Genomic DNA, 57,671 nt, shown 5'->3' on the forward strand with positions numbered 1-57,671 from the left:
CTGCCGCAGGCAGCGCGCGCAGGGCGAGGGGCCAGGATGGCCCCGAGTCAATCTCTCCGGGCGCGCCAAATACAGAGAAGCCCGCCTTGTGCGGGCTTCTCTGTATATGAAGGTTGAACAGGATTCGAACTCCCGACGCTTCGATCGGTCGAGTTCGACAAAACGGCAGGAACGCCGTTTCGGACGCTGCCGCAGGCAGCGCGCGTCTTGCCTGGTCCAATGAACCTTCTTACCTCGGCGCGAACGCCAATCCCAACCGCACCTCCAGCGCCGGGCCGGTACGGCTTGCGCGGGCGATGGTGACATAGTCGCCGGCCGCGAAGCGGTCCGGCGACAGCGGCTTGCCGTCAGCGTCGGCGAAGCGGGTGCGGTCGTCGATGGGAACAGTCACCGGCCCGCCGCTGTTGACGATCAGCCGGCCGTTGCCGATCTCGAGCAGGGTGCCGCTGAGTAGGGCGGCCTCTAGCGCCAGGATCTGGATGCGGATGGCCACATCCGGCCTGGCCTGCAGCGTCCGCACAGATACCCGGTCATCCTTGTCGAAGGGGTGGGCGATCAGGTCCTGGATGGTGAGCGGGCGGGCCTCGGCATCGACGATGGCCGTCGACGCGTCGATGATGAAAGTCTGTATCTGGCTGCCGGACCGGAGCGAGATGCGATCCGCCTCCACTGCCGCCACCGTTCCGAAGTGGCGCATGATCCCGTCGTCCCGTGCCTCGCCCGCCACCGGCGGCGGCGCCCGGGTGGCCGTCTGCAGCACCTTGCTGGCGCCGTGGTAGTCCTTGTCGTAGGCGCCGCTGGCGATCTCGTCCGTGGACAGAAAGGCGTAAGCGCGCAAGCTCCGGTAGCCGTTGATGCGGCTGTGGATCTCAAGGTTCAACTCGCGGCCGTTGCTGGTGCCCGCGTACTCGACCGCGCCGGATTCCGACCGGATGACGAAAGTGATGTGGTCACCCTCGGTCCGGAACGTGCCGTGCGGTAGTGTCTGGTCGCCGAGCTTGAACCAGGACACGATCTGTTCCGGCTGCCCTCCGGATACGCTTATCGAAAGGACGTCGCCGGTTGCGTAGAAACGCAGATAGTCGGCGCTCGCTTCCTGCAACGGTACGCCTGCGGGAAAGCCGCTCCAGTACAGGCCGTCGAAGCGCAGGCCCGTCGGCCCGGCCGCCGCGGCCGATCCGCCTCCGGTGGGGACCAGGACGCACAGGAGCAGAAGGCCGGCAACAAAGGCTTTTCCTGGCATTGGCTGATCCCGTGGTGGATGGCGTGGTTCGGGGCGGATGGTGCGAGACGTGCTGTGTCGGGCGCTCATCCTCGTCTACGCCGCGGCCTGCTGGCCCGGCAAGCTTGATTTTGACATGCAACGGGAAACGCAACATAGGGGGCAGGGTACCATTTTCATTGAAGTACGAAGCCATTGTCCTCTGTCCCCGGTTATCCCATGCCAGGCAGATTCTGCCGCCTGACGGCCGCATGAAATCTGCGTTGCATAACGAGCGGACCTTGTGCCGGCGCCGGGTGAACTGGTCAGGCACCAGGCGGGCCATGCAGTGGCGGGCCTTCTCTCTGGGCGCGGCATCATTCGCAAACCACATCAAGCGCTTATCGTCTCCTGCGCTAGGCGGTCTCTTATTCTGTACAATCGGTGCCTTGGTTTTATCGGGTTGCGGGCGGCAATCCCGGCGCGCCAGGGTGCGTTCGCGCAGTTGCGTCAACCCGCGGAGGAACCAGAGAAGCCCCGGTTGCGAATCTTGCAATGGTTCCGCGTTGCGAGTTTCCGGCATACTGCAGGCTTGCCGATCCCGGTGTTTGGCCGTCGCCCGGTGACATACAGAGACTAGACCTATGGAAGCTGCAACAGAACACCCGCACAAAACCATGGACCGCCAGGATCTGTTTCAGCCTCCCGGCGCGCAGCTGAGAGCCGAACTCGACACACTGATACGCGATATGTACGCCCGGAATGCGTACATGACGTCCTGGTACGGTACGGTTCCGTATTCCACCAGCCTCACTCAGAAGCTGAAAAATTTTCTGTCCTATGCCCGGCGCGGATTCGATTCCCAGATCGGCAGGAACAACCGGGGCAAGGATTATGAGCCACTACCCGGCGCCGGCGACGATGATCGGCTGCCCTGGTATTTGTACTGGGAAATTGCGCATGTCATGCAGTTTGGACCCCGGCTGGCGCCGGGAATGAAGGCCCTCGATGCCGGCGGGACGGGTTCATTGTTTACCTCATACCTGGCTTCCAAGGGCGTTGAAGTGCATTCCATCGATCTGAATCCGGATCTGGTTGCCATCGGCAATGACATCGCGCAGAAAATGGGATTCAACATGAAGTCCTATTCCATGGACATGACGAAAATCCAGTTTCCCGCCGAGAGTTTCGATCATGCCTACTCCATTTGCGTGTTTGAGCATTTGGAACTGCAGCAGCGGCACCGGGCGCTGGCGGAGATTCACCGGATTCTGCGCCCCGGCGGCAGATTATCCATTACCTTTGACTACCGGAATCCCCGGCCGTTTCTGGCAACCCGCGGCATGTGTACTGATCAGGAGCACCTCATCCTGACGCAAGGCGATATCGAGCGCAGTTTCTTGTCCAGCGGACATTTTGAGCTCGAGCCCGGAGCGCCGTTCCATGACAACGGTAAAAACTATCTGGTCAACTCCACCTGCAAGGACACTCCTTACACATTCGGGTCGGTCATACTCAGGAAACGCTGAACACCCTTTGCGTTGCTGCCGGGCCATGACATCTCCGCACCGGCAGCGCGGCGGCTAACGCGCGCAACGAGGAGATACTGATACAAGTTCCAGTTCGGATGCCGCGTCCGCTATCCGGATGAGCATGCGCGCGAAGGCGCGCTCGGTGCCTGCGGGGAACGTTACGCCTAGCCATGTTGTGACTTGGAGGAAAGCGACTGCTCAGGGCTGGCACGCAGGGTGCGCGCTGGCGGCGGGGGCGCTTGCTTCCCACCAGGCCGGGTTCGCGTGAATATCCCGTCTCGTGCGGCGCTTCGATCGATTGGTCGATGCTTGGAATGGCCCGGTGAGAGGGCCGGGCTAGGTAGCCTTGGGGCGCAGGATACGTCCAGTCAGCCTGATGAATGCCCAGGGCAGCAGCCATACATTACCCAGACACATTTCCTTGCTGAGCATCGCCGGGAAGGTCCAGAGACATGCCGCCAGCGATTGCCCCCTGTGATAGCGGCGGTGCTTGAACCACGCCATCTTGAGCAGGCGCATCTTTTTATGCCCCTCGCTCGGGTGTGCCGGCGCCGCCGTGGTGATGAAATCGTGCTCGGCCTGTTCCCAGCGGGCAATGGGGGCGCTGCCCAGTTCCTGCATCACCCTGGCGGGGACGGCAAGGACCTCGATCTCCTGCAGCACCTCCAGCGCCTTGCGCAGGCGCAGTGCCTTGCGCCGTTCCTTGGCCTGCTCCACCATGTATTGCCAGTCGATGCGTCCCTGGGCATGGCGATACAGCATATGTGCATCCACGATCCAGCGCATGGGATGCAACGGGCTCCAGGCATAGCCGTGAATACAGCAATGAAACAGATGATCGGATTCGGAAAGCGTCAGCACCTCCCCGATATCCGTGTTCAGTGGCTGGGCACGCTCCCAGAGGATCTTGTCATCATCGTCTCTGGCGCCCAGATACAGATGCCAGTGCAGATCCAGCTGCCGGTTATCCGCGTTGCGGAAGGTGCAGGCATGAAAGTTGCGGCGACTCCAGCTTTCCAGGGGTTCGTCACTGACCCAACCTGCTTTCCGCAGCGCCGCCATCGCCTGTTCGGCCTGATCGAACGGGACGATGATATCGATATCCGCCATCGTGCGTGTATGGCGATCGGGGTAGCAGAGCTGGCCCAGCGCCATCCCTTTCAATAACAGCGGGGGAACGCCGGCGTCCTGCAGTGCCTTGAACGCCGGTACCGCACACTGCCACAAGGCATCGACGCGATGCGCTGCCGTCTGGTAGGCCTTCCTGAGGGCCGCCATATCCTCCTGCTCCGAATAGCCGGCGGCCAGCAGATTATGGTAGACGAGCGGTAGTAATCTCCCCTGGGCAACATTCAGATCGGACAGGGCATGGCGCTCGCGCCACTTGATCCATTGATCCCGTGCCGCTTGCGGATCCAGCATGCATGCGCTGAGAACCATCATTTCGTCGTGTGTCGGCAAAAAGCCGCCGTGTTCAAACGTCATTGCCGTTATCCCAATAGTCAGGCACCCGGTAGTGATAACCCCTGATCACATCCCACGCGATCGCGCCTACCGCAACAATTTTCCATCTAAGACGGCGCAGGGCGGCGGGTGGGTCGAACCAGCTCCTGCGATCCGCTGCCAGGCGCTGCGCTTCCAGTTGGGTCACGGTGAGCCCGGTGCGCGCAGCTGCATGATCGGCCTGCCAGACTTTCTGCATGCAGACACCTGGCAGCAGCTGATACACGTGATTGTCTTTCGGGAATCGGAACATGAAGCCATCCGCGGAATCCACCCGCATGAGGTATGCCGCAAGCAGGGCGCGTGCGCGCGTCTGCGTGACGACATATGCACCGCTGCCGTACTGGAACGAGCGCAGTCGATACAGGCCGTGGCCGTCTACCGATGCTTCCCGCGGACCCAGCACGACCCGCATGGGCGACGCTTCCAGGCGCACGATGCAATCGTCACTGGGAAGCCAGCCTGCATCCTGCACCAATGACACGACGGCCGGGGCCAGCAGCACATCGTCTTCCAGGACCACGGCAGCCGCGTGTTTGCCTGCTGCAATCAGCCGCCAGATGCGGACATGACTCTCCAGGCAACCGATCTCGCCGGGCGTCAGCTGCCGCAGGCGGGCGCGACGGTTCAGCTCGGCGCGCGCTTCCGGAGACAGTTTGCTGCCGTCAACCCCGGCAATCCGCTGCCATGCGATGCCCAGTGTGCCGAGTGTCTGTTCCATCTCGGCGCGGCGTGCCGCGTCGGCATCCAGATTGATGACGAACACGGGCAGTTGTGCAACTTCGGACGCATGCATTGGCGATGGGGCGGGTTTGCTGTGTTGCAACCGTGGATAACTTTATGAGTATTATGAAAAATTCTACCGAATTAACTTACCATCGCCAAGCGGCGTCACGCAAGTGTCAGCCAGACGCTGGCAGCGGCCACGATATCCTGTCCCCATGGGGTCTGCCAGTGCCTCGGCACCGCCGGAGAAATGAGCCGAAGGCACTGACAGCGTGGGCATTATTGTCGAGCCCACGGCCGTCATGCACTTATCCAGCCAGGTAATGCGCCGCTGCGGGCGAGCACCCGCGGCGAACCTTGCGTAGTCAGCATCTTCGCGCGCGGGTCATCGACTGGCCAGGCCGCCGGCCCTCGCGTTAGCACTCGGCCGCTGCGCATACCCGAACCGGGCGCGGTGAGGGCGCCTGCCTGCACGATGGCGGCTCGCAAGGCTGCGAGCATTGTGTCGGATTTCTTTGCGATTTGCTTTGTCTGTCGCGGCAGCAGCGGTAATCCATTCCACCCCTGTCACAACCCGGTGCTATGGTTAAACCTGTGCAAGCCGTACACCTGAATTCTGGCCGGCGGGAACTGGCATGGAGGAGCAAAATGAATAATCACAAACCCGTGAGTAACGCCCCATTCAAGACAACAATCCTGAGCGTTGCCGTCTCGCTGGCACTGGGGACTGCCGCCGTCACGACCGCTGCTTCCGTGCAGGCGGCAGTGCTCTCCGCCACGTGGACGGGCCTGCATACCCTGCTGGATCCCAATGGCTTCGCCTTGGCAAACGTGAGCCTGCCCTATTATTACGATCCCACCTGGGGGTATGGATTTCGAACCCAGGTCACCGGCACGATGTTGTACGACACCGCAACGGGTAACGGGATCATGAGTATCGCGCCCTTCCAGTGGGGCGCCGGCGATCCGTTAACACCCATGATCTTTCATACCATGTCGCTGCAGCGGATCGGCGATGGCAATGGAGGGGCCGGACCACTGCTCGATGTCAACACGCTGTGGGACTGGAACGGTAACAGCAATACCGCTGCGGAACTGATCCTGGATGCCTCCGGCTTCTTCGCTGCGATTGCGGGAGGCGCCAGTATCGGACAGCTCATCGACCAGGGCAGCGTGGCCGCGAGCGGCGCCCTGCCTGCCTCCAACGAGATCCGCAAGGGGGTGTTCCCGATCGGTTCCGTACCCATCGCAACCACGACCTATGACAGCGCGTTTCCCCTGACCGGTGATGCCGTCGGTGGTGTCCCGATGAGTGGCGGCGTCTTCCCGCAGTTCAACCACAATCTCGATATCACGTCGCTGACCATCGTGGACGTCACAGAGCTGCCGCTGCCCGCAGCCGCGTGGCTGTTCGGTTCGGGTTTACTGGCGCTGGCCGGGACGGCCAGGCGCAAAAAATGCGCCACGGTCGCGGCCGCGTGGAATCATGAGATAGGTACTAGCACCTAATCTCATTAGAACCTATCTCAAAATTGGAAGATCCTGCGGCGGCCATGTTTTTCGTCATTCCGGCGCAGGCCGGAATCCAGTATTTCGGGGTTTTCTGGATGCCCGCCTGCGCGGGCATGACGATGTAAGAATATACTTGTACCAATTTTGAGATAGGTTCTAATCACGCGCTAACCGCGTTGCTGACAGAGATCCGGTCCTGGCCGCTTCCGGCTTCCTGCCACGCGCGGCGAAGGACAAGGGTGTTTGAGTGTCGCGAAGCACAGGGAAGTGCTAGAGCGAACACGGGTGCATCCCTGCGCGGCGGCCGCTTCCGGCTTCCTGCCACGGAAATCGGCCGCTTGCGATCAGCGCCCGGCGGTCATAGCGGCTGACGCTGTTGCGTGTCGACGTCCGACGCGAGGTAAACACGGCAATGGCGCTAGCGCGTCAGCTGCATCCGGGTCGGCCCGGACCACAGCGCCGGTCTACCCGGATGGGGTCAATGCCGGATGGTGTCCTTGCGGTAGCCGGGATACCTGCGCTGGCCGGACTGCGTTTGCCGGCTGAAATCCAGGTGGCTCATCACGGCCACCAGCAGGCTCATGCCCGCCGGTATCAACGCCAGTATGGTGTAGTACGAAGCCAGCAGGAATAACAGGCCGAATAGATAGAATAGTGGTGCCATACGTCTTCTCCCCCGAGATCGCTCTCAGCTGTCGCCCAGATCCCCCCTGGTGCGCAGTGAATGTGTATTTCTGATTATTATCAATTCACCTCAGAACATACCCCAGGCTCGGCCGCGCAAGTAATAGAAATCTCATCAATTCAAGGTAGAAAAATGGTAAATTCCGCCGTTCTGCCAGGGATCGGCGCCAGGCCGGCAGGATCCCGGGACTTCCGCGGGCGCCGCGCCCGCTGTCCCGCGCGCCTGCGGAGGCACCCGATCGGGCCGCGTGTGGCGATCCCCGCTGTGGTCACCGCCATGCATACGGCCGTCCCCCGGCGTCTGCGCCATGTGCCGGGACGAAGCGCTTGCTGCCCGGGGGAGACGGGCGGTCATCTGCGGGGTACCCCGACGCAGGCAGGGTTCGCAGACCTGGTCGCGGCGCGGCGGCAGCGCCAAGCAGCGGCAAGTGCACAACTGACCACGATGGGAGCAGCCAGATGCCGGATGGTTGGTGTAGTATGGATTTTCATAACGACAGCGCCACGGGGCGCAGGTGACGCAATCGGCCGCCTGCCGCTGCCCGGGTAGATAACGACAAGGCACCATGAACCGATCTCGGCATTCCGCGCGAGCCGCATTACGGACGCATTCCCCTGGTGAGCGCGCGCTGCCCCTTGCCGGCAACCTGAACCGCCACGGCCGGCCCGATTGATGCGTATCGCGCTCATCCAGGACGATATCTTCCTGCCGTCATTCGGCGGCGGCACCAAGGCCAACCGCTGCCTGCTCGAGGGGCTGGCGCAGCATGGCCACGAATGCCATGCCTTCGCGCGGGCCCTGACCCGTTCCAGCGACGGTCCGCGGACGGTGGCGGAGTTCGCCGCGGAGATGGCGGGGCGTGGCACCGCCTTCCGGGAGCGCGAGCCCGGGGTGTTCGCCTACCGCAACGCCGGGGTCGAGGTCGAGGCGCTCGACCTGGCCGATGCGGATGCGCAGCGCGACTACCTGGCGCGGCGGTTGCGGGTACTGGACCCGGACTGGATCTTCGTGACCGATGACAAGCGGCGCATCATGCTGCAGGCGGCCATGGCCGCCGCCCCGACGCGCGTGATCCTGTTGCTGCAGACGATCATCCAGCTGCCATTCGGGCCGCTGGCGGTCGAGCGCAACGCGGATTATGCGCGGCTGGTCGGAGCGACGCGCGCGATCATCGTGATCAGCCGCTTCATGCAGGACTATATCCGCGTGCATGGCGGGCTGGACGCCACGCTGCTGCCGTTGCCGGTCTACGGACCGGGGCCGTTTCCCGACCTCGGCAGCTTCGAGCACGGTTACGTGACGATGATCAATCCCTGCGCGCTCAAGGGCGTGAGTATCTTCATGGGGCTGGCGCGGGCCTTGCCCGACATCCCGTTCGCGGCCGTGCCGACCTGGGGGGCGGATGCGGCACTGCTCGAACAGTTGCGTGAATTACCCAATGTCACGCTGCTGGCGCCCTCGAACGACATCGAGGATATCCTGGGACGGACCCGCGTCTTGCTGGCACCCTCGTTGTGGCCGGAGACGTTCGGCTACGTGGTGCCCGAGGCGATGCTGCGAGGCATCCCGGTGCTGGCCAGCAACGTGGGCGGACTTCCGGAGGCGAAACTGGGTGTCGACTATGTCCTGCCGGTGGTCCCGGGTCAGTTCCGCCCGGACGGCTTTGTCGCCCCGCCGCAGGACCTGGCGCCGTGGGAGCAGGCGCTGCGCGGTTTGCTGGCGGATGCGGACACCTACCGGCGGTGTGCGCGGGAGTCACGGCAGGCGGCGCAGGCGTTTGTCTCGACCGTGTCGGTGACGCCGTTCGAAACCCTGCTGGACCGGCTCGCGGAGGTGCGCTGAAGCAACCGCAGGCAGCACGCACTGCTGCCGGCGCAACCGCTGCCGCCAGGAATACCAAGACGATGGAAGAGAACAGCACCAGGCCGAAAATCCACCCGGAGTTCCAGCGCTACATCGACCAGCAGCCGTACTCGGTTGTGCTGGACGGGCTGCGATTCACCATCGACAAGGACGTGTTCCCGCCCGATATGGGCCAGTGCTCGCTCAACCTGGCCAGGATCGCGCAGGCATACCCGGCACGGACCGCGCTCGACATGGGGTGCGGTTCCGGCTATCTCGCGCTGGCCATGAAGCGCAGCGGGATACCCGAGGTGTGGGCCGCGGACATCCATGCCCCGGCCATCGAGTGCGCGCGCCGCAATGTCGCGCTCAATGCCGCGCTCGGGCCCGTGCACGTGGTGCACAGCGACCTGTTCGAGCAGATCCCGGCGGCGGTGAAATTCGACCTGGTGGTATTCAATCAACCGTTCGGGCCCGGGCAGGGCGATACGGTCTGCGGTTGCGGGCCGGACGGCGGATACCGCATCACCGAGCGCTTCCTGCATCAGGCGCGCGACCGGGTGAACCCGGATGCCGCGCTCATCATGGCGTTCTCCGACCGTGAGCCGGTCGAACACAGCCCGGACCGGGTGGCGAGCGCGCTCGGGTACCCGGTGCGGACGATATTCCACGCCTACTACGGCAATGCGAACAACTACATCTTCGAGATCCGGCTGCCCCAGCGGCCTGCCTCAGCCGGCTGACGGCGCCCGGTGCCGCTGCAACAGCCTGACCTCGATCCAGCTCCAGACAAAGGCGGCGCTGCTGTAGAGGTAGTAGAGCTGGTGAAACAGCACGGCCCGCAGCGCGAACAGCGCGCCCTTGCGCCGCCGGAAAAAACCGAACAGCGGCCGGTTAGCAGCGGCCAGGGCCAGGCCCGCGACGGGCACAGTCCACCACGACAGCAGGTTTGCGGCGGCCGCTCCCAGCAGGATGAGCGCCAGTCCCGCGATGCCGGCGCGCACGCGTTCGTCCAGGGCTACGTTCAGATCGTCACGCGCGCCCGTGCGCGTCAGCAGCAGGCGCGACCAGGGCAGGGCGCGGCAGCAGATCTCCGTGCGCAGCAGTTGCAGCAGGTGCCACGCCTTGAGGTGGGTGCCTTGCAGTTGCGGCAGTAGCAGGATACGTCCCCCGGCGTCGCGCAGGCGGTAGCCGAGCTCGATGTCTTCCACACAGCGCATGGCGGCGTTGAAGCCGCCCACGGCCGCGAAGGCGCTGCTGCGCACCGCGCCGATACCCGACCAGAAGGTCGAGGCCTCGCGCGGCGCGCGGTTGTGATAGTAGTGGTGTACGAGGTTCTTGTACTGTGACAGGAAATTCTGTGCCGGGGGATGGTCATCGTAGGCGCCGAAGACCGCGACGACGCCGGGATCCGTGAAGCCCGCGGCGAGCTGTTGCGGGGCGTTGCGGTCGACCGCGATATCCGCATCGACGAACCAGAAGATGGTCCCGGTCGCGCGGGCGGCGGCGCAGTTGCGTGCCGCGGCGGGGCCGAGCTGGCCGCCGGACGGGATGACCTCTGCACCCAGATCCGCTGCGAGCCTGGCCGTGGTGTCGGTCGAGCCATCGTCGACCACCAAGAGTTCGTGGATTTCCCGCGTGTGCAGCATTGCCAGCAGTGGCGGCAGGCTCCGCCGGAGATAGTCGGCCGCATTGTACACCGGCATGATCGCGCTGATCGTCGGCGCGGCTGGCGCGTCAGTCTCCCCGGGCCGTAGTGTCGGTTCCGCCATGCAGAGGTTCGGGGCGCTGTCAGTCAGCGGGGCTAGCGGGCATCCGACCCCGTGCGCTGGTGCGCCGTGGCGCTATTCCCGTAGCTGTCGCGTGCCGGTTCCTCGCCGCTCTTGATTTCGTGGTAGTTGCGCTCGGTGTTCACGGCCAGGTGATCGACCTTGTGGCCCAGCAGCCGCTGGCCGAGCAGCAGGCCCATTTCGATGGAATGGTCGGAGTTGTTGTAGCGGAAGGTCCCGCCGCGCCCCACGATATGGACACCGGTGAAGCGCTTGAGGTAGGCATTGATGGTCGCGATCTTGTCCGCGTACTCCAGGTCGTAGATGGGGTAGGTCTCGCGCGTGCGGATGATGTTGGCGCCCTCGACCTCGTCGTCGTTGATGAATTTCAGCTTGTCGACCAGATCCCGCACGCAGCGTTCCTGGATCTCGTCGTCGCTCATGTTCCAGATGCCGTCGCCCTTGCTGCAGAAGCACTCGAGCACCAGCGAGGTGTGGTCATCGTCGGGGACCATGTCGCGACTCCAGTTCTTGGGTTCGTGCATGCGGCCGAACAGGATGTCCGCATCCTGGATGTAGAGCCAAGTGTCCCGGGAGACCTGCCGGCGGCGCAGCTTCAGGTTGACCGTGATGAGATCGCGGAACTCCAGACTGCCGGCGACCGCCGCGACATGCTGGTTGCATTCCGGCTCCAGGATGCGCGCCAGCACGCCCAGCGGGATGGTCGAGACCACATCCGTGCCGCGGATGCTGTGCTCGCCGTCGTCCCGGCGATAGCGGACTTCCACATCATTGGGCCCGTGATAGATGACCCGGGTGACGGTACTCTGCAGGTGGATCTCGCCACCCCGTGCCGTGATGTCCTCGGCCATGCGTTCGGGTACCCGCATGTAGCCATAGCGCGGATACATGAACTCGTCGATCAGGCTGGTCAACTGCTCCTTGTTGCCGACCAGCGCCTCGCGCACGACCGACCAGATCGACAGGCCCTTGCTGCGCTGCGATACCCAGTCCGAGGAGAGTTCCTCGCAGGGGCGGCCCCAGACCTTTTCGGTGTACTGGCGGAAGAACATCTCGTAGAGCTTGCTGCCGAACTGGGCGCAATAGGCCTGCTGCATGTTCACCACGGGTTTGGGCAGCACGGCCTGCTGGAACACCGCCCAGAGGAAGGCGAAGCCCGCATGCAGTATCGTCAGCGGGCCGGTCTTGCGCAGCAGGTCGCCGAAGCGGATCGGGTAGAAGAAATACTTGCCGTCGTAATAGATTCTGCTGATCCGCTCGACGTCCACCAGCTCGCCTTCCAGCAGACGCCGGAACCAGTCGTTGAGGGCCTCGTTCTTGGTGAACCAGCGATGACCGCCGAGATCGAAGCGGTAGCCGTCGACATGCACGGTGCGGCACAGGCCGCCGACGAAGTCGTTGCGCTCGAGCACGGTGACGCGTCCGCCGTGGGCGGACACCTCGTGACCCGTGGCCAGTCCGGCAGGCCCGGCACCCAGTATGATGACATGCTTGTTATTATCGCTCATCACGCCATCTCCGGTGCCGGATGTGAATGATGCTGTTGTAGATCCCGCTCCACAGCTGGCAGAGCAGGTAGACGACCAGGAACAGCTGGGCGGCCCCGATCAGGCTGCCCGTGAAACTCACCGAGTAACCGGCCAGGTAGTGTTCCAGCAGCCGGGCGTGGATGCTTTCCTCCGCCGTGCCGCGCAGCACCAGCCAGCTGGTCGTCAGGATCAGCGAGCCGGCTGTCACGCTGCCGAGCGCGAGCCCGAGCGCGTTGCCGCCGATGGGCACGATCAGGTGCTGTGTCGATTCATTCGCATTCTCCTGGGCCAGGAAGGAGCGGACATGCTCGCGCAGGTTGCGCGCGTAGATGCGATAGAGCGCCGCACCGCAGAGCGCGCCGATCACGCCGCCCCACAGCAGCCCGATCCAGGCTCCGGTCGGACTGACCTCGTAGCCCGGCAGGAACACGCCCAGCAGGTTGAGATAGTGACCGGGATCGGGCAGCCCGCGCCGGAGCGAGAGCAGGGTGATGAAAAACAGGCTCGCGGCCCCGAGCACACCCATCACCAGGCCGGTGAGGAGGGTGTTGAAACGCACGACGGTCTTCAGCAGACGCTCGTCGATCTCGGTGTCGGGTGCCACCTGCTGCCTGGTATTGATCTGGTAGACGTTGTTGCTCATGGCATTCCGGAGGGCTCAATCCACCATCATCCTCAGCCAGGAGGCGCGAATGACCATGGCGGTCATGTAGAGATAGTGCGTGACATTCCACATGCCGGCGACCACCGCACCGGCGAGCGCGCCGAGCAGCAGGCCGTAGCCCGCGCCCAGGCCCGCGCCGGCCCAGGTGACGCTGTATCCCGGCAGGTAGATGCCCAGGATCTGCAGATGCGGCTCGACCTGGCTGCCTGCCGCCGACCCCTTGACCAGCAGCACCGCGGTCACCAGGAACAGCAGCAGCGCGATCACGCTGCCCGTGGCGACGGCCATGGCCAGCACATCGATCCTGCAAAAGGCGATTTTAAGTAATGCCCTGTCTGCCCTGGTTATTCTATTCATTGTTTATTGTGATTCTCGCGCCGGCGGCCCCCCGCACGGCAATCTGGATAGATAATAGCACAACAGGCGGGGGCGCCTCATACGCCATTGGTACAGTATCGCGCTCGCGGGCGCCCGGCATCCCCCTGGCAGCCTCGGCTGCACGGCGGTCGTGCGCGCGCGGGTAGGGGGCAGCTGCTAGGGCGCCGCCCCGCCGCTGCGCTCCTGCAGCAGGCGGTCGAAGTAGCTGATCGTGTTCACCAGGCCTTCCTCGAGCCGGATCCGCGGCTCCCAGTCCAGCAGGCGCCTGGCCAGGCCGATGTCCGGACAACGCTGCCGCGGGTCGTCTCCCGGCAACGGGTGGAAGACCAGCTCCGAGCGCGAGCCGGTCATGTCGATGATCTTCTCGGCCAGTTGCCGGATGGTGAATTCCCCGGGATTGCCCATGTTCACCGGTCCGGTGACGTCGTCGGGCGTCTCCATCATCCTGACCAGGCCGTCGATCATGTCGTCCACGTAGCAGAACGAGCGCGTCTGGCTGCCGTCCCCGTACAGGGTGATGGGCTGGTTCTGCAGGGCCTGGACGATGAAATTCGACACGACCCGGCCGTCGTGCATCTGCATGTAGGGTCCGTAGGTGTTGAAGATCCGCACGACCTTGATGCACAGCCGGTGCTGGCGGAAGTAATCGAAGAACAGGGTTTCGGCGCAGCGCTTGCCCTCGTCGTAGCAGGAACGTACGCCGATCTGGTTGACGTTGCCCCAGTAGTCCTCCGGCTGCGGATGGATCTCGGGATCGCCGTAGACCTCGCTGGTGGAGGCCTGCAGTATCCGGGCATGGATGCGCTTGGCCAGGCCGAGCATGTTGATCGCGCCGTGCACGCTGGTCTTCGTGGTCTGCACCGGATCGTGCTGGTAGTGAATCGGGCTGGCAGGGCAGGCGAGGTTGTAGATTTCATCCACCTCGATATAGAGCGGAAAACAGACGTCGTGCCGGATGACCTCGAAATAGGGATTGTCCAGCAGTTCGACGATATTGCGCTTCGTGCCGGTGAAGAAGTTGTCCGCGCAGATGACCTCGTGACCCTGGCCGAGCAGGTGCCGGCACAGATGCCGTCCCAGGAACCCGGCGCCACCCGTGACCAGGATGCGCTTCATGGCCGGGTGCCCGTCCCGGGCAACGCCACGACGCCCAGGCGCTGCACGTGGCGGGGTGGCAGGCTACGGTCATGCGACCGGCGGTGCGGCGTGATACGTTCACCGTGTCGGTGCGGGTGTGGGGTGACTTCATCCATGGTCTGTGGCATCCGGCGGTGCCGGCCGGCGCCGCGCTGGCGGGGCTGCGGTCTGACCGGACCGTCATTGTCAGTGTTTACAGACAGGCTATCCAAACGCCCCGTGCTTGGCAACCGCTGCCGCTGACAGGCGCGGATGTTCATGCCGGCCCGGACGCGCCGGACCAGCGCGCGCGGAACGCGGCCCGCTCCGCGGCGGAATAGAAATGCCGGGCATAGCGGGATTCGTACATCTGTTCGAGCAGTGCCGCAGGCAGCCGGACGCGGTCCCGGAATTGCGCATATTGCGCGGCATAACTCTTCTGGCTGGCGACATTGCTGCGCACCAGTTCGAAATTGTCGAGCCCGAGGAAGTCCCCTATGGCTTGTGCCTTCACCCGGTCATCGAGCTCCACGCGCAGCACCAGCAGGCTGATCCGGTCGCGGTTGATGACCGTGTAGCCCTGCTCCACGGGGAACGGGTGCTCGAACACGTCGATGCCGAAGTGGGTCTTGACCTCGGCGTCCAGCCAGGTCAGCGGCCGCGAGTGCGTGTACTGCGCGATGAAGACGTCGATCAGCGCGTCGATGCTGCAGTCCGCGTGCGCGAGGTCCGTCCCGAGGTACTGGTCGATGATCTGGAAGAACATCGAGACATTGTTGGCGACCGGCTCGCGCACCAGGGTGATCACCCGCAGCGGGTAGCGCGAACGCACCCAGGTCCGGTAGATCTGTTCCGCGTAGCAGCGCTCCCGAAAGCGCCAGCCCAGCCGCTTGCGCAGCGGAAATTGCTGGAAGACACGGCGGTCATGCTCGATCTCCCGCAGCAAGGCCTGGCGGTACTGCGGCTCGACGGGGGTCCGCTCCGGATCGCGAGTCCTGATCGGAAAGTACTCGTGGCTCATCAGCACCGGCCGCAGTCCCGGGTGCTGGCGGCGAAACAGCGAATTACGGATGGAGGACGAGCCTACCTTGCCCATCTGGTAGATGAGCACGGGATGCCGCCAGTTGAACCAGGGCGCGACCGTGACCGCGAAATACTCGTAGACGCGGCGGTCGAGCCACCGTCTGTTCAGGTGCACGGGTCAGATCAGCTCCAGGCCGGGCGCTTCGTAGATGAAATCCGGGCCGAGGTTGGCGTTGTACGCGCCCACCGCATAATGCACCAGGAAATCCCCCGGCCGGACCTCGACGAACGGCCCGTCGTAGAGAATGTCGTTTTCCCGGCAGGTGGCGCCGAATATCACGGTCGGCGCTGCGGGACCGCGGCGCTGCTGCAGGTCCTCCGTCCAGGCGCGGATGACCTGCGGCGAGTAGTGGGTCAGCGGCACCATCGAGATGCTGCCGTTGCAGTTGATCTCCTGCCGGTCGTTGCGCCGCTTCACGTGCACGACGCGGGTCACGAGCACGATGCCGTCGGCACTCAGGTAGCGGCCGGGCTCGAGTATCAGTGCAGGGCGCGGCTGCGCAGCCGGGAAATGCTGGCCCAGGGCCGCCGTGATGGCCTGGACGTAGGCCCCGATCTCCTGCGGTTCCCACTGTTCCCGGCTCTTCGGCTTCGGCGTGTGGGCGGGATAGCCGCCGCCGAGATCGATGTACCTGAGTGCCGTTCCGCCCGCATCCAGGTGGCGCTGCGCGAATTCACCCAGCCGCCCGGCGGCCACGCTGTAGATGCCGGGATCGTCGGTATCGCCGTAGAGGTTGGTGTGCAGGGCGACGAGCTGCAGCCCGGGCGCGCGCCGGAGCTTTTCCACGGCTGCCAGCGCCTCGCCGTTTTCCAGCGAAAAGCCGAACCGGCTGTGCCCGAGCCTGGGCAGGGTGCTGGCAACGCGCAGGCCGACCGCGACCGGCGCGGCAAACGCAGTGCCCATGGCCACGACCCGGTCGAGTTCATCATGGTCGTTGAGGTTGACGAGCGCGCCCTCGGCGAAGGCGGTGCGCAGGTCGGCATCGGTCTTGTAGGGACCGTTGAAGATGATCGAATGCCCCGGGTATCCGAGGGCGCGGGCGAGCCGGTATTCGCGTCCCGAGACCACTTCCGCCCAGGCGCCTGCCCGCTGCAGGATGCCGGTACCGGCCAGCTGGTAGTTGGTCTTGAACGAGAAGCCGATGACGTGTGCCGGCCAGTTGCCGGTGAGGCTGGCGTCCATGGCGCGGTAGCGGTCGGCCACGATGTCACTGTCACACAGGAAAACCGGTGTGCCGGTGCGTGCCAGCACGGCCTGTACCGCCGCGCGCTTGCGCGCGAGGTCGGGATAGTATTGCAGATCGCTGTGCGGGAGCTGTTCCGCTGAGACTGTGTTCACGTGGGCAGGACGGCCTTGTTATGGGTACGGGTCAGCCTCTCGATGTCCGGCCCGGGGCCGGTAGCCGGTGACGGGGCACCGCCTCGATGCGCTGATTGTTCTATGTAATTTCCTCCGGTGCACAATGTCAACAGGCGTACCGGCGGCAGCGTAGGCGCGCCGGCCACGCGCAACGCTCAAGCATGAGCATATGGGAATATGTTCATATGTTGCTGTAATGGGGTGCGGCGGCGGTCGACGCGAGCTCAGGCGCTCGCGGCATGGCCGGGCAAGGTGGTCGAGCCTTGCGCTTGACCGCTGCAATTGTCGCGTTTGCAACGGTTATGCTAGCATCGATCATTGGCTGAAAATAACCTTCAAACCATAGCGTTCAGCCTGTAAACCATAACAAGCGAGCACGGATCATGCAGACGCAAACCGCCACCCAGCACGATATCATCGACCCCTTTGTCCGGCATCGCGGACCGGTGACCTGTGTCGCCGGCATCCCCGGGCGTAATGCCGCCGTTACCTCCGCCTACGATGGCGCCGTCGGCTATGCCGACCTCGCGGCCGGCACCCTGGAACTGATGGGTTACCATGACCATCTCGCCAACAAGATCACCGTGAACCAGGCCGGCACCAAGGCCGCGTCCTGTTCCTCCGATTACACGATCTACATCTGGGATCTCGCCACGCGGCAGATCGAGCGGATCCTGAAGGGTCACAGTGACGATGTCGAGGATTTCGTCTTCGTCGATGACGCGCGCGGCGTGTCGGTATCGCGCGACTGGCGGATCATCGTCTGGAACCTGCGCACGGGCGCCGTCATCCATATCATCGAGGGGCACGACAAGGACGTGCTGTCGGTGGCCGTCGACAACGGCCTCATCTACACCTCGGGCGACGACATGACGCTGCGGGTCTGGGACCTCGAAACCGGCAGGCCGATGCGCATGTGGGGCCCGTTCGAGGACGAGACGGACAGCTGCGCGATCGACCCCCGGCATGGCCGTGCCATCCTCGGCTGCGATGATGGCGTGGTGCGGGTGTTCAATATCGAAACCGGTGCGCCGGTCGCCGAGATCCCTGCGCATGCCTCGGGCATCAAGCGCGTCACGGTATCACCGACCACCGGCGACATCCTGTCGGCGGCATACGATCAGCGCATCCTGATCTGGGATGCGAACGACATGAGCCTGAAGCTGGAACTGGAATTCCGGCCCTCGATCTGGGAACGGTCGTTCAACTGGACGGCGGATGGTACACGCATCCTTGCCGGTACCTTCGACGGCACGGTGCTGGTCTGGGATGCCGCCAGCGGCAAGTGCCAGGGCGAGACCGGGGAGCGGGGCGAGGGCAACGCCTGCTTCAACGATGTCAGCGGCACCCGCGCCGGCGACATCCTGACCGTGAGCGACGACGGCTTGCTGCGGCTGGGCCGGCTCACGCCGGGAGAGGCCAGGTGGGTGGCGGAAATCGAGCCGCGCTCCGGCCGCATCCTCGCCAATGCGATCACCATCGATGCGGAATACGGCATGGCGGTGAGCGGCGCCCACAACCAGATCCTGCACCTGTTCGACTTCGACGGCAGGACCCTCGCGAATGAGATCGAGGTGCCGCTCGGGGAAGGGCCCATCAACTGCGTGCGCATCGCCCATCATGCCGGTCACGAGCGGGAGTGTTTCGTTGCCTGTTACAGCGGCGCCATCGTGCGGGTCAGCCGGGACGGCAGGATCCTGGGCAAGTTCGCCGGCAACGACGGCGCGGTCAAGGCCTTGCGCCTGCACCCGACCCGGCGCATCGGTGTCAGTTGCAGTGCCGACAACACCCTGCATTCGTGGGACTTCGACGGCAACCGCCTGCATACCTTCCTCGGGCATATGGCGATTGTCGACGATGTCGATATCGACCCCAGCGGCAGCATGATCGCCAGCGTGTCGCGCGATTTCACGATGAAGGTCTATCGCCTCGACGACGGCAGCATGGTGGGCTCCTACTCGCTCGGCCGGCGTTCGCCGAAGGCGGTGTGCTTCGTGGACCCGGAAACGGTCATCGTGACCAACTACTGGGGCTCGCTGCTGCGCTTCGAGATCGGCAGCGGCGCAAGCCTGGTACAGCACATCGCCAAGAACGGTATCAGCGCGCTGGCGCGCTGCGGCGAGCATCTGGTGGCATCATCCTACGATGGTGCGCTGTATCTCGTGGACCCGACGACGCTCGAGCCGGTGAACACGTTGCGCAGCATGACCCAGCGCCTCATGCCGAGCGCCCTGATCTGAGCCGGAGCCGGGCGCAGGTGATGCGACGGGGCACTGCGTTGGTCCATGTCTCAGTTGACGCGGTTCATCATACTGGCTGCACCCCGTACGGGTAGCAACCTGCTGTGCACGCTGCTCAATTCCCACCCGGATGTGCTGTGTCACCATGAACTGTTCAACCCGCGCGGGATCTATTACGCGCTCGACCATCGTGACGGTTCGCTGGATTTCGGCAGCCTGGAGACGCGCGACCGGGAACCGGACGCGTTCCTGCAGCGCGTGTGGACACACCCCTTGGGCGCAGCCTGCGTGGGGTTCAAGATGACGCGGGGCCAGGATGCCGCCATCATGCAGGAGATGACCGGTGACAGCGGCGTCCTGAAGATAGTCCTGCACCGCAGGAACCGGCTCAAGACCTACGTCTCCGAGCAGCTTGCGCGGCGCTCGGATACCTGGGAGGTCTATGCGCCGGAGCAACGCGCGACCGGGGTGCCGCGGCTGCAGATCGATGCGGATGCGTTCCGTGCCCATGTGGCGGACAACGACCGCTTCTACCGCGACCTCAGGCACGTCCTGACGTCCGGGCGGCAACCCTGGATCGAAACCGCCTACGAGGCGCTGTTCTCCGCAGCCGAGCAGCGCCGCCTGCTGGAGTTCCTGGGCGTCGAGGCGAGCGGGGCGGCGCTGGTCGAGGCCAGCATCAAACAAAATGACAGCGATCTGCGCAGCCATATCGCGAATTTCGAGGAACTGGAGTCGGCGCTGGCCGGCAGCGAATACCTGGCACAGCTGCACGACCGCAGGCACTAGCCGTCGGTCCGGTTGCGACCTGGAGAGATAACACGGGAAACCCTATGTCTGTGACTACACTGCTCAACAAGAATTTCATCACCGCGATGCTGACGGCCGACGATCCCTGGTGTTCTAGCCACGGTTCGGACGACGGCGCCGAGGATCTCAGCGCCGGCATGCTCTACTACGCGCTCGCCTATGCCACTCGGGCACGGACCTGTGTCTGCCTCGGTTCCGGCGGCGGCTTCGTGCCGCGACTCATGCGCCAGGCGCAGCGCGACCTGGACATCCCGGGATCGCGCACCTATCTGGTGGACGGGGCGCAACAGGTTTCCAGCGAGCGCAAGGCCGTATGGGGCTCGCCCTACTGGCTCGAGGAGAACTCGACCTTCCGCAGGAACTACCCCGAGATCGAGCTCGTGCTGAAGCTGACCGAGAATGCCTTCAACGAGGTCTTCGTGCCCGGGGACATCCGCATCGACTACCTGCACATCGACGCGGACCATCATTACGACGGCGCCAAGCGCGACTGGGACCTGTACCGCACCCTGGTGCCGGACAACGGCGTGATCACGCTGCACGACACGACCAACTACCGCGATCCCTGCGGCGTGCCGCAGCTGGTGGACGAGATCCGGGCCAGCGGCGAATACGACATCGTCAACTTCCCACTCGCCTATGGCACGGCCATCGCACGCAAGATCCTCAGCGTCGAGCAAAACATCGCGGCATCGAAGGCGAGCCGCACCACCGCCCCGGGCCCGGCGCGCAAGCAGCGCGCCTGATTCCGGGCACGTGTGCACGGGCGTGTCCCGGTCCGGCCCCGCGCGACCCGTTGACGGCGCGGCACTGGCGTGAGCGGCGCCGCGCAACCGCTCGGCGCGTTGCTCGCGGCGCAGCGTATCCTGGTGCTCGGCCCCTGCGGATCGGGCAAGACGCGTCTGACCCGGGAGCTCAGCGCTATCCTCGGGCTGCCCGCGGTACATCTTGACGCCCGTTTCTGGCATCCCGGCTGGATCCCGACTCCGCAACCGGAATGGCGCCGGACGGTCGCTGCGCTGGTCCGCGAACCGCGCTGGATCATGGACGGGACCTACGAATCCACCCTCGATCTGCGGCTGCCGGCGGCCGAGGCCCTTGTCATGCTCGACCGGCCACGCTGGTCCTGCCTGTGGGGGGTGCTGCGCAGGAGCCTGGTCTACCGGAACCGGCCGCGGCCCGACGCCCCGGCCGGACAACCCATCGACCGCGCCTATCTGCGCTACATCTGGCGCTACCCGGCGCAGACGGAAACGCTGGTGCGCGCGCTGATCGCGAGGCATGCGCCGCGCATGCCCATCGTGCAGCTCGCCGATCGCGCGGGTGTCGAGCAGCTGCTGGCCGGACTGCGCACGCACAGGCGCGTTCGCCCGGCCTGACGCCGCCGTAGCTGACAGCGCAGGCCGGTCGCGGCCCGTACCGCCGGCGGCGCCGCGCCGGGTCTAGAAAATCAGATGGGCGGCCGCCAGACAGCGCTGCTTCAGGTCCGTGTCGTCGAGCCGGGACAGCAGGCTGTAGAAACTCCAGGGATACTTGAAGACATGTCCCAGCGAGGACAGGACGTTCCTGCGCTGCGCCCAATAGGCGTGATCCAGCGGCGTGAGCGTGGCGGGCGGATGGTCGGGGATGCGCCGGTCCGTCGGGCGGGGTCCGCGCCGCAGGGTGTGGATGTACATGCGATAGGCGCGGTGCGCCGTGGCGGCGAGGTCCGGGTAACCGAGCCGGGACAGTTCGCAGACGGCGTGACCGACGGTCAGCAGGTGCCCGGGCCAGCCGTTGCCGTAACCGCTGTAGCTTGCCAGTGCGCTCAGGAATTCGGCGCAGATGAACCGGATCAGCGCGGGTTCGTCGCTGACATCGGGGATCCCGTCGGCTGCCAGCGGGACGTTCTGCGTCGTGTCGAAGCTGTCGATCAGCCGGCAGATGCCATGCACGCGATAGGGTGTCACGGTTTCCGGGTACTGCCGGAAGACCTTCAGCGCCGCCATGCCGAAGATGATGTTATGGCCGACCTCGCGCAGATCACCCACGCTGCCGGCGAGGGTGCGGAGCAGTTCCTGCAACCGGGCGCTGTCCGCCGCTTCTTCCGGGGCCGGCCGGAACACCGGCTCGGGCCGCAGCTCCCGGTCGATATGCTCCCGGACGCGCGCCTGGACGGCGCTGTCCAGTGCGTTTTCCCGGCTCAGGTAACAGGCGGCGATGATGGAGGTCGCGAGGTGACCGTCACGGAAATGCTGTTTTCCGTGCGCGTGACTCAGGCCATCCAGGCCCAGCAACAGGTAACTGCGGTCCAGCAAGGTGATCACCCGGGCGTGCGATGCGTGCTGCGAGCATGCGGGGGGGGACGCGAAAAATCAACCGCGCCGGCGTGTGACTGGCCGCTACCACCCGCCATTGCGGCTGCCCGGGCGCTTTGCTCCGCTGCCGGCGCGACGTAGACTTGGTTGCGATACCACACGCGCGTCGCGCAGGGCAACCGCCGTGATGCCGGGTCTTTCCACCCACCGCGGCGCTTCGTCACCGGGAGCAGACTGAGGGCAAGTTCAGACGCAGCGGCAGGTACCGGGCAGGTGTCCAGGCCGCACTGTGCGGCCTGCTGCTGATTACCCTGCCGCTACAGGCGGGGACAGACGCCGTCACCGGCGCGGCGCAGCACCGGTCGCCGGTTGCCCGCGCGGCGGGGGACGACACCGACGCCACCTGGCTGGATGCGGCCCGGCGCCAGATCGTCCTGCGCGAGTACGAGGCGGGGATGAGCGCGCAGGGCCTGCAGGCACCCAGCCGCCGGCACGGATTCCGTACCTATTTCGAGCCGGCCGGCATCCGGGTGACGGACCGCATCGACCCGGACGCGGCGCCGTTGTTCACCCTGCGACTCGCGCGCATCGGCCGGCCGGGTGCCTTGGCCGCCGTCGCTCCCGGGCGCGTTGCCAGCCAGGGCGCCCGGGTCGAGATCGAGCGTGATGCGGTGCGCGAATGGTACACGAACAGCCCCGCCGGCCTCGAACAGGGCTTTTCACTCGCCGCGCGCCGTGCGGGTGCCGGGCCGCTGTTGCTCGAACTCGCACTCGAGGGTGCCGCCGCCGTACGCCAGGGCGATGCCGTGCGTATCACCACGACGACGGGGCGCACGCTGAGCTACGGCCGGCTGCAGGCGTTCGATGCACGGGGCGCCGGGCTGCAAGCCGAGCTGCGGGTGTCGTCCCCGCACCGCCTGCAGCTGCGCGTTGACGATCGCGCTGCCGTCTATCCCATCAGCGTCGATCCGTTGCTGACGGCGACGGCCGAGACGCTGCTGGAGTCGGATCAGGCGTATGCACTGTTCGGCTTTTCCGTCGCCGCCGCGGGCGATGTCAACGGCGACGGCTACGACGACGTCATCGTCGGAGCGCATACCTTCGATACCGGCGCGGCCGATGCGGGCGTCGCCGGCGTGTTCCTGGGCAGCCGCAACGGTGTCGGCGACGCCAGCATCGCCACCGCCCATGCCCGCATTACGGGGGATCAGGTCGAGGCCTGGCTGGGATGCAGCGTGAGCGGTGCCGGTGACGTCAACGGCGACGGCTACGATGACGTCATCGTCGGTGCGCGGCGTTACGACGTCGGCGACTGGACCGATGCCGGGGCTGCCTTTGTCTTTCTGGGCAGCCCGGCAGGTTTGAGCGACGGGTCGCCAGAGTCGGCCCAGACCCGGCTGCTCGGTGACCAGGACGGCGGCTGGCTGGGCTACGCGGTGGACGCTGTCGGCGATATCAACGGCGACGGCTATGGTGACGTCATCGTGGGAGCTGGACGCTACGACACGGCCAGGGAGGACGATGGCGCGGCGTTCCTGTTCGCGGGTAGCGCCGGGGGTATCGCGGATGCCGGTCCGGCCAGCGCCTATGCCCGGTTCGAGAGCGGTCAGGCGCGTGCCTATTTCGGCTCCGCCGTGGCCGGTGCCGGCGACGTCGATGGCGACGGGGTCGGGGACTTCATCGTCGGTGCCTACCAGTATGACTGCGGTCAGACCAATGAAGGCGCCGCATTCGTCATCCCGGGTGGCCGCCTCGCGCCGGCGGATAGCGGGGGGCAGGCCGTGGCGGCGCTGGGCGAGCGCTGCGGTTCCGCGGCCGTGGAACTCCCGTTCCGCAAGCGCACCGCCGCGCTGGTGCTGCTGGCGGGGGTCGTGGTGTTGCTCGGCCTGCGTTACCTGCGCCGGCGCACAACCGGATGAAAGCGCGCAGCGTCTGCGTAACGGCTAAGCCGCTGGCGCTGAGGTACGCCTGTACATTGTGCAGCGCTAGCGACCGCCGCTAGCAGCCGTGCCGGCGCGTCCGGCGGGGGCGGGCATGGCCGGATCGGCAGGCACGGAATCGCACGCGTCGCCCGTACCGTCAGCATCCGTATCCCGCTGGCTGCTGACGTAGTCGCCGGGCGGCAGCGGGCCGTTCGCGACCAGCGGGCAGTTGTCCCGGAAATCCGGGATCCCGTCGGCATCCGTATCGACCGGGTACAGGTCGGGGATACGTTCGCTGCGGTAGATCTGCAGCCGGGCGTGCGGCGCCGGCTCGTAGACCAGCAGTTCGAACACGGGTTGGGCGGGGGTCGTGTGCGTGACCTCGACGATCCGCGTGGATACCTCGCCCAGCCCCTGCTCGGCATTGGGGATGCCGCCGGTAAAGCTGGTGCCGCCGAATGTGATCAGGACGTTACCGGTCTGCGGCAACTGGTTCGCATCGCCGATATGGCCGGCATACATGGGGGCAGCGATGTGCTGGCCGTATTCCCAGACTTGCCGCACTTCCATGCGCTGTTCATCGACCGCGAATTCCACCGCCCGGCTGTAGTTTTTGCGGTCCGGTACCTTGGGGTTGCCATCAAAGGGGCTGGCGCGGTTGTTGCCATTATCGAAAACCAGGATCGTGCCTGCGGAGGTAACCATCGGTGCATGCTGGTGATACTGCCATTCGAAGGGTTCCCCGACCGGCGTGAGCAGGTAGGGAAGGAAAGCGGACGACCAGTTGGCATGCGGGCCCAGGATCCATTGCAGCGCACCCGTCGCGCGGGAAAACTTGACCAGGGCATCCTGGTGCCGGAGCGAGATGATGACTGAGTCATCGCGTGAATCTTCGATCACGGAATTCCCATGCACCCAATCGTAGCCAAGCGCACGTTTGGTGAGCGAGTGATAGCCGATCCGGGTCGTATCGAGCATTGCAGCCAACGGCCAGTGATGCAGCAGTTTGCCGTCGCCATCGAATTCCACGATCGGGTTGTCTTCCACCGCGGCCGTGGCACGGGGCGCCTGCGGGTCGCTGTCGGAGGTGGGGAAGTTCTGCAGGGTCGCCTGCTCGATGGTGATACTCAGGAAGTGCCCGTCCGGGGTCGGATACATGTCGTGCGTGAGTTCGGTTCCCGGATCCTGCAGGGTAACGCGCCGGATCTCGTTGCCCAGCATGTCGACATTCACGACGTCCTCACCCTTGCGGTACAGGAGGGAGCCGTTCCCCAGTTGATAGTTATTGATTTCGCCCAAGGTCGAATACCAGACCACCTCGCCGCCGGCATCGACGATGACGGTGTAGGCTGTGGTGCTGCAGGTGCCCCAGCCCAGCAGATCGCCCGCCGCCCAGCACAGCCAATGCGACAGGGTTTCGTTCAGCACGGTGGCGCCCGGGACCAGGGTGACATCCCGGTCGCCACCGATGCGGATGAAGCGCCCCGTCATGGTGTAACCCGGCTCCATCAGTGCGGGCGTGCTGGTCACCAGCCGCAGGCGTGGAAAGTCGGCGGGTAATGGGGCTGTGCTCACCTGCAGTGTCGGCTCCAGCACCTGCTTCCGGCCGGCCGTATCGGTGAGTGTGACCGTGAGCGCGTAGTCGGTACCCGGCTTGAGGCCGAGTACCGGGAGCGCGAATCCCGTACGGTAGTCAGCGAATTCGAGGGTGCGGCTGGTGCCGGCGCCGCTGATTGCGAGCGTGACCCGTGCCGGCTGGTCCGTGGCAAGCTCGAGGAGCGCTGCCAGCGGCGTGAGTCCGTTGGGGTCCAGCGTGAGGTCCGGGCCGGCAGTGACCGTGACAGCCCGGCCAGCAGCGCCGTGCAGCAACAGCAGCAAGGCGGCGGCAACGCGGAATGTATCGAGTCTGTTGCGCAGCCTGCAGGCAGGCTGCCGACTCGCTGCGGCATGCGCTGGCGTGCTGTCTGGCTGTGTGCGGACGAACATGTGGCGGGCTTCCTGCTTGCGGACGATATGCGGGCGGCTGCCAAGGCAGGCGGCGAGTATAGACCGCGGGTCTGATTGCCGGTAAGGCCGGTCGCCGGGGGCTCCGGCATGCGCGCGGTGGCCAGCTGCGCGCTGAGCGCTCAGCCAGTCGCTGCGTGCCGGCGCTGCAGCGCTGTTGCTGGCGCACGTGTGCGTATCGCGGCGGGCAGGACGGTGCAGATCGAGCCGTCGGTGCTGCCGTTCAGCTGTGCTACAGCCGCAGTTCATGCCGGAACAGTCTGGCCGGTCTCAGGTAATCACCGCCCGTGGTCTGGTAGCGCGCCAGATAGTCTCCGGCGCGGATGTGATTGACGTTGATGTTGTTGAAATCCGACCCGTAGAGCAGGATGCCGGGGTTGCGTTGCACCAGCCGTGTCAGCCAGTCATCGTAAATCGCCTTGCGTTCATCGGCGGTGTAGAGCCAGTTGCTGTAGATGGTGAAGAACGCGTTGCTCCACCAGATCGCCGAACTGGGATGCGCGTCGATCGCAGCGAGCAGTGCGCTCTGGTCGCGCAGCAGATTGCACACGATGTATTCGTGGCGCAGCGTCCGGTAGGCTGCCCAGTGTTCCCTGAACACCGCTTCTCCGCCCCATTTTCCGATCTCGTCCTGCCACAGCTGTTCCAGGTCCTGCCAGTTGATCGAGTCCGGACCGAGATTGGCCCAGAGCTGGTAGAACACCTCGTCCGAGGGGAATTTCTGCATCAGGTAGCGCACGAAATGCGGGAAGTCCTCGCCGTTCCATTCGGCCAGCATGCAGCGCCTGATCTCGAGCGCGGTCCTGCTGTAATCGTAGAACACCATGCGCGTGCGTTCGTCGAAGCCGAGCGCATGCAGCATCATGTTGGGCTTGAAACCGGCGGCCACGGCGTAGAGTGCCGCCAGGGGCGGGGCGAACGACTCCGGCTGCTCGGTGACATCACGGTACGACTCCAGGTTGAACAGGAACACGCCTTTCCGGGAGTCCTTCACCTGGGTATCGATCGAGTCGAGGAAGCGACGCTGACCGTCCGCCAGGCGGGGATCGGGTACGGCGCTGGAGTAGTCCGGCAGTTCGGTATCCAGATAGCCGCTGAACGCCTGCATGGCCTGCGGGGACGGATCGAACAGGTTGATGCGACCACCGTCAAGAGAGCGGTCGAAGTTCAGTACGGCCAGGCCGCCGCGCAGGCTGGCGTTGATAAAGTTCCACCCCGCATGCAGCACCTGCGTCTGCGTCGTGCCCGGTGCGGGCTGCAGTGCCTGCACCCGTTCGCCATCCGGAGCCATGACGGCGGCGGGGACGGCGAGGTCAGCGACCGTAGTGCCGGGCAGCCCGAACTCGGGTTGTCCCAGCGCCGCGTACTGGCGCAGGTTGACCAGCAGGCAGTCGTCGGCCAGGCCGTACCAGCCCGTCGCGGTGTGCAGTATGGTGCCGGTGACGAAGAAGTCCCGGCTGTCGATCCAGCGCTGCAGGGCGGTCTGGAAGTCGACCTGTTCCCAGTGCTTGGGGATCCAGGTCTCGCCGATCACATGGCCGTAGGACTGGACGAGGCAGTAGTCGTAGCCGCGTTCCAGGGCCTCCTGCAGCAGCGCGCGCAGCGCTACGTGTTCCAGGATGTCGTCGTGATATCCGAAGCGCGACCAGGCCAGCGTGAAGTTGCGGAGTTTGTCGGCCAGTCTGGCATCCGGAATCCTTCCGGAAGTGTCCAGCAAGCCGAAGACGAGGCCATCTATGTACATCGGGGCGGGGGCTGTCTATGCGTGTCGTTACCGGCCTGCAGCCTGCGGGTCATCTTGCGCCAGTTCACCCCAGACCACCAGATCGTCACCGAGTTGCTCGACGGCGACGTTGGCGAGGCGGGGCGTGGCGGGGGAGCGTACGCAGTTGAGCGAGCCTGCGGCGCGCACCCCGTTCTTGCCGAAGAACTTCGGTGCGATGGTCAGCACCACCTGATCCGCCAGGGCATCGGAGAGCACGCTGCAGATGACCCTGGATCCACCCTCGATCATCAGCGAGCCGATCTGTTGCGCGTGCAGCCAGCGGAACAGATCGGCAAGCCACACGCCCCCGTGGGGTGCTGCCGGCACGCGTACGACCTGCGCACCGGCCGCCACCAGCCGCTGTTCGCGCTCCCGGCTGGCGTCCGGCAGGGTGGCGATGATCGGCTGGCGACCGGCGTGTTGCAGGAGCCTGGCCGTTGGCGGGATTCTGAGCTGTGAATCGAGCACGACCGGGATCGGATCGGGTCCATGGGCATGACGCACGGTCAGGCGCGGATCATCGACCAGGACGGTGTTGATGCCGACCAGGATCGCATCGTGCATGGCGCGCAGCTGGTGGGTCATCAGCATGGACTGGTCGCTGCTGATCGGGGTCGATGAGCCCTGGCAGGCCGTGATGCAGCCGTCGAGGCTTTGCGCAAACGAGAGCGTGACCGCCGGGCGCGGCAGCGCACGCTTCGCGGCGACGGCAGCGGCGAGTCGGTTCCGCACGGAACGGATAACGGCAGGCTCGTCGGTCGACCTGTCCAGCGGCCCGGCCTGTGCGGCGCTGTCATGCTGGACACGCCCGGCCGGTAAGAGTCCTGGCTTGTTCAAAACAGGTGATTCAGCTTGTCACCCTTGACCTTGAGATAATGCCTGTTGTGATCGTTGGGCTCGATCAGGATGGGAATTCTCCGGTTGATCCTGATGCCGTGCGTGCGCAGGGCGTCGAGCTTACGCGGGTTGTTGGTGATCAGGTTGATGCAGCCGATGCCGAGGCGATCGAGTATGGCGGCCGCGATTTCGTAGGTGCGCATGTCGCTGGGAAAGCCGAGTTCCTGGTTCGCTTCCACGGTGTCCAGTCCGGCGTCCTGCAGGGCGTAGGCGCGGATCTTGTTGAACAGACCGATACCGCGCCCTTCCTGGCGCAGATAGATCACCATGCCGGTACCGTGGGTCTCGATGTGATCCAGCGCCCAGTCGAGCTGCTGGTCGCAGTCGCAACGCATGGATTCGAACACCTCGCCGGTCAGGCATTCGGAGTGCACGCGCACGTCCAGGATGTCTGCGTTCTCGATCTCGCCCTTGTAGATGATGACGTGCTCGGTGCCGGCGTTGTCCCGGACAACGCGGACCTGAAATTCACCGTGACTGGTCGGCAGTCTGGCAATCTCGGAAAACGTGATGGTGCATTCCTCCGAATCCTGGCCGAGCGGGAGCGATTGGATTGTTGTTATGGCATCTGTTTTCATGGCTGAAATCCTGCCTCGATACGTAATTAGTTTTGTTGAGCCATGCGTGTATGATCGGTTCCCCGCATGGACTTCCCCGAGGTTTCAGTACCTGTTTGCAGGCAGCGCTGCAGCAGTAGCTACGGATCTATGTGCCTAAGACGCCAGGGTTACGCAATTATTGTCAGGTGGTACTGAACCCTAAAAAATCCTACCACAAAAGTATTAATACTTCGCTATTTAGCTGAAAAATAAGAACATCATAAAGTTCTGATATGTCATCCGGTCGATGGTTGATCCGGTGCATGACACGGAGCGTCATGCCGACTGCCAGATTTGACCTGCCGGTGCATGTTTGCAACACGCTGATCTGACGGCGCGCAGTGTGTGCTGCACCTGTGCAGCGGAACCGGCGCTGCCAATTCTGACAGGTTGCAAACGCAGGCACCGGGGCCGCGTACCGTGATGACGGCGTATCCGTCGATCCAGGCGTGGGGCATTCGGGGTCGAGCATGCGAACGGCGGCAGCGCACCGCGACCGACGCCGGCAGGAGACGGCAGGCCTGCGCGGCATGCGATACTGCAAGCCGCAGAATGCACGCCTGGCATGGCGACCGTGGCAGGCTGACCCCGGTGTCCCTGCCGTACCGCGACGCCTGCCCACGGTGCCGCGCTGGCTGTACTGCGGCGTGGGCCGAGACGCGGGATGGTCTGCGGGAATGCCTCGGCTCTGGCCTTGCCGCGTTGCACTCAGGTAGCATGGCCATACCACGAACGCGCACCGCACCACCTTCCGCAAGCCGTCGAGGTGAAGCGATTTGAGGCAGGAACCCGCATGTACGCTCGCATCCTGAATGCACTCTCCGGTAACTGGTCGAAGACACTGAGTGCAATCTTCCTGCTGGCCCTGGTCGTCCGCATCATTTTCATCTTCACCCTGCAGGGCGGCTACTATTTTGCCGACGAACACATCTACACCGCAGCTGCGCGCCAGCTGCTCGCGCAGGGCGAATTTCCGGACGACTATGGCCGGGCACCGCTGTACCCGCTGCTGCTTGCCGGTATCTATGCCGTGATCGGCGACGGCATCACCGCAACCCGCGGCGTACAGGCGCTGCTCGGCGCCGGACTCGCCGTGCTGATTGCGTCGCTTGGAAAACGTGGCGGCAATGCCGCCGTCGGCGCCGTGGCCGGTATCCTCTGGAGTCTCTACCCGATGGGGGTGTTCATTGCCGGCCTGATCTATCCGACAACCCTGCTGACGCTGCTGTTGCTCGCCGGTGTGCTTAGTCTGATCAACCGGCCGGAAGCGCGTGGCTATGGGGCACGCTGTGCGCTCGCCGGTCTGCTGTTCGGGCTGGGTGCCCTGGCCAAGCCCATTGTCCTCGGCGCGATCGTATGCGTCGCCGGCTGGCTCCTGTGGCGGCGCGGTCCCGGCCGGTTCCGGCTGGCCGCCGTCTTTCTGCTGGCCGCGCTGGCGGCGCTGACCCCCTGGACCGTCCGCAACGCCCAGGTCTATCACCGGCTGGTCCCCATCGAGGCCCGCACGCTCACCGAGGTGACGCCGTGGGCGGATGCCGGCGCAGCCGTGGAGCAGAGCAGTCCGGGCCGCGCGCTGTGGCTGAAGGTCGCCGACATGGCACGGCGTTTCCCGGTCGAGTTCATCTCCTTCTTCGAACTGTACCCGCGCCGCGTCAACCTGCTCGAGCAGTATAACCGTGACTGGGCACACGAACACCGCCCCAATTTCGTGCGCTATACCAGCTTCGGTTCGAAGCTGGTGAATGCCGTCAGCATAGTCAGTGTGTCAACACTCTATGTCTTCGCGCTGGTCGGCATGCGGGTATTGTGGCAGGCACGGGAACGGCGCCGGGAGCTGGCACTGCTGGTCATCATGGTGCTGTCCTTCGCGCTGGGGTACGCCGCCTTCTGGGGCAAGATCCGTTACCGCATTCCCGTCGATCCCTACATCATCATACTCAGCGCGTGGGGGATGGTGCACACCCTCGGCCTGCTGGCGGAGCGGGCGCGCCGGAAGGCATGAGACAGGGGGGGCTGCGTGTGTGCCGCGCCGCCTTGCCGGGGTTTGCCGGCGGCGCGCGTTGCACGTCGCGGCCGGGCGGCAGCGTGCCGCGCTCGGCTCTGCGCGTCGCCCGGCGGCTCGTGAACACGGGACTGGCAGCTTGCGCAGCGATCTCGCTGTGGGCGTGTTCGCAGCATGCCGTGGGTCCGTCCACCACTGCGGTGCCGGCGCTTGCGGGCAGCGCGACGCCCGCAGTGCGGCCTGCCGGCGCCGTGCGGCTGCGGCTCAGGCTGATGACCTTCAATATCCTCTGGGAAGGCTACCAGCAGGACGGCGAATATGTCGCCTCGGGCTTCAGTCAGCGCAAGCCGATGATCCTGGAGGTGCTGCGCCGCCACGGCGCCGACGTCGTCGGCCTGCAGGAGGCGTCGCAGGGGCAGCGTATCCAGCTTGCAACCGATTTGCCCGGGTTCGGCATGTTTCCGCTGCCGCAGGCGCCCGGAGACGAATGCATCCTGTATCGCGCGGACCGCTTTGCGGTGATGGAAAGCGGGCACGAGATACTGCGCCGGCTGCCGGAGCGGGAGGGCACGAACGTCGGCGTGCGGGATTTCGTCTGGGTGAACCTGCGCGAGCGGAGCAGCGGCAGGCAGTTTTACGTGCTCAACCTGCATGCCGACGACCGTTCGTCCGAGCGCGGCCGGGAGCTGGACGGGGTGCTGCTGGGACAGTGGATCCAGAGCCGGCGCGTTGCCGATCCCGTCGTGCTGCTGGGGGACTTCAACGGCAGATACGACCAGCCCCGGCTGCAGTTCCTGACCGGGCGGCGCGACTATCCGGATGCGCAGGGCGGCATCGCCACCATGCCCATGCCGATGATCGACACCTTGACAGCGGTCAATCCGGCTGCGGAGGCTGCCGGTAGCCCCGATTCAGGCTACGGTGACATATCGAGCCGGGGCCAGATCGACTATATCCTGGTACCCCGGGGAACGCGGGTGATCGAATCACGCATACTGTACGATCATATGAACGGGATCTATCCCTCCGACCATTTTCCCCTGTCCGCGGAAGTCGAGCTGGAGTGAAGCGCCGTTGCCGCGGTAAATCCACCTGTGCTGCAGGCTCAGGACAGCTGCAAGCGTGGGTGGCACAGGAGGCCATGCTGCAGGGCGCTCCACTCCCAGGTGCCTGCGGGCAGTTTGTCCGGGGGGAGCGGTGCTATCTTGCCGGTGATATTGCGCGCAAGCCAATCATCCAGCCAGTCGTTGCGAAGCAAGTCGATTGCGAGCGTAACCCGGTCAGTCGTGCCGGCATTGATCAGGGTATGCACCTTGTTCGTTTCGATGAGGTTGAAATACCCCGGCTCCAGGGTAAAGAGGTCGAACCACTCGCCAAAGGACTGGACGAGGCGTGGATAGTCGAAGACGAGCGGTTGGCCGCTGCGCGTAATCTCCGCGATACGCCGTGCGATGGGCTCAAGCTCGGCTCCATCCTTCTGGATCATGAATAGCGAACCGGGATTGGTGATTACCGGCAGTTGCATGCGGACGATGTGTTCGCCCATGTCACGGTCGTCATGGATCGAGTAGGCGCTGCCCGCCGTGCGGCGCAGCAGCCGAAACGAAACTTTTGGCGCCAGGAAACCATGAAAGATCCCCGCGAACAGGGGGCAGAGCTCCAGGGCATCGGCGTAGGGTACGTTGTTCCTGTGTTCCCGGTAGCTGGGTTCGATGTCGCTTGCGCGCGGCAACGACAGGCTGTGTCCATAGACACCCGTACCGAAATCCATGGCCTGGCGGGCGGCCTTAACATCCGCCTCGAGCGCGCCAACGTCGTACCTGGTGGATGATATGAGTATATTCTGATCTGGCATTGTAATCCGCGGGCTCCGGCAGACGTGTGCGGGCGCTGTCGTACCCGAATCCGCACCTGTCTTAGAATTCGCTGGCAACAACAATAAAAATAGAATAAAAGAGACCTAGACCAAAGTCCATGTCCTTGAACACCCTATGACATCGTGTTAATCAAGAACGATAAGAAACCGCGGCCCACCTTTCCCTGGCCAGGACCGCGGTCGCGCGAGGAGAATCCCGAGTGAAGCCTGTGCCAACCGCATCCGGTCTGCGGCGTATCCTGCCATACCTGCTACAGGTATGGCGCTCCTATCTGCTCGCCCTGGTGCTGCTGTTCCTGGGCGGCATCCTGACTGCGGCGAAGGCATGGATGATCCAGCCGGCGGTGGACAGGTTCATTGCGGGGCCGCTGAGCATCCACATGCTCTGGCTGCTGTGCGGGGTCGTCGCACTGTTGTTCATCCTGCATGCAGTCCTGGAGTGGGCTTATCTCACGGTATCGAAGTCAGCTAATGTTCACGTGACGTGCAATATCCGTGCGGACCTGTTCAGCAGCCTCATGCGGCACAACCTCGGTTATTTCGTCAAGCATCCATCCAGCAGCCTGGTGACGCGGGTGATCAATGATGTTGCAGTCCTCGAAGTGTTTGCAATCGCATCGCTGATGGGGCTGGTGCGTAGCGCGGTAACCCTGCTGCTGCTGCTGGGGGTGATGCTCTACCAGCATCTGACCCTGGGGCTGATCTGCACCGCGGTTGTGGTCGCCGCCGGCCTGATTCTGCGCCAAATGGCCAAACACATAGCAGTGATCAGCAGGCGAATTCAGTCCAGTCTCGGCAACGTAGCCAACAGGCTGTCCGAAATGATAGGCGGCATAGAACTCATCATGGGATTCGGCCTGGCCGATTTCTGGAGAGACAGGTTTTCCCGGGTCAACCAGGACTACTACCAGGCGCAGGTGCATGGCGTGAAGGTGGGTACGGCGCCCACTATACTTATTCAGCTGATCGCAGGCATCACGCTTGCGGTCGTGTTGCTCATAATGGGCCAGGCCCTGCTCAACAAGGAGATGACGGGCGGCCAGCTGCTGTCGTTCTTGATGGTAATGTACCTGATGCAGAATCCCGCTAAACGGATGGGGGAGTGCACCGCCTTGCTTTCCCAGGGGCTGGCTGCAGGTGAGCGGGCTTTCGAGCTGCTCGAAGAGCAGCATGATGATGTGGTGGAACGTCAGCATCGCATACTCTCGGATTGTCACGGCAACCTGGAATTCCGGCATGTCAGCTTTTCCTATACCGCGGATCCAGTGCTGCGGGACGTTACATTCAGTATCAAGCCGCGTGAACTCGTGGTCATGGTTGGTCGTAGCGGTGCCGGTAAATCATCTGTCGCCAAGCTCGTGCAGCGCTTTTACGATCCTGACCGGGGCGAGGTGCTTATTGATGGTGTCGATGTCCGCGACATCGATGTGCAGAGCCTCTATCGTGCCGTGAGCTACGTTTCCCAGGATGTATATCTGTTCAATGACACGATTGAGTTCAATCTGAAGATCGGCAAACCAGACGCCACGCGGGCGGAACTGGAGACTGCGATGAAAATTGCGTGTGTCAGCGACTTTATTCCGCTGCTGCCCGATGGGATTCAGACAGTTGTCGGCGAGCGCGGCGTGCGTTTGAGCGGCGGGCAACGGCAGCGGATAGCCATAGCCCGTGCGGTATTGAGCGACGCTCCGATACTAGTCCTCGACGAGGCGACCAGTGCCGTGGATATGGATCTGGAGCAGCGGATCATCGATAACCTGCTTTCGCTGGGCAGGCAGCGTACGATTTTCGGTATCACGCACCGTCTGACACTGGCCGAACTGGCGGACCGTGTTCTGGTGCTGCGCGACGGAGAGCTGGTCGAGGAGGGGACGGCTGCGGAGCTCGCGGCGGCAAATGGCGAATATGCGCAGCTGCGCTGTGCAACAGATGCAGGGACCGCGCCGCTTACGTGACGTGACGTGACTGGTCACTCCAGCGTGATTCGGCAGCCGGATTTTGCCGAGTTTTTGCGATGCTCCGTGCCTGCCGATCCCTTCGCAACGGCGTGGCAGCCAAGTACCGCCCGTCTGGCCGGTCAGGTGCGCCAGGCTGAGCGGTATCTCAAGGCGCGCCGTAGCGAAGCGAGGATGTTGTAAAACCTGCTGGATTCCATCAGGAATTGATGCAGCCGGCTGTTTTGCATGCTGTCGAAGATCTGCAGACACCGAAAGCATATGTCCGGGCTGCCATACAGATATGCGAGCACTGCGAGCTTCAGTAGTTTCGCCGGCTCCATGCTGTCCCAGTCGGAAATCCGTCTTACATACATCGTATCGCAAAGGAAATGCCAGGAAGGTGCGATGGGGTTGTTGGCTACCGTGACGGGTTTGAGTGCCCTTCCTCTCAGGGTGAAGAACTTGTGGAACATGAACCCGTTGTCTGACAGAAAGGCGTCCACATCACGGAATAGCGGCTGGTTGGTGTACTGCGGGATGAATTCGACCTCGGTGACGATTGCAACAGTGTTGGTCAGGGAGTTTACGGCACCCTTGAACGCATCGAGTTCGGCGCCCTGGATATCTATCTTGATGAAATCGATGCCCTCGATTTGCTCCGCTTCGCGGAATTCATCTATCGTTACGGTGTTGATGTGCGTCGACTCCCTGAGATAACTTTCTTCCATGTTGTTGAACTGTGAAATCAGTTCGTGATTGGGCTGATACAGCGAGCTGCACATGGGGTGATTGGTTATATAGAAGGGGCGTTGTTCATGCTTGCTGCCGATAGCCAACGCATGGAATCTCATACCGTCATCGGCCGCGGCATTGAGTTTCGCGCAGATGGCGTCATCCACTTCAAACGCATGTATCCTGGAGCCTGGGAATTCGCTGAGAATCTGATGGAATGGCTCGGATTTGTTGCCGGCAGTCGGTATGGCGCCGATCTCGAGGATCGTAAACTCGAGTGACGGATAAACAGACCGTATTTCCTTGCACAGGGCATCGAACGCTACGTGAATATTCATGCGTGTTACCTTGGGAATCCCAGTGGGTCCTGTTAGTGCGAATGCCGGCGGCAGTGGGCAGTGCTCGTTCCGGCGCTACTGCGGCACCTGTTATACCCGTGTCTGCGGCCATGGATTCACCGTAAAGAATCGATCGGGAGGTATTATGCGCCCGCCGATTCACAGGTATCATGAGCTGTCATAATATGCAAGAACACCGGAGCCGGTGGGCAGATTTACGGGGTGCGGCAGGCCGGGGCATATTGCGCCAGCCGTATCCGGCATGGCGCCGAAGCGAGGAGGCGCTGCAGCCCCTGGGGGGCTGCAGCCGAGAACAGTTCAACACAGGTCGGGTTGGTTACCGGCACCGTATGAAATGAGATGGGATTAATGTCCTGGAAGCTGATCAAGGAGGCCGGCATCGGTTCAGCGCCCATGCCGGCGCCGGGCGCAGGCAATCTGCTGCAACATCCGATATTCGCCCAGCGCGCGCACGATGGGTCGTACTTGATTGTCGACGAACTTGGCAAGGAAAAGCAGGTCCCTTTCAGTTTCGGCTGCCGTACACTCCGGGTAGACGCCGCGGGTGCTGTTCTCTACGACTCGCTCAAAAACGGCATCGATGACGGCTTCGGCTGTCTGCTGGACGACGGATCCATGGCGATCCTGCGGCGTACCAAGTGGGAACTGCTGATCACTTCTCCTACGGGTGACATGAGCGACTGCCTGTATCTGGACACGCTCAGCAAACGCCTGCCCCGTTTCGTCACCTGGACCTGCAAGGGCACTTTCCTGGTGGCGTTCCTCAACCGTGCCTACGATATGGATCTCGTTGAGATCGACCGGCAAGGCAAGTTGTTATGGCATCTGCCGGTGCATGTCAGCCATATCGGCATCGCTTCCAGTATCCAGTTGACTGAAGCCGACACGCTGCTGCTTGCCGATCCGATCCGGCACATAGGCATGGAACTGGACCGCCAGGGAAACCTGATCTGGCAATTCGGTGTATCCAAGCATCCCGCCAGGACCCTGGATCATCTCTCCAGTCCCGGTTCCATCGTCCAATCCAAAGGCGGGCAAAGGGTGATTGCCGATACGCGCAATCACCGTATCCTGCTCGTCGATTCCGATGGCACAGGCTGCGAGATACTGCCCCATGACGGGACGCTGCGGGATCCGCAATACGCCAGCCTGTTCGATGACGGCAGCTGCCTGATCTGTGATACCGGCAATGCCAGGGTCATCGTGCTGGATCGGGACGGCTACATCGTCTGGTCTTACGGCTCGCCGGTCGTGCCCCGTCGCCTGTTGTCTTATCCGCGATCCGTCGAGGTGACTGAAAGCGGCGCATATCTGGTGGCCGATACTGCCCATGACCGGATCATCGAACTGCAGGCCGAACGGATTACGGAGCGGCCGTTTCACGGCAATCCCGGCCTGTTCTGGCCGCGCTGCGTGCGTCTGCTGCCGTCCGGCTCGCTGCTCGTTGCCGATGCGCGGAACTCGCGTATCGTCGAGGTCTCGGCGACCGGGCGTGTCATGCGCCAGCTGGCACAGATTGCGTCGCACGGCCTGCAAGGGCTGGATGATCCGCATGATGTCCGGCTATTGCCTGACGACCGTCTGCTGATCACCGATTCCGGGCAGGATATGGTAGTGGTGGCCGACTGGGACGGGTGTATACATCTGCGAATCGGCGGCCCCGGGTCCGATACGCTCAAGGATCCGCACAGCGCCCAGCAACTCGAGGACGGCAGTATCATCATCGCCGATACCGGCCATCACCGCATCGTCGTGGTCGATGCCTGCGGCAGGGAGGTGCGGGAGATCCGCACGCTGCAGGGAAAGGATGCCACCCTGCGCTTGCATCATCCCCGCTATGTGGAAGTGAGCCCCGAGGGTACAATGGCGATTGCCGACACGGGCCACAACCGCATTCTCGCGGCAACCCTGGACGGTGCGTTGATCTGGGAACTGTCCAGGGTGCCGGATTCGAGCACACCCTTGCTGAACCAGCCACGCTGGCTGAAACTGATCGGCCGCAACGAGGTCGTGGTCTGCGATCACTTTCATCACCGGATCGTGCATGTGAGAAACGACGCCGCCTGATACGGCAGCGTGGAGCGCGGCGCCTGTTGGAGTATCCGTGTCGAAGCCAAGCATCGTCATCGTTGATCCCTACTCATCCGGCGCCATGCTTGCCGAGGCCCTGCGTGCACGGGGTGCGCGCTGCACCGCGCTCGAGAGCACCGTCAATATGCCGTTGCTGATGCGCTCCCGTTTCAATCCCGGCATGTTCGTCGACATCATCCGGCATGCCGAGGATTACGCCGCGACCCTGGCCGCGGTGCGGAACTGTCGACCGGATTATGTGATCGCGGGTTTCGAATCCGGGGTCGAACTGGCCGAGCGTCTCGCCGGCAACCTCGGGCTGCCCTGCAATGGCGTTGCGCTGGGCCCGGCCCGGCGCGACAAGTACCTGATGGCCGAGGCCGTCAGTCGCCACGGCCTGCGCACCGCGCGGCAGTTCCTCTCGGATGACATTGATGCGATCGTCGCCTGGACGCGCGCCAACCTCGACTGGCCGGTCATCGTGAAGCCGCCGAAGAGCGTGGGCTCTGACCAGGTCAGCTGCTGTCACACCATCGACGCGCTGCGGCAGGGCGCAGAGAGGATACTGACGCAAACCAATACCCTCGGTTCAAGCAATCCGGCGGTACTGGTCCAGGAATTCCTGGCCGGCACGGAATACGTCGTGGATACCGTCACGCATGCCGGCGCGACCAAGGTCACGGCATACTGGAAATACCACCGCCCGGCGGCGGCCGCAACGGGGGATTTCGTCTGCTACGACGCCATGACGCTGCTGCCGTACGACGGCGAGCGGCAGGTGCGCCTGCGCGCCTACGTCGAGGGCGTGCTCGAGGCCCTTGCCATCCGCTTCGGTCCGGCACACTGTGAGCTGATGTGGGTGGATGGCGAACCCGTACTGGTCGAAGTCGCCGCACGACTGCCAGCCGGCATCAACGCGACGCTCGCAGGGATCTGCGGCGGACTCTGCCAGCTCGACGAGACCGCCGATATCCTGCTTGCGCCGGACCGGTTTGCCGCTAACCTGAACGCGCCTGCCTGTTTGACACGCCATGCGGTCAATCTGTTCATCATGCCGGCGCAGACGGGACGACTGATCCGTATCCAGGGCATAGACAAGATCCGGAGCCTGCCGACCCTCCATTCATACTCCATCAGTGCCCAACCCGGAGACACGCTCAAGCGGGTGGCGGGGCTGGTAACGCTGGTGGCTGCAGACATCCACGCAATCGAGCGCGACATCGGCGTGATCAGGGAGCTGGAGCGTGCCGGGATGTTCGAGGTGGAGGCGTTGCCGGCGGCGAATCACTGAACGGCGCCTGGCGAAAAAATCGCCACGCGCGCGGCCGCGTGGAATCTTGCGACAGGTTCTGGTAAAACGGTGCCGTTCCTGCACCGAGATGCAAGGCTGAAATGGACTTCGGCATTGATTCGATACTGAACCTCCGCGCTCCAGCAGCGCCGCCGGGCGCGGGCCATCGGCTGTCCGGCATTCCCATCGCGCAGCGTGGCGGATGTGACGCAGTTCACACTTACCCGGTTCCGCCATTGTCCGTCGTACCGCGCGCCGCCCGCGTGCCACGTCTCAGCCCGATGTGGCTGCGTGCAGGGATCTCAAGATTTCGCCGCTGGGAACCGACATCCAATCTGGGCGGTTGGATCGGTTACCTGACATGAGACGACAAGGAATGCCGCAGCACCGGGGCCGGAACCGGTGCGAGCTGAAACGCAGTCATGCCAGCCAGCTGGCCTGCACGCTGTTGATCGTCACCGCTGCAACACTCTGCTCGAGCACGCTCCACGCCCACGCCGGCAAGGCGGCAGCCGCGCTGTCGCCGGCGGCTGCGGTGCCGGATCTGGACGCGGCTGCGGCCTCCGCGGGGACAGAAGCCGGAACCCGGCAGACACGGCAGGATAGCATCGGTTTCGGCACGGCTGTCTGCCAGCAGGAAATCACGGGTGCGGATTACGAGTACATGCTGCCAGCGAAGGTAACATGTATGGACAGTAACGATAACCGGCAGCCATTCTCCATCCAGCTCGGTCAGCGTATCGGCGCGCGTAACGGGATACTCGGTGAGCTGGACGGCGTGCGCATGGACCTCAGGGTCGGCGATGCGTTGCGCCTGAACGGGATTGCCGGTTACCCCGTATTGACGGCGGAGGATGTGTTCAATCCCGAGCGGCAGCTGTTCGGCATCAGCGCAACCAGCACGGAACTGGCGGATGCGTGGGAATTGAACGGCTATCTGTTCGAGCAGCAGTCGAACGGCCTGGTCACCGACCGCTCCATGGGGGGCGCCATGCGTTACCTGCGTTCGGGCAAGTCGCTGCTGGTCTATCTCGATTACGATCCCGCAACCGGCGCGCCGGGCGCGCTCCTGGCGTCAGGCGCAATGCAGCTGCCCTTCAGGACCACCCTCAGCGCGACACTGGACCGGCAGCGCCGGCCGATACCTGCGCTGCAGCGGAAATATATCTCCCAGTCCATGCGTGCGATGGATGGCTGGGACTGGATCCTGCCCGACGACCGGCTCGCGCTGCATACCGCTGGCGGCGATGCCACGGTGGATGTGCTGGCACTCGATCTCTCCTATGCATTGACCAAGCGCATCAAGCTCAGGGGCGATATGGTACGGCTCGACGTGACGGGCCTGGAGGACAGTGCCACGCGCCGCGATATCAGCGAATATTATTATCATCTGAAAATCACCGGTCAGGACCTGCTGCTGCCCGGTGACCGCAGCAAGCTCGATCTGCGCCATGCTGTCACCGACACCGGGCGTTCCTATACCGCGACCTTCGATATCCGGTACGCAGTCATGCGCTGCTGGAATGTCATCTCGCAACTGCGTGCCGATTACCAGGTCCCGCTGGCGGATGCCAGTGCCTGGTGGGAGGCGTCACCGACCGTCAAGATGGAGTACCGGCCGGGCAAGCAGTATGGCTTTCATATCGAGGCCGGCGGCAATGTCGCCAAGGCCGAGCATTTCGCCGCTGCGGCCGTGCGTACTTCCTATTTCGTGAACGTGGGCTACCAGGTCGACTTCTAAACCGCTCGCATCGTCCCGCGGGACCGCAAAGTCAGCGCGATTTGCGGCCGGTATGTGTCCGGCCTTCAGCGGCGGTCCCGGTAGCGTTCATGTTCGCGCTCGTTATGACGCCGTTCCTCGGGATCCCGGCCGGGATCGGGCCGGAACTGCGGGTCCGGTCGATACCGGTCGCGATGCTGATCGAAGCGGCGGTAAGGCGTGTCGCTGTCGATCCAGAGCGGAACACGGTCGTGCCGGTCGAGTCGGTACTTGGGCGGGAGCTCGCGGCTCCGCAGCCAGCGGTCGCCTTCCCGGTAGTAGTAATAACCGGTCGTGATGTGGAAGTAGACGCGGGCGCCGGGATAGTAATAGAACCTATCTTAAAATTGGTACAAGCATTCTTACATTGTCATGCCCGCGCATGCGGGCATCCAGAAAATCCGCGCAATACTGGATTCCGGCCTGCGCTGGAATGACGAGAAACATGGCCGCCGCAGGATTTTCCAATTTTGCGATAGGTTCTAGTAGGGATAGTGGTAATAGGCCGCGCGGTATGGCGGGGGCCCTTCACGGTATTAGGCGGTGCGGGCGCCCACGTCGGCCAGCAGTACCGTCAGCAGTAGCAGTTGCCAGCACCTGTTGCCGCGGGTTCCGCGCATATGTCACCTCTGGATCAGGCAGCGGCAGGGTTCACCCGCCGCCCCCGATTCATACCGATTGCAGCCGGTATCCGCGCAGGATGCCGGCGAACTCCTGCAGCGCCTTGATGCCCGAGGCCTCGGCCTCGCTGCACCATGCCTTGAGCCGTTCCACCCGGTCCGCACCGTCACTGGCGGTATGCGACCACAACGCCTTGAGCTGCGCCTTGAAGCGGTAGACGGTAGCCAGGGCCTGACTCGAAGCCAGGGCTTCGTTCAGGGTGGCCAGCGTATGCGGGTCCGGCCTGATGTCTTCCCGGATCATGAGCTTGCGCACCCGGCGCGACAGCGCCCGCCGGGCACTGCCGCAGCAGAGGCGTTCGCTCCGCAGTACGGGCAGGATTACCTTGCGACCATACAGCGTGAGCACATGGTAGCGGTCGCGCAGCACGGCGCGCAGGGTCTGCAGATCGATCACCTGCCGGCCGCGCTCGATACGCACGCGCGGGGCGAGACGCCGCACCTGCGCCAGGCCCAGCCACGCCAGCAACCGTATGTACAGCCAGCCGATATCGAATTCCCACCATTTGTGCGACAGCCGGGCGGATTGCGGATAGGCGTGGTGATTGTTGTGGAGTTCCTCGCCGCCAATCAGCAGGCCGATGGGCGCAAGATTGCGCGAGGCATCCGTGGTCTCCGAAATTACGGTAGCCGGCATAATGCCCGAGGCCGTTGATCACCCCCGCGGCCCAAAACGGGATCCACAGTATCTGAGCTGCGAAGATCGCCAGCCCGGCCAGGCCGAACAGCGCGCCGTCGATGAGCGCCATGATGACCAGCCCCAGGTAGGGGTAACGGCTGTAGAGACGGTGTTCCAGCCGGTCGTCCGGGGTGCCGCCGCCGTAGTGCGCGAGTATCTCCGGGGTGCGCGCGGCGCGGCGGTAGAGACCTACCCCGCCGACCAGGACGCGCAGGATGCCGGCCACCTGTGGACTGTGCGGATCGTCGGCGGTCTCGCACTTCGCATGGTGCTTGCGATGCACGGCCACCCATTCCCGGGTGACCATGCCGGTGGTGAGCCAGAGCCAGAAGCGGAACAGCTGGCTCACTGCGGGGTGCAGGGTCAGGGCGTTGTGTGCCTGGTGGCGGTGCAGGAAGATGGTGACGCTGGCGATGGTGATGTGGGTCAGTCCCAGCGTGATGGCAATGTAAATCCAGAGTGGCAAATCGGGAAAGAGTGGGTGCATGTATTACCTGTAATTATGTTCTGACGGTCTGTTGTGCGGGGATCGGTGCCCGGCGGCGCCGCAGGGTTGCCCCACAGGCGGGCCGTGGGGCAACTGCAACAAGTCTACCCGTGCGAAACTAGCCCTGCAGCGAGACCCGGGTGGCCTGCATTCCCTTCGGGCCGCGTTCGGCTTCGAAGCTGACTGCCTGGCCTTCGGTGAGGGTCCGGAAGCCGCTGCCGTTGATTGCGGAAAAGTGCACGAAGACGTCTTCGCCGCCATCGGCCGGGGAGATGAAACCGAAACCCTTGGCATCGTTGAACCACTTGACGGTACCTGTAACCATGTAACAAGCCTCTATAGTCGTTAATGTTGATTTGGGTGTAACGCAATTGATGAAAGGCAATTCGCGAAATACGACGGGGACTTCTGAAATGACTCGGACAACTTGCGTAGGCGGACTATAGCAGAGCGGTACTGCAAACGCGAATAACTCCTGTCTTGCCCGGGCAAGCCCTGCCGCCACGGTCTGCGTGTGCCCGGCGGCGGGTGCGTCCGCCGTGTCGCTCGGCCCGAATCCGGCGTGGATCAGGCCAGCAGGCGCTGCAGTTCGGCCTGCAGCCGCGCCCGCGCCGGCCGGGCCTGAGTGTAGATGGTTTCAGCCTTGCCGAAGTCCAGCAGGCGGATGTCGAGCAGGTCCGGCTTGAGATAGATGTCGGGTGGCTGGTCCTTCATCTTGGCTTCGAGGATGGAACGCTCCATGGTCTGGAAGCTCTCGGCGACGACATCGAAGATGCCCGGAGTCTGCCGGGGTGCGGGTGTACGACGGCCGGAGACATCCACCGCGATGATGAGGTCGCAGTGTCCTCTGAGCAGATCGAAGGGCACGGGATTGACGACGCCGCCGTCCACCAGGATCCGCTCGTCGCGCACCACCGGGTTGAACAGGCCGGGAAAGGCGAAGCTGGCCTCGAGCGCCTGCAGCAGGTCGTGCTCGTGCAGGACGACCTGTTCCCGGCGCTGGATGTCGGCGGCGACGACCAGCAGCGGGATATCCAGCTCGGCGAACGTCCTGGCGTGGATCTGCTCGTGTATGAAGGTGATGAAATCATTGCTGGTGAGCAGGACCTCGCGCGACATCTCGCTGTCGACGAGGTGTATCCATTCCAGGAGTTCCTTGCGGAAGAAACCCATGGAGCCCCCCTGGCGGGCCAGGGCGTCCCGTACGATCACCTTGATGCGCGCGGCCGGATAGCCCGAGGCGTACAGGGCGCCGACCACCGCACCCATGCTGGTTCCGGCAATCAGGCGTGGCCTGACACCCAACTCATCGAGCGCCATCAGAATTTCCACGTGGGCGAGCCCGCGTGCGCCGCCGCCGCCGAGGGCGATACCCACCGACCTGTCGCTGTGGCGGGCGCCGGCGGGCGGTGGCGGCAGGCCGGCCAGCGTGGCGCCGGCTGTCAGGGCCAGGAACTGTCTGCGGGTTAGCTCTCTGTGCACGCGCTGTCTCCGGATTCCCGGCCGCATCTGCAGCCGGTCCTGGTTGGCGTCACCGAACCGGGCAGGTGTGCAGTGGCCGGTTGCGGCCGGCTGCGTGCGCCAAGGGCAGGCTCGCCGACCAGGGACAGCGGGATGATACCCCGGGCGCATGCCCGGTGTTACCTATCCCCGCGATCTGCCCGGTTGTCCTCACTGCAGCCGGAAGTCACCTGCCCGCATGTGGCGGATGCGGTTGCCATGGCGGCATTTATGTTACATTGCCGGCAGTTCAGCCCGGTATGCTGCGCGGCCGGCGACTGCACGCCGGCGCTCATGTGCGGCACTGCCCGCACGATATCTGCTCATGCATAAACACATGGAAAACACGGTGGTGCTGGGCCGGCAGGATTTCCCGGCGTTGCTGGCCGCACTGCAGGCGGACGGCCACCGCCTGATCGGACCCACCGTGCGCGATCAGGCCATCGTCTACGACGAGATTCACGCTGTCGGGGATCTGCCCGCTGGCTGGGAAGATGCGCAGGATGCAGGCCGCTACCGGCTGCGCCGCCGCGGTGACGCGGCGCTGTTCGCCTATACCGTCGGGCCGCAGACGTGGAAGCGGTATCTGCAGCCGCCGGCCGTGCGCTTGTGGACGGCGTGCCTGACCGAGCGCGACCTGACATTCGAGGACGCGGCGGAACCGGCGCCGCGGCTCGCACTCATCGGTGTACGGCCCTGCGAACTGGCCGCCATCGCCATCCAGGACCGGGTGCTGCTCGGCAGCGATTGTCACGACACCGACTATGCCCGGCGCCGCCGGCAGGTTTTCATTGTCACCGTGCAATGCGCCCGGGCGGGAAATACCTGCTTCTGTACCTCGATGGGCACGGGCCCGCGCGCGGACGCAGGATTCGACCTGGCCGTGACGGAACTGCTGGATGCGGACCGGCATGAGTTCGTTGTCGAAGCGGGTTCGGCAGCCGGTGCCGCGCTGCTGGCGCGGCTCCCGACGCGGCCGGCGACGCCGACGGACTGGCAGGCGGCGCTGGCTGCGACCCGGCATGCGTCAACACAGGCAGGACGACAGCTGGACACGACCGGGATCCGGGATCTCCTGTACCACAATGCGGAGCACCCGCGCTGGGACGATGTGGCCGGTCGCTGCCTGGCGTGCGCCAACTGCACCCAGGTTTGTCCGACCTGTTTCTGCACCCGTGTCGAGGACCGTGCCGATATCGCGGGCCGGACCAGCGAGCGGGTGCGCTACTGGGATTCCTGCTTCAACAGCGGCTTTTCCTATATCCACGGCGGTATCATCCGCAGCGGCACCCGCGCCCGTTACCGGCAGTGGCTCACGCACAAGCTGGCGTCCTGGCACGACCAGTTCGGCAGTTCCGGCTGCGTGGGCTGCGGGCGCTGCATCACCTGGTGCCCGGTCGGGATCGATCTCACGGCGGAAGTGGCGGCGCTCCGGGCCACCGCCACGCGCCAGGAACAGGGGGCGACATGAGCAGCATGCAGGATCTGGAGCAGTCGATTCGCGCGCATCCCTTCGCGACGGGGATGGACACCCGCCATGTCCGGATACTGGCGGGCTGCGCGCACGCCGTCACGTTCAGCGCCGGGACCTTCCTGTTCCGGGAAGGCGAGGACGCGGATACCTTCTACTGGCTGACGGCCGGCAAGGCGGCCATGGAGCTGCATGCGCCGCCGCGGGGCACGATCCGGATCGATACGCGCGCGGCGGGCGATGCCCTGGGCTGGTCCTGGATCGTGGCCCCGTACCGCTGGTTCTGCGATGCGCGCGCCGTCGCTGCAGTCCAGGCGCTGGCATTCAACGGCGTCTGTCTGCGCGGCCAGTTGGAAGAGGATGCCGAACTGGCCCGCGAACTGTACCGGCGCTTCGTTCCCCTGATGTACCGCAGCCTGCATGCCACTCAGTTGCAGTTGCTCGATGTCTACGGGTCGCACTGAGATGGGGCCTGGCGCCGGTACGGTACCGGCAGCCGCGGATCCCATGCTGCCGGGCCCGGTCGTGCTCCGGCACCGGCGGCGCGAGACGCACGATACCTTCACCCTGACCTTCGACCTGCCCGGGCGCGCGCACGGTATGCCGTTCGCGCCGGGGCAGTTCACCATGCTCTACCTGTTCGGCGCCGGTGAGGTGCCGGTCTCCATCAGCGGCGACCCGGCGGCACCCGCCCGGCTGGTGCATACCATCCGCGCGGTTGGCAGTGTCACGCAACCCCTGCTGGCGCTGCGGCGCGGTGCGCTGCTCGGGGTGCGCGGACCATACGGCCGCGGCTGGCCGGTTGCGGCCGCGCGCGGTTGCGACATCCTCATCGTCGCCGGCGGGCTCGGTCTGGCGCCGCTGCGTCCGCTCGTCTATCACCCGCTGGGTCGACGTGGCGACTACGGGCACATCAGCATCGTCTACGGTGCGCGGTCGCCGGCTGACATCCTGTTCCGGCGCGAGCTGGAGCGCTGGGGTGGACGTTTCGACGTGGACGTCGACGTGATCGTCGACCACGCGACCGATACCTGGCACGGCGATGTCGGTGTGGTCACCCGACTGCTGGAGACGACCCGCTGTGCGCCCGCGAGCACGCAGGCGATGGTCTGCGGTCCCGAGATCATGATGCGCTTCGCGATCCGTGCCCTCAACGACCTCGGCATCGGCGACGAGCGCATTCACGTCTCCATGGAGCGCAACATGCAATGCGCGATCGGCCTGTGCGGTCACTGCCAGTACGGGCCGACCTTCGTTTGCCGGGACGGTCCGGTGTTCCGCTACGACCACGTCCGGCACCTGTTCGGTGTCCGGGAGCTCTAGGATGGGCGCCCGCAAGCGGCTCCGGCTCGCGGTCTGGAAATTCGCTTCCTGCGATGGCTGCCAGCTGAGCCTGCTCGATTGCGAGGACGAGTTGCTGACCCTGGCCGCCGCGGTCGAGATCGCCCACTTCGCGGAGGCGTCCTCGACACGGCTGCCGCCCCCGTACGACGTGTCGCTGGTCGAAGGCTCGATCACCACGCCGCAGGATGCCGAACGCATTCGCAAGGTACGCAGGCAGTCGCGACTGCTGGTGACCATCGGCGCCTGCGCTACGGCCGGGGGTATCCAGGCGCTGCGCAATTTTCGTGACGTGCGCGAGTTCATGTCCATCGTCTACGCGCGGCCCGACTACATCGACGCCCTGGCGACCTCGGCGGCGATCGCGGAGCACGTGCCCGTGGACCTGGAGCTGCGGGGTTGCCCGATCAACAAATCCCAGTTGCTCGCGGTCCTGACCGCGTTGCTCAATGGCCACCGGCCGCGCATCCCGGGCCACAGCGTGTGCGTGGAATGCAAGCAACGGGGTTCGGTCTGCGTCATGGTCGCACATGGCCAGCCCTGCCTGGGTCCGGTCACGCAGGCCGGTTGCGGTGCCATCTGCCCCGCCTGCGCGCGTGGCTGCTACGGCTGTTTCGGTCCGCAGGACACGGCGAACACCGCATCCCTCGGCAGCGCCTGGCTGCAGGCCGGCAGCGCGCCCGCCGCCTTGCGCCGCGTCTTCCACACCTTCAACGCCGGCGCCGAGCCCTTCACGGCGGCGGGCAACCGCTATGACCAGAACGATCAGGGTTGACTGCCTGACCCGGGTGGAGGGCGAGGGCGCGCTCACCATCCGTTTTCGCGACGGCAAGGCGAGCGCGGTGCAGCTGCGCATCTTCGAGCCGCCGCGCTTTTTCGAGGGACTGCTGCGCGGCCGCGCCCGCACAGAGGCGCCGGATATCACGGCGCGAATCTGCGGGATCTGCCCCGTCGCTTACCAGATGAGCGCCTGTCACGCCATCGAGGACGCCGCCGGTGTCCAGGTGAACGGCCCGCTGCGCACGCTGCGCCGGCTGCTGTACTGCGGCGAATGGATATCGAGCCACTGCCTGCACATGTTCATGCTGCATGCGCCCGATTTTCTCGGCTACCCCGACGCGATCCGCATGGCGCAGGATCACGACGACCTGGTCCGGCGCGGCCTGCGCCTGAAACAGGCAGGCAATGCGATCATGCGCGTAATCGGCGGCCGCGAGATCCATCCCGTCAACGTCAAGGCCGGGGGATTCTACCGCCTGCCGACGCCGGCTGAGTTGCGGGCACTGTTGCCGGAGCTGGAATGGGCGCGCGCGGCCGCGCAGGCAACGGTGGCCGATTTTGCCGGCTTCCGGTTTCCCGAGTTCGAACGCGATTACGAGTTCGTCGCGCTGCGTCATCCGCAGGAATATCCCTTCTGCGAGGGCCGTATCGTGTCCAGCCGGGGGCTCGATATCGACATCCACGCGTTCGACGATGTATTTCAGGAAGTGCAGGTGGAACACTCCACCGCGCTGCATGCCACGATCCGGGCGCGGGATGCCTATGTCTGCGGTCCGCTGGCGCGGATCAACCTCAACTTCGACCGGCTGCGCCCGGTGGTCCGGGCAGCGGCAGAGCGGGCCGGGTTCGAGGTGCCCTGCCACAATCCCTTCCGCAGCATCCTGGCGCGCGCGCTGGAGGTGCTGCAGGCCGTCGACGAGGCCATCGCGATCTTGACGTCCTGGCAGCCGCAGCCGCAGGCCGCGCTGGAGCTGCCGTGCCGGCCGGCCACCGGCTATGGCGCAACCGAGGCGCCGCGCGGCCTGCTGCTGCACCGCTACGTGGTGGATGGCGACGGCATCATCCGGGATGCGCGCATCGTGCCGCCGACCGCGCAGAACCAGAAGTCGATCGAGCTGGACCTGTACCGTCTGGCCGAGCGGCTCGCGGACATGCCGCATGCCGCAGCGGTCCGCCTCGCAGAGCAGGCGGTGCGCAACTACGATCCGTGCATCTCCTGCGCCACGCACTTTCTCCGGCTCGCCGTGGAGCGGGAATGAGCGGGATGGCAGTGCGGGTCATCGGCATCGGCCAGCCGGGTGCGGGCGACGATTTCGCCGGCATTGCCGTGGTACGGGCGCTGGGTGCGGCCGGCCGGCTGCCGGCCGGCATCGGCTTGCACGAAATCGCCGATCCCGCGCGCCTCGTCGACCTGCTGGCAGGCACCGCGCGTGCCGTCCTGGTCGATGCAATCGCCGACGGGGGGGAGCCGGGGACGGTTGCCTGCCTCGCACCGGAAGCGCTTGCCTGCCTGCCGCGGGCACCGTACTCCAGCCATGGCATCGGCGTCGCCGACGCCATCGCACTGGCCCGTGTGCTGGCGCCGGATGGCGATGGCCCCGGAATCCGCATCGTGGCCATTTCCATCGCACGCCCGCACGGACCCGGTACCACCCTGTCGGCGCCCGTCGCGGCCGCCATCCCGCGGGCGGTGGCATGCGTGCGCGACTTGCTGACGAACGAGACCGCTGCCACGGCGACCTGAGCACCGCGGCCCGGGCGTGCCCCCGCGCTGTCACGGCTGTGGCTGGTCGCCGGCATCCATCGCGCCGAGGAGGATAACCTCGATCTCCTCGATGATCTCCTCCTGGCGCAGGATGTTCGCCTGCCGTGCCAGCGTTTCCGCCTGATCGTCCAGACGCTGTACCGCGCCCTGCAGGTGGGATGCGCGTTGCCGGTTCTCGACCAGCAGCGAGGTATACAGGATTTCGTGCAATGCGGCGAACAGGTAGTGTTCCGCCAGTTCGCCCAGCAACGCCTGCGGTGCCAGATTCAGATCCGGCGGCTGGGGGTAGGCGGCGGGCTCGATATGCAGCTGCTGGAACGGGGGCAGGAGCTTCTGCATCGCAATGCCGCCGGTGCTGTTGTGATAGAGACAGAGCACGGTGAGCGGGCCGTGCTGAGCCTGCAGCGCGGTGAGGACCCGTACCAGTTCGCCGAGCAGGGGGGCGACTTCTTCCAGTACGCCGGCGCCGTCGAGCCGCTGCGCCACGCGCGGGTCATCCTCCAGCAGCGCGGACAGCCGGTGTCCAGTGATGACCAGCAGCGGGCAGCCGGGTGCCGCGGCCTGGACGGTCGATTCCATGGAACGCTGCAGGGCATGGTTGAAATCGCCGCAGAAGCCGCGTTCGCTGCCGATCACGACGCAGACCGGTGTCGTGCTGCGGGCGGCGGGCAGGATCTCGGGGCAGCAAGCGAGCAGGTCCGCCGCTGCGACCTCGATGCTCTCGACGACGGCGTGCTGCGCCGCCAGGAAACGGTCCAGTTTGCGCGTTTCGAGATACGCCAGGGTGCGCATGGAATTCATGATGCTGCGGATCTCGGCCAGGCTGTGGCGCCGGCGTTCGATGTCGCGGCGCCGGGTCATGGCGCCGCCGCGGCCTCCGTCGCCGCGATCCAGCCGGCCAGCGCCGTGCTCCATTCGTTGCGCGGACTCTCGAGTTCCAGGGTGGTGCGCGCCACCGCGGCCTCGATCCGTCCAAGCAGCTCGGGTGCCGCAGCGGGATCGATGGCGTCGAACAGCCCGTCGTTGAAGGCCACCAGCCATGCCAGCTGGAACTTTACCGGTTCGGGCGCGAAGCGCTCCTGCTTCAGGATTTCCCGCAGCATCCGGCCGCGCCGGATGGCCGCCTCCATGGTGGCTTCGAGCCGGGCGCCGAAGCGGGTGAAGACCTCCAGTTCCAGGAACTGCAGGTAGTCGAGTTTCATGCGTCCGGCTTCCTGCTTGATGCGCGGGTGCTGGGCCCGGCCGCCGATACGCGAGACCGAGCGCGCGATATCGATTGCCGGGCGGAAGCCGCCGGCGAACAAACCGCGATCGAGGTAGACCTGGCCGTCCGTGATCGAGATCAGGTTGGTGGGGATGTAGGCCGCGATCTCGCCAAGCTTGGTTTCGACGATGGGCAACGCCGTCATGCTGCCGCCGCCATGCGCGGCGTTCAAACAGGTCGCGCGTTCCAGCAGGCGTGCGTGCACGGAGAAGATGTCGCCAGGGTAGGCTTCGCGTCCCGGGGGGCGCCGCAACAGCAGCGACAGCTCGCGGTAGGTGCGGGCATGGCTCGACAGGTCGTCGTAGACGATCAGCACGTGGCGGCCCTGCTGCATCCAGTACTCGGCCAGCGCACAGCCCGCGTAGGGCGCCAGGTGCTGCAGCCCCGGCAGGTTGCTGGCCTCCGCCACGACCACCACGGTGTATGCCAGCGCGCCGTAGTCACGCAGGGCGGCGATGGTGTCGACGACCGTGGAGCGTTTCTGGCCGATCAGTACATAGACACAGTACACGTCCTTGTCGCGCTGGTTGATGACGGTGTCGAGGGCGATGGAGCTGCGCCCCAGACCTTCGTCGCCAATCAGCAGCTGGCGCTGGCCCCTGCCGATCGGAATCAGGGTGTCGATGATACGGATGCCCGAGTACAGCGGTGTGTGTACGGGGTCGCGCGCCACGATCGGCGGTGACGGCACGTCCAGTGCCTGCCAGCGCGTGTGCGCCGGCGGTGGATTACCGTCCAGAGGCATGCCCAGCGGATTGATGACGCGACCGAGCAGGTCGTCGCCGGCGCCGATCCCCAGGGTCCGGCCGCTGCGTTGCACGGCGGTGCCGGCGGTCAGGGCGTCGGTATCGTGCAGCAGTACCGCGCCGATCTGTCCCGCCGTCAGGTCGAATACCATGGCCTGGCTGCCGTCGGCGAACAGCAGTATCTCGTCCATGGCGGCGGAGGGTAAGCCGCTGATCCAGGCGATGCCGTCGCCGACCGAGACAACGCTGCCCAGTTCGCTGATGCGCAGCCCGGGACGGTAACGGTCGAGCCAGCGTGCCTGGCGCTCGAGCCGGTCTGGCGGCAGGTCGCGCGTGCTACTCGACATGGGACAGCTCGGCGAAGCCGCTGAGCTCGTCGCGGATATTGACGGCTAGTACCCAGGCCCCGATGGTGATGTGCAGGCCGGCCACCAGGGCGGGATCCTGGACGTATTCGACCCCGGTGTCCTTGCCGCAGATATCGGTCAGCACCTGCTGCAGGCGCTGACGCTGCTTATCCGGCAGGGGAAAAGCGCTCCGCACCAGCGCGGCGGCGGGTGCCGTAGCGTGCGAGTTGCGCAGCGCCGCGAGCCGTTCGGGCGGCAGCCGGCCGAGCTCGTCGAGCAACAGCTCTGCCAGATGCGCTTCCGTCTCAGCGCCGGCGGCGTGCTCCAGCAGTCGCGCGGCGAAGCGGGCGCCCTGCGCGAGCGCGGCCTCCGTGTAGCGGCGCCGGATGTCGTCCAGGCGGCGCGATTCGCCCACGCGGGCCTTTTCCCGTTCCTGATCCAGCGCAGTCGCGAGCTGCGCCTGTCGTGTTGCACGCTCCTGCTCGAGTTCCCCGGCCAGCTGCTCGCGCGCCTGGGCCCGTTCCCTGTCCCATTCGGCCAGCCGTCCCTCGTATCTGGCCTTGAGGTTCTCGGCTTCGGCTTGCAGCGTCTTGGCAGCCTGCACGGACTGCTCGATGCCGGCCCGCCGGCGCGCAATGACGCCGAGCACCGGCTGGTACAGGAAATGCTTGAGGATCCAGACCAGGATCAGGAAATTGAGGATCTCGAGCACGAAGGTCGACCAGTTCAGTTCCACGCTGGCGTACTCCCTGTCGGTAGCGGTTCGCGGGTCATGGTGTCAGCCTTACTTCAACAGATATTCCAGCAGCGGGTTGCGGAACAGCACGATCAGCACGATGACCAGGACGTAGATCGCCAGCGATTCGATCATTGCCAGGCCGATAAACAGGGTGCGCATGATGGACCGCTCCGCCTCCGGTTGGCGGGACAGTGCGTCCAGGGCGCGGCTGATGGCCCAGCCCATGGCGAGCGCAGGCAGCATGACGCCGAGCGCGATGCCGAGCACCGCGGCTACGGTCGATGCCAGGGTGAAAGTGGCGATATCGGGCATGGATTACTCCTTGTCAGGTTGGCGGGCGAGTTGAGACTGGATGCCGCCGGCAACGTAGATCAGTGCCAGCATGCCGAAAATGTATGCCTGTACCAGTGCCTCGACAATATGCAGCATCAGGATGGGCACCGGGGCGAGAAACCCGGCCACCAGCAGGATCAGCAGGGCCGCCATCTCGAGACTCATGATGTTACCGAACAGGCGCACCGCCAGCGCGACGGTGCGGGTGATCTCGCTGACCAGATGGAACGGCAGCAGGATCGGGCTGGGGCTCAGGTAATGGCGCAGATAGGCGCGGATACCCTGGAGGCGGATGCCGTACCAGTGCGCGGCGAGAAACACCAGGAATGCCAGGGCTGCCGTGGCGGACAGGTCACGGGTGGGGGAATGGACGCCGGGGATCAGGCCGCTGAGATTGGCGATGACCAGGAAGATCCAGAGGCTGCCGATGAACGGCAGGATCCGTTGACCTTCCCCGGGCACCACTGCAGTGACCGCGTCGGCAGTCGCGGTCACGATGCCTTCCACCGCGGTTTGCAGCGGACCGGGCTCGAGCCGCAAGCGCCGCGTGAACAGCCAGGCGAGCAGGGTGATCAGCAGCATGATCAGCCAGGTCGTGATCACCGTGCCGGTGATGGCAACCGGTCCCAGCGTCAGCACGGGTGTGATGGCAAGGGTGGCCTCGGCCATGTCTCATTCCCTGACAAACAGATAGACATTCAGCATGCCGACGAGCATGCCGAGTACGATAAGCCCGATCGTCCAGCCGATGGAGTAGTCCGGCATTCTGCTGTCCAGCCATTGTCCGATATAGGCGCCGGTCACCACGGGCAGCACGAACAGCAGTCCGAGCGTGCCGAGATAGACGGTCTGGCCGAGCAGGGTGGGGCGTTCGCGCTCGGCCTTCTGCATCCGCTGCGCCTGGCGCTCCACCTGCCTGCGCAGGTCGTCCTTACCCGGCAGAGTCATGCGCCCGCCTCCAGCCGGCCGATGGTCCACAGGTGCCGGAGCACCTCCTGCTCCATGCGCCGCAGGCTCTCCTTCATCACACGCAGCTGCTCTTCCTCGGCCAGGAGTTCCCGCTGCAGTGCTGCGCTGATGCGCGTGTAATCGTCGTCCAGCAGATAGTGGCGCGTGCTGAGTGTCAGCACGTTATCGCGGAAGTAGAGTACGGCACCGGGCAGAGCCAGATAGCGCCAGGTATTGCCGGCGTCGGTGCGAAACCGCGCCAGCCCGATGACCAGGGTGGTGATCATGCGGCTGTGCCCGGCGAGTATCCCGAAGCTGCCGGAGGCGTCCTCGCCGACGAACGAGACCACGTCAGCGATGGATTGCGCCTGCGTCGCGTCCAGCAGCTGCAGGGTGAACGAATTCATGCCGCCGTTCCCGGCATGGCGCCGCGCATGTAGCACTGTGCTTCCGTCAGCTCGTCATGACGACCCGTCAGGAAGGCGTCGCAGTCGGTCAGCGTGTCCGCAAGCGGGACCGTGACACCTTCGATGCCGGTATGCGAGGCCGTGGTCCAGAACGGCTGGCTGAGATAGCGCTGCAGCTTGCGCGCACGCATGACGATGCTGTGATCCCGCGGGGACAGTTCCTCCACGCCAAGCATGGTGATGATGTCCTCCAGTTCCTGGTAGCGTGCCAGGTGTTCGCGCACGCCCTCTGCAATGTCGTAATGACGCGAACCCAGGGTATGGCGGTCCATGAGCCGGCTGCTCGACTGCAGCGGGTCCACGGCCGGATAGATGCCCTTGCCGGCCTGGGCGCGGGACAGGATCACGCTGGTGTCCAGGTGACTGAGTATGGTGCCGACGGCGGGGTCGGTCATGTCGTCGGCCGGCACGTAGACCGCCTGTACCGAGGTGATCGCACCCGCGCGGGAGGACAGGATGCGGTCCTCGATTTCCGCCACCTCGGTGGTCAGGGTGGGTTGGTAGCCGACGGTCGCGGGCATGCGTCCGAGCAGGCTGGAAACCTCGCTGCCGGCCTGCACGAAGCGGAAGATGTTGTCCATGACGAAGAGGACTTCCTTCTGCAGGGTGTCGCGCAGGTACTCGGCGTAGGTCAGCGCCGACAGCCCGATACGGAAACGCACACCCGGCGATTCGTCCATCTGCCCGAACACCATCAAGGTCTGCGGCAGCACACCGGCCTTGCGGATCTCGTGCCACAGTTCGTGTCCCTCGCGGATACGCTCGCCGACGCCGGCGAACACCGATACCCCCTTGTGCAGGGTTGCCAGGGCGTGCACGAATTCCATGATGAGCACGGTCTTGCCGACGCCGGCGCCGCCGAACAGGCCGGTCTTGCCGCCCCTGACGAACGGGCAGAGCAGGTCGATCACCTTGATGCCGGTCTGCAGCACCTCGCCCGTGCCCTTGGCTTCCTGCAGCGGCAGCGGGCGGCTGTGGACGTTGCGGTAGTCGCCGGCCGCGAGCGGTTCGCCGTCATCCAGCGGCGCGCCGAAGATATTCAGCAGCCGTCCCAGACATCCGGGTGCCACCGGGACGTGCAGCGGTGCACCGGTATCGTATACGTGCATGCCCCGGTGCAGGCCGGCGCTGCGATGCAGGGTGATCGCGCGGACATGACCCTCATCGAGGTGCTGGTGCACCTCGAACAGGCAGGTCTCGTGGTCGAGTCTGGCATAGAGGGCCTGGCGCAGCGGCGGCAGCGGATCGCAGGCGATCACGGCTACCGGGCCGTGTACTTCCGCTATGACACCGATCGCAGGATCGGATCCGGTCGTGCTGACAGACGCTACGGACATGCGTCAAGTATACGTGCAAATGCTGACGACCGGACACGCGCTGCACGGGGTGTTGGCATTGCCGGACCGGCGCGCGGGCAGGTACGGCGGGCCGGGTCCCGGCCCGCCGCGGTGAGCCGGTTCAGTTGACCTTGATCAACTCGACTTCGAAGATGAGTGCGCTGTTGGGCGGGATCTTGCTGCCCTGACCCTGCTCGCCATAGGCGAGTTGCGGCGGAATGAACAGTTGCCACTTGGCGCCGGGGTGCATCAGCTGCAATGCCTCCGTCCAGCCGGCGATGACGCGGTCGACACCGAACGTGGCGGGCTGGTTGCGGCTGTAGGAGCTGTCGAACTCGGTTCCGTCGATGAGCGTGCCGCGATAGTTGACAGTGACCTTGTCCGCCGGCTGCGGGGCGGTGCCCGTGCCCTCCGCCAGCACCTTGTACTGCAGGCCGCTCGGTAGTGTGACTACCCCTTCCTTGGTCTTGTTCTCGGCCAGGAATGCCTCCGCCGCCGCCAGGTTCGCCTGCAGATGCTCCTGGCGTTTGGCCAGCTGTTCCGCCTTGATTCGCTGCTGCAGGTTCATCAGCGCGGTACGCATCTCGTCCGGTGTCAGTTGCGGTTTGGCGCCCCCGGCCGCGTCTTTAATGCCATTGATTATCATTTGCTCTCTGACATCGACGCCCTGGCGCTTGAAGTCGTTACCGAGCCGGAAGCCGATCGTGTAGTTGATCTTGTCGGTTTCGTCGGCGAACTTGGTATCTTCTGCAGCCATGATCTGGCCCCAGGCCAGCGGCAGGGCAAGGCAGGCAAGCAGTGATTTTCTGGTCATGCGGGTGGTCTCCTGTTGGCGTTGTTGTATTCCGATCGGTACCGGCGGACGGGCAGGGCGGTAAGCATGCATCCACTCGGGCGCGACGGGTATGCTATTGTTTGAAATTCAGGCATTATTGCTGCATAACATGACATAAAATAACCGGAAATACACGGGAAACAAGGATGAAATCACAACTATTCGCCATCGCCGCACTGGCCTGCGGCCTTTCGCTTGCGGCTCACGCCGAGACCAGCCTGGTGTACGAACTGACCGATTCTCAGGGCAAGACCACCGAGCAGACCTATACGCTGCACGGCCGCTGGGTCCGGGTCGACTACAATGTGCCGGACGCGCCCCGCCACCTGATCCTGGATACCGGATTCCTGATCATGTACGTGGTCGACAGCGCACAGGAGTCATTCTTCACCTTCGGGCAGTCGCCCCACCACCAGGGCGAGCAGCTCGCGTCCACCGCAGGGCAGCAGGCAGCGCCGCAACGGATGGTGG

The 57,671-nt window shown here is 64.8% G+C and carries 51 protein-coding genes and 1 pseudogene (1 of these 52 running past the window's edge); 22 read left to right on the forward strand and 30 right to left on the reverse strand.

Translation table 11 applies throughout. The features are described 5' to 3' along the window. Positions 1 to 229 precede the first annotated feature (229 nt). Positions 230 to 1,243, reverse strand: coding sequence for a hypothetical protein (locus tag R3F42_00015; protein MEZ5540417.1), 1,014 nt, complete (start codon positions 1,241 to 1,243; stop codon positions 230 to 232). A 602-nt stretch (positions 1,244 to 1,845) separates the two neighbouring features. Between R3F42_00015 and R3F42_00020 the strand changes: the two genes are divergently transcribed. Then, entirely contained in the window at positions 1,846 to 2,730 is an 885-nt protein-coding gene (locus R3F42_00020) for a class I SAM-dependent methyltransferase (protein ID MEZ5540418.1), read from the forward strand. Between the two features lie 339 nt (positions 2,731 to 3,069). Here R3F42_00020 and R3F42_00025 read toward each other — a convergent pair whose 3' ends face one another. Both R3F42_00025 and R3F42_00030 read right to left on the reverse strand, forming a co-directional pair. After that, positions 3,070 to 4,218 (reverse strand): nucleotidyltransferase family protein, encoded by a 1,149-nt coding sequence (locus tag R3F42_00025; protein MEZ5540419.1) that lies wholly within the window; start codon positions 4,216 to 4,218, stop codon positions 3,070 to 3,072. Continuing rightward, on the reverse strand, positions 4,208 to 5,032 hold the full coding sequence (locus R3F42_00030; GenBank protein ID MEZ5540420.1) for a glycosyltransferase family 25 protein: 825 nt from the start codon (positions 5,030 to 5,032) through the stop codon (positions 4,208 to 4,210). Before R3F42_00030 ends, R3F42_00025 begins: the two co-directional genes overlap by 11 nt. Positions 5,033 to 5,610: 578 nt before the next feature. Between R3F42_00030 and R3F42_00035 the strand changes: the two genes are divergently transcribed. After that, entirely contained in the window at positions 5,611 to 6,471 is an 861-nt protein-coding gene (locus tag R3F42_00035; GenBank protein MEZ5540421.1) for a VPLPA-CTERM sorting domain-containing protein, read from the forward strand. A gap of 481 nt (positions 6,472 to 6,952) precedes the next feature. Here the strand turns inward: R3F42_00035 and R3F42_00040 are convergent, their stop codons facing one another. Beyond that, the gene (locus R3F42_00040) at positions 6,953 to 7,138 is read right to left on the reverse strand and encodes a hypothetical protein (protein MEZ5540422.1); all 186 of its coding nucleotides are present in this window, start codon (positions 7,136 to 7,138) and stop codon (positions 6,953 to 6,955) included. Positions 7,139 to 7,831: 693 nt separating this feature from the next. On the opposite strand from R3F42_00040, the gene R3F42_00045 reads away from it, so the two are divergent. Continuing rightward, positions 7,832 to 9,001 carry a glycosyltransferase family 4 protein gene (locus R3F42_00045; protein ID MEZ5540423.1) on the forward strand — a complete coding sequence of 390 codons (1,170 nt, stop codon included), beginning with the start codon at positions 7,832 to 7,834 and terminating at the stop codon, positions 8,999 to 9,001. 62 nt (positions 9,002 to 9,063) lie between these two features. After that, positions 9,064 to 9,744: a class I SAM-dependent methyltransferase gene (locus R3F42_00050; GenBank protein MEZ5540424.1), complete on the forward strand. Its 681-nt coding sequence runs from the start codon at positions 9,064 to 9,066 to the stop codon at positions 9,742 to 9,744. On the opposite strand, the gene R3F42_00055 is transcribed toward R3F42_00050, so the two are convergent. The 7 genes from R3F42_00055 to R3F42_00085 form a co-directional block, all read right to left on the reverse strand. Beyond that, positions 9,733 to 10,773: a glycosyltransferase gene (locus R3F42_00055; GenBank protein MEZ5540425.1), complete on the reverse strand. Its 1,041-nt coding sequence runs from the start codon at positions 10,771 to 10,773 to the stop codon at positions 9,733 to 9,735. The two genes, R3F42_00050 and R3F42_00055, sit on opposite strands and share 12 nt — an antisense overlap. A 32-nt stretch (positions 10,774 to 10,805) precedes the next feature. Then, complete coding sequence (locus tag R3F42_00060) at positions 10,806 to 12,299, reverse strand: FAD-dependent oxidoreductase (GenBank protein ID MEZ5540426.1); 1,494 nt, start codon at positions 12,297 to 12,299, stop codon at positions 10,806 to 10,808. After that, positions 12,289 to 12,963, reverse strand: coding sequence for a hypothetical protein (locus R3F42_00065; protein MEZ5540427.1), 675 nt, complete (start codon positions 12,961 to 12,963; stop codon positions 12,289 to 12,291). The genes R3F42_00060 and R3F42_00065 overlap by 11 nt, the downstream gene beginning before the upstream one ends. Before the next feature lie 15 nt (positions 12,964 to 12,978). Next, positions 12,979 to 13,272 carry a hypothetical protein gene (locus R3F42_00070; protein MEZ5540428.1) on the reverse strand — a complete coding sequence of 98 codons (294 nt, stop codon included), beginning with the start codon at positions 13,270 to 13,272 and terminating at the stop codon, positions 12,979 to 12,981. Between the two features lie 246 nt (positions 13,273 to 13,518). Then, complete coding sequence (locus R3F42_00075) at positions 13,519 to 14,478, reverse strand: UDP-glucuronic acid decarboxylase family protein (protein ID MEZ5540429.1); 960 nt, start codon at positions 14,476 to 14,478, stop codon at positions 13,519 to 13,521. 277 nt (positions 14,479 to 14,755) lie between these two features. After that, a complete protein-coding gene (locus R3F42_00080; protein ID MEZ5540430.1) occupies positions 14,756 to 15,676 on the reverse strand; it encodes a putative capsular polysaccharide synthesis family protein in 921 nt (306 codons plus the stop codon). Between the two features lie 3 nt (positions 15,677 to 15,679). Next, positions 15,680 to 16,900: a hypothetical protein gene (locus tag R3F42_00085; GenBank protein MEZ5540431.1), complete on the reverse strand. Its 1,221-nt coding sequence runs from the start codon at positions 16,898 to 16,900 to the stop codon at positions 15,680 to 15,682. A 404-nt stretch (positions 16,901 to 17,304) separates the two neighbouring features. Here R3F42_00085 and R3F42_00090 point away from each other — a divergent pair, with 404 nt between their 5' ends. The 4 genes from R3F42_00090 (at position 17,305) to R3F42_00105 (ending at position 21,350) form a co-directional block, all read left to right on the forward strand. Then, the gene (locus R3F42_00090) at positions 17,305 to 19,161 is read left to right on the forward strand and encodes a WD40 repeat domain-containing protein (GenBank protein MEZ5540432.1); all 1,857 of its coding nucleotides are present in this window, start codon (positions 17,305 to 17,307) and stop codon (positions 19,159 to 19,161) included. Positions 19,162 to 19,206: 45 nt separating this feature from the next. Further along, complete coding sequence (locus R3F42_00095) at positions 19,207 to 19,950, forward strand: hypothetical protein (GenBank protein MEZ5540433.1); 744 nt, start codon at positions 19,207 to 19,209, stop codon at positions 19,948 to 19,950. A gap of 44 nt (positions 19,951 to 19,994) precedes the next feature. Beyond that, positions 19,995 to 20,717 (forward strand): class I SAM-dependent methyltransferase, encoded by a 723-nt coding sequence (locus R3F42_00100; GenBank protein ID MEZ5540434.1) that lies wholly within the window; start codon positions 19,995 to 19,997, stop codon positions 20,715 to 20,717. A gap of 69 nt (positions 20,718 to 20,786) precedes the next feature. After that, positions 20,787 to 21,350 carry an adenylate kinase gene (locus R3F42_00105; protein MEZ5540435.1) on the forward strand — a complete coding sequence of 188 codons (564 nt, stop codon included), beginning with the start codon at positions 20,787 to 20,789 and terminating at the stop codon, positions 21,348 to 21,350. 63 nt (positions 21,351 to 21,413) lie between these two features. On the opposite strand, the gene R3F42_00110 is transcribed toward R3F42_00105, so the two are convergent. Next, positions 21,414 to 22,268 (reverse strand): hypothetical protein, encoded by an 855-nt coding sequence (locus R3F42_00110; GenBank protein MEZ5540436.1) that lies wholly within the window; start codon positions 22,266 to 22,268, stop codon positions 21,414 to 21,416. A 455-nt stretch (positions 22,269 to 22,723) separates the two neighbouring features. Between R3F42_00110 and R3F42_00115 the strand changes: the two genes are divergently transcribed. Next, positions 22,724 to 24,187 carry an integrin alpha gene (locus tag R3F42_00115; protein ID MEZ5540437.1) on the forward strand — a complete coding sequence of 488 codons (1,464 nt, stop codon included), beginning with the start codon at positions 22,724 to 22,726 and terminating at the stop codon, positions 24,185 to 24,187. Positions 24,188 to 24,253: 66 nt separating this feature from the next. Here the strand turns inward: R3F42_00115 and R3F42_00120 are convergent, their stop codons facing one another. The 4 genes from R3F42_00120 to ribA all read right to left on the reverse strand — a co-directional run bounded on the left by R3F42_00120 (position 24,254) and on the right by ribA (position 29,434). Beyond that, positions 24,254 to 26,176 carry an aryl-sulfate sulfotransferase gene (locus R3F42_00120; protein ID MEZ5540438.1) on the reverse strand — a complete coding sequence of 641 codons (1,923 nt, stop codon included), beginning with the start codon at positions 26,174 to 26,176 and terminating at the stop codon, positions 24,254 to 24,256. Between the two features lie 250 nt (positions 26,177 to 26,426). Further along, positions 26,427 to 27,938, reverse strand: coding sequence for a hypothetical protein (locus R3F42_00125; protein ID MEZ5540439.1), 1,512 nt, complete (start codon positions 27,936 to 27,938; stop codon positions 26,427 to 26,429). A gap of 27 nt (positions 27,939 to 27,965) precedes the next feature. Continuing rightward, positions 27,966 to 28,796 carry a RibD family protein gene (locus R3F42_00130; GenBank protein MEZ5540440.1) on the reverse strand — a complete coding sequence of 277 codons (831 nt, stop codon included), beginning with the start codon at positions 28,794 to 28,796 and terminating at the stop codon, positions 27,966 to 27,968. After that, entirely contained in the window at positions 28,793 to 29,434 is a 642-nt protein-coding gene (gene ribA / locus R3F42_00135; protein ID MEZ5540441.1) for a GTP cyclohydrolase II, read from the reverse strand. Before ribA ends, R3F42_00130 begins: the two co-directional genes overlap by 4 nt. An 814-nt stretch (positions 29,435 to 30,248) precedes the next feature. On the opposite strand from ribA, the gene R3F42_00140 reads away from it, so the two are divergent. Together R3F42_00140 and R3F42_00145 are read left to right on the forward strand one after the other, a co-directional pair. After that, positions 30,249 to 31,457: a glycosyltransferase family 39 protein gene (locus R3F42_00140; GenBank protein MEZ5540442.1), complete on the forward strand. Its 1,209-nt coding sequence runs from the start codon at positions 30,249 to 30,251 to the stop codon at positions 31,455 to 31,457. Between the two features lie 83 nt (positions 31,458 to 31,540). After that, positions 31,541 to 32,524: an endonuclease/exonuclease/phosphatase family protein gene (locus R3F42_00145; protein ID MEZ5540443.1), complete on the forward strand. Its 984-nt coding sequence runs from the start codon at positions 31,541 to 31,543 to the stop codon at positions 32,522 to 32,524. Between the two features lie 38 nt (positions 32,525 to 32,562). Here the strand turns inward: R3F42_00145 and R3F42_00150 are convergent, their stop codons facing one another. After that, the gene (locus R3F42_00150) at positions 32,563 to 33,312 is read right to left on the reverse strand and encodes a hypothetical protein (protein MEZ5540444.1); all 750 of its coding nucleotides are present in this window, start codon (positions 33,310 to 33,312) and stop codon (positions 32,563 to 32,565) included. Between the two features lie 221 nt (positions 33,313 to 33,533). On the opposite strand from R3F42_00150, the gene R3F42_00155 reads away from it, so the two are divergent. After that, the gene (locus R3F42_00155) at positions 33,534 to 35,288 is read left to right on the forward strand and encodes an ABC transporter ATP-binding protein (protein ID MEZ5540445.1); all 1,755 of its coding nucleotides are present in this window, start codon (positions 33,534 to 33,536) and stop codon (positions 35,286 to 35,288) included. Between the two features lie 122 nt (positions 35,289 to 35,410). Here R3F42_00155 and R3F42_00160 read toward each other — a convergent pair whose 3' ends face one another. Beyond that, entirely contained in the window at positions 35,411 to 36,340 is a 930-nt protein-coding gene (locus R3F42_00160) for an FkbM family methyltransferase (protein MEZ5540446.1), read from the reverse strand. Positions 36,341 to 36,709: 369 nt separating this feature from the next. Here R3F42_00160 and R3F42_00165 point away from each other — a divergent pair, with 369 nt between their 5' ends. From R3F42_00165 to R3F42_00175, 3 genes are all read left to right on the forward strand, one after another. Continuing rightward, positions 36,710 to 38,428, forward strand: a complete 1,719-nt coding sequence (locus tag R3F42_00165; protein MEZ5540447.1) for an NHL repeat-containing protein — start codon at positions 36,710 to 36,712, stop codon at positions 38,426 to 38,428. 37 nt (positions 38,429 to 38,465) lie between these two features. After that, a complete protein-coding gene (locus tag R3F42_00170) occupies positions 38,466 to 39,722 on the forward strand; it encodes an ATP-grasp domain-containing protein (GenBank protein ID MEZ5540448.1) in 1,257 nt (418 codons plus the stop codon). Between the two features lie 361 nt (positions 39,723 to 40,083). Beyond that, positions 40,084 to 41,463, forward strand: a complete 1,380-nt coding sequence (locus R3F42_00175; protein MEZ5540449.1) for a hypothetical protein — start codon at positions 40,084 to 40,086, stop codon at positions 41,461 to 41,463. A 687-nt stretch (positions 41,464 to 42,150) separates the two neighbouring features. Here R3F42_00175 and R3F42_00180 read toward each other — a convergent pair. The 3 genes and pseudogenes from R3F42_00180 to R3F42_00190 all read right to left on the reverse strand — a co-directional run bounded on the left by R3F42_00180 (position 42,151) and on the right by R3F42_00190 (position 44,809). Then, positions 42,151 to 43,327: pseudogene (locus tag R3F42_00180) on the reverse strand (fatty acid desaturase). A 118-nt stretch (positions 43,328 to 43,445) separates the two neighbouring features. Beyond that, the gene (locus R3F42_00185; GenBank protein MEZ5540450.1) at positions 43,446 to 43,652 is read right to left on the reverse strand and encodes a cold-shock protein; all 207 of its coding nucleotides are present in this window, start codon (positions 43,650 to 43,652) and stop codon (positions 43,446 to 43,448) included. Between the two features lie 242 nt (positions 43,653 to 43,894). Then, positions 43,895 to 44,809 carry a patatin-like phospholipase family protein gene (locus R3F42_00190; protein MEZ5540451.1) on the reverse strand — a complete coding sequence of 305 codons (915 nt, stop codon included), beginning with the start codon at positions 44,807 to 44,809 and terminating at the stop codon, positions 43,895 to 43,897. Positions 44,810 to 45,152: 343 nt separating this feature from the next. Here R3F42_00190 and R3F42_00195 point away from each other — a divergent pair, with 343 nt between their 5' ends. The 6 genes from R3F42_00195 to R3F42_00220 are packed head-to-tail and all read left to right on the forward strand — an operon-like array spanning position 45,153 to position 50,163. Beyond that, a complete protein-coding gene (locus R3F42_00195; GenBank protein MEZ5540452.1) occupies positions 45,153 to 46,298 on the forward strand; it encodes a 4Fe-4S dicluster domain-containing protein in 1,146 nt (381 codons plus the stop codon). After that, complete coding sequence (locus tag R3F42_00200; protein ID MEZ5540453.1) at positions 46,295 to 46,762, forward strand: cyclic nucleotide-binding domain-containing protein; 468 nt, start codon at positions 46,295 to 46,297, stop codon at positions 46,760 to 46,762. The genes R3F42_00195 and R3F42_00200 overlap by 4 nt, the downstream gene beginning before the upstream one ends. After that, positions 46,743 to 47,621, forward strand: coding sequence for an FAD/NAD(P)-binding protein (locus R3F42_00205; protein MEZ5540454.1), 879 nt, complete (start codon positions 46,743 to 46,745; stop codon positions 47,619 to 47,621). Before R3F42_00200 ends, R3F42_00205 begins: the two co-directional genes overlap by 20 nt. A 1-nt stretch (position 47,622) precedes the next feature. Then, a complete protein-coding gene (locus R3F42_00210; GenBank protein ID MEZ5540455.1) occupies positions 47,623 to 48,414 on the forward strand; it encodes an oxidoreductase in 792 nt (263 codons plus the stop codon). Continuing rightward, positions 48,392 to 49,678: a nickel-dependent hydrogenase large subunit gene (locus R3F42_00215; protein MEZ5540456.1), complete on the forward strand. Its 1,287-nt coding sequence runs from the start codon at positions 48,392 to 48,394 to the stop codon at positions 49,676 to 49,678. Before R3F42_00210 ends, R3F42_00215 begins: the two co-directional genes overlap by 23 nt. Then, entirely contained in the window at positions 49,675 to 50,163 is a 489-nt protein-coding gene (locus tag R3F42_00220) for a hydrogenase maturation protease (GenBank protein ID MEZ5540457.1), read from the forward strand. Before R3F42_00215 ends, R3F42_00220 begins: the two co-directional genes overlap by 4 nt. Positions 50,164 to 50,193: 30 nt before the next feature. Here the strand turns inward: R3F42_00220 and R3F42_00225 are convergent, their stop codons facing one another. The 9 genes from R3F42_00225 to R3F42_00265 form a co-directional block, all read right to left on the reverse strand. Continuing rightward, on the reverse strand, positions 50,194 to 51,045 hold the full coding sequence (locus tag R3F42_00225; protein ID MEZ5540458.1) for a F0F1 ATP synthase subunit gamma: 852 nt from the start codon (positions 51,043 to 51,045) through the stop codon (positions 50,194 to 50,196). Then, complete coding sequence (locus tag R3F42_00230) at positions 51,042 to 52,541, reverse strand: F0F1 ATP synthase subunit alpha (GenBank protein MEZ5540459.1); 1,500 nt, start codon at positions 52,539 to 52,541, stop codon at positions 51,042 to 51,044. The genes R3F42_00225 and R3F42_00230 overlap by 4 nt, the downstream gene beginning before the upstream one ends. Further along, positions 52,531 to 53,277, reverse strand: a complete 747-nt coding sequence (locus tag R3F42_00235) for a F0F1 ATP synthase subunit delta (GenBank protein MEZ5540460.1) — start codon at positions 53,275 to 53,277, stop codon at positions 52,531 to 52,533. Before R3F42_00235 ends, R3F42_00230 begins: the two co-directional genes overlap by 11 nt. A gap of 48 nt (positions 53,278 to 53,325) precedes the next feature. After that, complete coding sequence (locus R3F42_00240) at positions 53,326 to 53,592, reverse strand: ATP F0F1 synthase subunit C (GenBank protein MEZ5540461.1); 267 nt, start codon at positions 53,590 to 53,592, stop codon at positions 53,326 to 53,328. A 3-nt stretch (positions 53,593 to 53,595) separates the two neighbouring features. Next, on the reverse strand, positions 53,596 to 54,282 hold the full coding sequence (locus R3F42_00245; protein MEZ5540462.1) for a F0F1 ATP synthase subunit A: 687 nt from the start codon (positions 54,280 to 54,282) through the stop codon (positions 53,596 to 53,598). Positions 54,283 to 54,285: 3 nt separating this feature from the next. Then, positions 54,286 to 54,555, reverse strand: coding sequence for an AtpZ/AtpI family protein (locus R3F42_00250; protein ID MEZ5540463.1), 270 nt, complete (start codon positions 54,553 to 54,555; stop codon positions 54,286 to 54,288). A 2-nt stretch (positions 54,556 to 54,557) separates the two neighbouring features. Then, a complete protein-coding gene (locus tag R3F42_00255) occupies positions 54,558 to 54,968 on the reverse strand; it encodes a F0F1 ATP synthase subunit epsilon (protein ID MEZ5540464.1) in 411 nt (136 codons plus the stop codon). After that, complete coding sequence (gene atpD, locus R3F42_00260; protein MEZ5540465.1) at positions 54,965 to 56,365, reverse strand: F0F1 ATP synthase subunit beta; 1,401 nt, start codon at positions 56,363 to 56,365, stop codon at positions 54,965 to 54,967. The genes R3F42_00255 and atpD overlap by 4 nt, the downstream gene beginning before the upstream one ends. 121 nt (positions 56,366 to 56,486) lie before the next feature. Continuing rightward, the gene (locus R3F42_00265) at positions 56,487 to 57,179 is read right to left on the reverse strand and encodes an FKBP-type peptidyl-prolyl cis-trans isomerase (GenBank protein ID MEZ5540466.1); all 693 of its coding nucleotides are present in this window, start codon (positions 57,177 to 57,179) and stop codon (positions 56,487 to 56,489) included. 167 nt (positions 57,180 to 57,346) lie between these two features. Here R3F42_00265 and R3F42_00270 point away from each other — a divergent pair, with 167 nt between their 5' ends. Beyond that, a protein-coding gene (locus R3F42_00270; GenBank protein ID MEZ5540467.1) for a hypothetical protein crosses the window boundary here: on the forward strand, positions 57,347 to 57,671 show its beginning. 398 nt of this gene lie beyond the right edge of the window; only the first 325 of its 723 coding nucleotides appear in the window; its start codon is at positions 57,347 to 57,349; the stop codon falls past the right edge of the window.

The sequence above is a fragment of the Pseudomonadota bacterium genome (assembly GCA_041395565.1).
Lineage (GTDB): Bacteria > Pseudomonadota > Gammaproteobacteria > UBA9214 > UBA9214 > UBA9214.

Coding starts and splice junctions, on each gene's coding strand:
- R3F42_00045 (MEZ5540423.1), top strand. CDS start 7,832: ATGCGTATCGCGCTCATCCAGGACGATATCTTCCTGCCGTCATTCGGC.
- R3F42_00240 (MEZ5540461.1), bottom strand. CDS start 53,592: ATGCCCGATATCGCCACTTTCACCCTGGCATCGACCGTAGCCGCGGTG.
- R3F42_00175 (MEZ5540449.1), top strand. CDS start 40,084: ATGAGACGACAAGGAATGCCGCAGCACCGGGGCCGGAACCGGTGCGAG.
- R3F42_00060 (MEZ5540426.1), bottom strand. CDS start 12,299: ATGAGCGATAATAACAAGCATGTCATCATACTGGGTGCCGGGCCTGCC.
- R3F42_00055 (MEZ5540425.1), bottom strand. CDS start 10,773: ATGGCGGAACCGACACTACGGCCCGGGGAGACTGACGCGCCAGCCGCG.
- R3F42_00070 (MEZ5540428.1), bottom strand. CDS start 13,272: ATGGCCGTCGCCACGGGCAGCGTGATCGCGCTGCTGCTGTTCCTGGTG.
- R3F42_00100 (MEZ5540434.1), top strand. CDS start 19,995: ATGTCTGTGACTACACTGCTCAACAAGAATTTCATCACCGCGATGCTG.
- R3F42_00195 (MEZ5540452.1), top strand. CDS start 45,153: ATGCATAAACACATGGAAAACACGGTGGTGCTGGGCCGGCAGGATTTC.
- R3F42_00245 (MEZ5540462.1), bottom strand. CDS start 54,282: ATGGCCGAGGCCACCCTTGCCATCACACCCGTGCTGACGCTGGGACCG.
- R3F42_00090 (MEZ5540432.1), top strand. CDS start 17,305: ATGCAGACGCAAACCGCCACCCAGCACGATATCATCGACCCCTTTGTC.
- R3F42_00210 (MEZ5540455.1), top strand. CDS start 47,623: ATGGGCGCCCGCAAGCGGCTCCGGCTCGCGGTCTGGAAATTCGCTTCC.
- R3F42_00185 (MEZ5540450.1), bottom strand. CDS start 43,652: ATGGTTACAGGTACCGTCAAGTGGTTCAACGATGCCAAGGGTTTCGGT.
- R3F42_00040 (MEZ5540422.1), bottom strand. CDS start 7,138: ATGGCACCACTATTCTATCTATTCGGCCTGTTATTCCTGCTGGCTTCG.
- R3F42_00015 (MEZ5540417.1), bottom strand. CDS start 1,243: ATGCCAGGAAAAGCCTTTGTTGCCGGCCTTCTGCTCCTGTGCGTCCTG.
- R3F42_00125 (MEZ5540439.1), bottom strand. CDS start 27,938: ATGTACATAGATGGCCTCGTCTTCGGCTTGCTGGACACTTCCGGAAGG.
- atpD (MEZ5540465.1), bottom strand. CDS start 56,365: ATGTCCGTAGCGTCTGTCAGCACGACCGGATCCGATCCTGCGATCGGT.
- R3F42_00215 (MEZ5540456.1), top strand. CDS start 48,392: ATGACCAGAACGATCAGGGTTGACTGCCTGACCCGGGTGGAGGGCGAG.
- R3F42_00205 (MEZ5540454.1), top strand. CDS start 46,743: ATGTCTACGGGTCGCACTGAGATGGGGCCTGGCGCCGGTACGGTACCG.
- R3F42_00120 (MEZ5540438.1), bottom strand. CDS start 26,176: ATGTTCGTCCGCACACAGCCAGACAGCACGCCAGCGCATGCCGCAGCG.
- R3F42_00050 (MEZ5540424.1), top strand. CDS start 9,064: ATGGAAGAGAACAGCACCAGGCCGAAAATCCACCCGGAGTTCCAGCGC.
- R3F42_00160 (MEZ5540446.1), bottom strand. CDS start 36,340: ATGAATATTCACGTAGCGTTCGATGCCCTGTGCAAGGAAATACGGTCT.
- R3F42_00200 (MEZ5540453.1), top strand. CDS start 46,295: ATGAGCAGCATGCAGGATCTGGAGCAGTCGATTCGCGCGCATCCCTTC.
- R3F42_00035 (MEZ5540421.1), top strand. CDS start 5,611: ATGAATAATCACAAACCCGTGAGTAACGCCCCATTCAAGACAACAATC.
- R3F42_00095 (MEZ5540433.1), top strand. CDS start 19,207: ATGTCTCAGTTGACGCGGTTCATCATACTGGCTGCACCCCGTACGGGT.
- R3F42_00150 (MEZ5540444.1), bottom strand. CDS start 33,312: ATGCCAGATCAGAATATACTCATATCATCCACCAGGTACGACGTTGGC.
- R3F42_00020 (MEZ5540418.1), top strand. CDS start 1,846: ATGGAAGCTGCAACAGAACACCCGCACAAAACCATGGACCGCCAGGAT.
- R3F42_00030 (MEZ5540420.1), bottom strand. CDS start 5,032: ATGCATGCGTCCGAAGTTGCACAACTGCCCGTGTTCGTCATCAATCTG.
- R3F42_00165 (MEZ5540447.1), top strand. CDS start 36,710: ATGTCCTGGAAGCTGATCAAGGAGGCCGGCATCGGTTCAGCGCCCATG.
- R3F42_00220 (MEZ5540457.1), top strand. CDS start 49,675: ATGAGCGGGATGGCAGTGCGGGTCATCGGCATCGGCCAGCCGGGTGCG.
- R3F42_00230 (MEZ5540459.1), bottom strand. CDS start 52,541: ATGTCGAGTAGCACGCGCGACCTGCCGCCAGACCGGCTCGAGCGCCAG.
- R3F42_00115 (MEZ5540437.1), top strand. CDS start 22,724: ATGAGCGCGCAGGGCCTGCAGGCACCCAGCCGCCGGCACGGATTCCGT.
- R3F42_00140 (MEZ5540442.1), top strand. CDS start 30,249: ATGTACGCTCGCATCCTGAATGCACTCTCCGGTAACTGGTCGAAGACA.
- R3F42_00075 (MEZ5540429.1), bottom strand. CDS start 14,478: ATGAAGCGCATCCTGGTCACGGGTGGCGCCGGGTTCCTGGGACGGCAT.
- R3F42_00065 (MEZ5540427.1), bottom strand. CDS start 12,963: ATGAGCAACAACGTCTACCAGATCAATACCAGGCAGCAGGTGGCACCC.
- R3F42_00265 (MEZ5540466.1), bottom strand. CDS start 57,179: ATGACCAGAAAATCACTGCTTGCCTGCCTTGCCCTGCCGCTGGCCTGG.
- ribA (MEZ5540441.1), bottom strand. CDS start 29,434: ATGAAAACAGATGCCATAACAACAATCCAATCGCTCCCGCTCGGCCAG.
- R3F42_00255 (MEZ5540464.1), bottom strand. CDS start 54,968: ATGAATTCGTTCACCCTGCAGCTGCTGGACGCGACGCAGGCGCAATCC.
- R3F42_00025 (MEZ5540419.1), bottom strand. CDS start 4,218: ATGACGTTTGAACACGGCGGCTTTTTGCCGACACACGACGAAATGATG.
- R3F42_00225 (MEZ5540458.1), bottom strand. CDS start 51,045: ATGACCCGGCGCCGCGACATCGAACGCCGGCGCCACAGCCTGGCCGAG.